The organism is Pantoea septica, from assembly GCF_002095575.1.
GTDB classification, from domain to species: Bacteria; Pseudomonadota; Gammaproteobacteria; order Enterobacterales; family Enterobacteriaceae; genus Pantoea; species Pantoea septica.
On the sequence record NZ_MLJJ01000025.1, the window covers coordinates 1 to 57,027 of the forward strand.

The window sequence follows — 57,027 nt, forward strand, 5'->3', positions numbered from 1 at the left end:
TGGTGCGGTCTTTTTATTTTTGCAGTTATAGTATGTTAATTCCTCAAATAAAAAGGAATTTTACTATGCCCATTCCGAGACGCCTAAAAGTGCAGAATTTAAATGGTATCGTATAAATTATGCTGGTCATGAAGAAGAATATTTTAATATGCTTCTCGAAGGCGTAACAGTAGTGTCAGTTAGTCCTGGTATGCCTAACGCAAAAATGACTGGTCTGTCACAGATTAATCATATGGAATCTTTCTCGTTACTGTACAAAAGGATTACCTGGAAGTACTGTGATGGCAATATCCTTTTTATCGATAGCTGGGAAGAAAGGGCATAAGACAATGCCGGGCAATGCCCGGCTTTTATTAGTGTTTGTTAAGAACCTTTCTTTCTATTACCATTATTATTATTGGGTGACTTATTGCGGTGATAAGGAAACTGCTAAAAATAAGTGCTATCCCTATAAACCCTTCTACATCATATTCCCCAAAAAAAGCCGCTGTATTATTCCAAAAGTTATATGTGCTTTTCGACATGGGAACTGATGGGATGGAAAAAATAAAGATTAAAATATACAAACCCACCCACGAAATGAGTTTAACGCCCGGTGGTACACGTCGTGCTTCCATTCAGGATCACCTCAATCATGCCATATGACATCAGACCATTGGCCAGTTCTTTTTGCTGGGTTGCCAGCAGCGCCTGACGGATTGATAAAAAGTCGGATCGATGTTGTAGGGTGATGCAACCGAGTGAGACGCCTGCCGGGCCGGGCGGATGCAGTCTGAAATTTCCTCTTTGAACGCCATTGATCCATGTGTAATCGTCAATTTTTCCGTCGTCGCGGTACAGTGCGAACCACTCATATTTAATAACAGGTGTTGGAGTAGGCCAGGAATAGAAATTATGCAGATCCGTTCTCAGCACGCCTTTCCATCCACCACCTGGTCGCTTAACAATATGATAGCGGCCATCAGGGATTGGACCCAAACTGGGTACACCAATGCAGCCAGCACGGTTACGATACTGGTCTTTGCCTGAGTAAGCCATGAATGTACCGACGCCATACATAAACAGAGGAGCGAAATCGGCATCTCCGATAAGAAATTTTCCATGAATGGTCATAATGCTTGTTCCTTAAGCGTTAGCGGGAATTAACCGCCGCTCATCATGACTGCTAACGATCAGTCATGATGAGCGGGCAATTAACCTTGCTTAAGGTAAGGTCTTGTGGTCGTTATGTAAACAGTGTTGTCACTATCTACTGATCCAGCGTAAAGCCATCGGCGTCGCGCCACGCCGGAAAGCGCTCGCGATAAGCATGCAGCGCTTCCCGCGACAGCGTAGCGTCAAGCCGCGCCTGCGCGAATGGCTCCGCCGCGCTGAGGATCTCGCCCTGCGGCGAAATAATCCTGCTGTCGCCGCTGTACTGATGCTGGTTGCCGTCGCTGCCGACGCGGTTGCAGCCCGCGATGTAGGCCTGATTCTCTATGGCGCGCGCCAGCAGCAGCGCCTGCCAGTGCAGGGCGCGCGGCGCCGGCCAGTTCGCCACATAGAGCGCCAGGTCGTAGTCGTCGCGGTTGCGGGAGAAGACCGGAAAGCGCAGGTCGTAACAGATCTGCGGCAGAATGCGCCAGCCGCGCCACGCCAGCACCTCGCGCGTCTCGCCCGGCAGATAGTGGTGATGCTCGTCCGCCATGCGGAACAGATGGCGCTTGTCATACTGGTGCAGCGTGCCGTCTGGCTCCACCAGCAGAAAGCGATTCACCGCGCCTTTTTCTGTCTGTATCGCTGCGCTGCCGCCCACCAGCGCATTGCTCGCCTCGGCGTGTTTGCGCAGCCATGCCACCACCTGCGTCTGCGGCAGCGAACGCTGCGCCGCCTCCATGGCGAAGCCGGTGGTGAACATCTCGGGCAGCAGAATCAGATCGCGGCCCGTCACGCCCTCGAGCACGGCGTCGAAATGGCGCAGGTTCGCTTCGCCATCCATCCAGTGCAGGGTTTCCTGCAAAACGGTAATCTTTAAATCTGACATAAGCGCTCCGCGGCGGCGTCCAGCGTCGCTTCCTGTTTGGCGAAGCACAGGCGGATCAGCCTGTGCGGGAACGGATCGGCGCAGAACACCGACAGCGGAATCGCCGCCACGCCCACCTCTTTGGTTAGCCACTGGCAGAAGCTGACGTCGTCGAGATCGGAGATGGCGCTGTAGTCCGCCAGCAGAAAATAGGTGCCTTCGCACGGCAGCACCTTAAAGCGGCTCTTTTCCAGCGCCTGCGCCAGTCGGTCGCGGCGCGCGCGGTAAAACGCGGGCAGCTCGCGGTAGTGGGCTGGCTCGTGGCGCAGCATATCGGCGATGGCCAGCTGGGCGGGCGTATTCACCGCGAAGGTCAGATACTGATGCACCTTGCGGATCTCTGCGCTGATGGCGGCGGGCGCGACGCTGTAGCCTACCTTCCAGCCGGTCATATGGAAGGTCTTGCCGAACGAGGAGACGGCGATGGCGCGCTCGCGCAGCTGCGGATGCGCCAGCACGCTGGCGTGGCCCGCCTCGTCGAAGCAGATATGCTCGTAAACTTCGTCGCTCAGCACGTAAATTTCCCGAGCGGCGATCGCCTGCCAGAGCGCCGCAAAATCCGCTTTACGCCAGACAGTGGCGGAAGGATTGTGCGGCGTATTGAGGATCACCAGACGGGTTTTGTCGGAGAGCAGCGCGGCGAATGCCGTCCAGTCGACGCGAAAGCCCGGCGGCTGCAGCGCGATGCGTTTCAGCACGCCGCCCGACAGCTCGACGGCGGGCGCATAGCTGTCGTAGCTGGGATCGAAGCAGATCACCTCGTCGCCCGGGCGCACCAGCGCGGTGATCGCCGCATAGAGCGCTTCGGTCGCGCCGGCGGTCACGGTGATATCGCTGTTGACGTCGGGGCGGTAGCCATACAGCTCAGCGGTTTTCTCGGCGATCGCCTCGCGCAGCGGCAGCGCGCCGGTCATCGGCGCATACTGGTTTGCGCCCTCGCTGACGTGATGCGCCAGGCGCGCCTGTAAATAGCGCGGTCCGTCAAAGTCGGGAAAGCCCTGCGAAAGGTTGATGGCGTTATGCTGCTGCGCCAGCGCGCTCATCTGGGTAAAGATGGTGGTGCCGAGAGCGGGAAGTTTACTCTCCGGCGTCAGGTTGGGCTGCGTCATGGTTGATTGCCTTAAGCGCGAATGTCATTGCGGAGTAACCCTGTGTTGAAGCCACTATAAACAGGATGTTAATATTTGGCAATCGAGACGCTTAGACGTCTAAAACCCACCTTACAGGATGCCTGATACGCTATGTCTGAACTCTCTCCGCTCGACCAGCTGGTGGCGGCCTGCCACTGGATTGGCGCTAAAGGCTGGGCGCCCGCCACCGGCGGCAATATGTCAGTGCGTGAAGATGCCCGCTTCTGCCTGCTCAGCGAGTCGGGCAAGGATAAAGGCAGCCTGACGCGCGACGACTTTATCCAGGTGGAGATCGCCACCCACCGCGTGCCGTCCGGGCGCAGGCCATCGGCGGAAACCGGATTGCATACCCTCATCTACCGGCTGTTCCCCGAGGCGGGCGCGGTGCTGCATACCCATACGGTGAACGCGACGGTGCTGTCGCGCGTCGAGAAGGGTGCAGCGCTGCGGCTGGAAGGCTATGAGATGCAGAAATCGCTGGCAGGGCAGCATAGCCATCTTGCGTGCGTGGCGATCCCGCTGTTTGATAACGATCAGGATATCAACGCGCTGGCGCGGCGCATTGAGGGGTATGCCCGCGATAACCCGCTGCGCTATGGTTTTCTGCTGCGCGGTCACGGCTTAACCTGCTGGGGCCGGGACGTGAACGAAGCGCGTCGTCATCTGGAAGGTCTGGAGTTTTTATTTGAATGCGAACGTCAACGTCGCCTGCTGGAGGCCCAATGATCCGCGCCATCGTTACCGATATAGAAGGCACCACCAGCGATATTCGCTTCGTGCATGATGTGCTCTTTCCTTACGCGCGTGAACATCTCGCCGCCTTTATCCGTGCGCAGCATGCGCATCCGGAAGTCCGCGCCGCGCTTGACGCGGTGCGCGCTGAAGCGGGCCAGCCTGAGGCCGATCCTGAGGCGCTCACCGCTATTCTGCTGGGCTTTATGGATGAGGATCGCAAATCCACCGGGCTGAAAGCGCTGCAGGGCATGATCTGGCGCGACGGCTATGTGAACGGCAGCTTTACCGGTCATCTCTATCCCGACGTCGTGCCGGCGCTGCGCGCCTGGCGGGAGCAGGGCTTTGAGCTCTACGTCTATTCTTCCGGCTCGGTTGCGGCGCAAAAACTGTTATTTGGCTACAGTGATGAAGGAGATATTACGGACCTGTTTAGCGGCTATTTCGACACGCGCGTCGGCGCTAAGCGAGAGGTCGCCTCCTACCGCAATATCGCCGAACAAACCGGCCTGCCCGCTGAGCAGCTGCTGTTCCTCTCCGACATTCGTCAGGAGCTGGATGCGGCAGCGGAAGCCGGATGGAATACCGTGCAGTTAATTCGCGGCCCCGCAGACAGCGAAAGCCGCCATCATCAGGTGAACACCTTTTCGGGAGTCGTTTTAGCATGAGCGCATTGACCATTTTTACCGATACCGAAGCCACGCTGCCGGTGTGGCACAGTACCGATGCGGAGATGATCCGCGAGCGGCTGAATGCAAAAAATGTGCGCTTCGAGCGCTGGGCGGCGGATCGCGATTTAGGCGAAAATCCGCAACCCGCCGACGTGATTGAGGCCTATCAGCACGCTATCGATCGGCTGGTGGCGGAGAAGGGCTATCAAAGCTGGGATGTGATCAGCATGCGCGCCGACAACCCGCAAAAAGAGACGCTGCGCGAGAAGTTTCTCTCTGAGCACACCCACGGCGAAGATGAGGTGCGTTTTTTTGTCGAGGGCGCGGGCCTTTTTTGTCTGCATCTCGACGGCCAGGTCTACCAGATCCTGTGTGAAAAGAACGACCTGATCTCGGTGCCGGCGGGCACGCCGCACTGGTTCGATATGGGTTCCTCGCCCAACTTCACCGCTATCCGCATTTTCGATAATCAGGAAGGCTGGGTGGCGCACTTCACCGGCGACGCCATCGCCGACGCCTATCCGCGCCTGCCTTAATTATGCCAGCCGGGCGCGCCCAGCGCGCCCGGTCAGGGCTGAAAAATCCCCGCCGCTACCGCCTCCGGCGTCACCACGCCGGTATCCAGCACCCAGCCGCTAATCAGCGCCGCAGGCGTCACGTCGAACGCCGGGTTACAGACTGTTGCCGCTTCCGGCGCCCACTGCACGCTGCCGAAACTGCCCGCCGCGCCGGTCACTTCGCTGGCGGCGCGCTGCTCGATCGGAATGTCGCGGCCGCTGACGCACTGGCGATCCAGCGTGGTGTGCGGCGCGGCAACGTAGAAGGGGATCTGATGGTAATGCGCCAGCACTGCCAGGCTGTAGGTGCCGATTTTGTTCGCCACGTCGCCGTTGGCCGCGATGCGGTCCGCGCCGACCCAGACGGCGTCGACCTGGCCGCTCGCCATCAGGCTGGCCGCCATCGAATCGGTGATCAGCTGAAAGGGGATCGCCAGCTCGCCCAGTTCCCAGGCGGTCAGGCGCCCGCCCTGCAGCAGCGGACGCGTTTCGCCCACCCAGACGTTCGCCACCTTGCCCTGCTGATGCGCGCGGGCGATGACGCCCAGCGCGGTGCCGACCCCCGCCGTCGCCAGCCCGCCGGTGTTGCAGTGCGTGAGCAGGCGGCTGTCCGGCTTCACCAGCGCGCTGCCCGCCTCGGCGATGTTGTCGCATAGCTGGCGATCCTCCTCGACCAGACGTAACGCTTCCTGACTCAGTGCGGCGGCAAAATCCGTCTGCGCCAGCGCCAGCTTCATCCGATCAAGATTATTCATCAGGTTGACCGCCGTGGGACGCGCGGCGCGCAACACCTCCAGCGCCTGCGCCAGCGCGTCGCGGCTGGCGCCCGCCTCGGCCAGCAGCGCCAGCAGCAGCGAGGCGGAGAGGCCGATCAGCGGCGCGCCGCGCACGCGCAGGGCGTGAATATGGCTGACCAGCTGCGCCACGTCGCGCGCCGGCAGCCAGTTTTTTTGCTGCGGCAGCGCCTGCTGATCGAGGATCCAGAGCTGGCTGTCACGAACCTGTAAGCTGGTGGTGCGGAGTGTTTGCATTGTCTGTGAAATCCCTGTTGCGTTGTTGTCACCTATTGTGCCAACATGCGGAACGGATGTATAGACGTCTGAACGGCTTATTATGCTGCCCTGGCGGGGTTTCGTTTCAGTTTGGTATAAGAGGAAAGGCAATGTCGCAATACCGTACCTTCACCGCGGCGGATGCCGTTGAGTATGCCCGGCAGTTTGGCGGCGTGGACGATCCCGCTTCGCTGGTCGAGGCGGAAGAGATTGGCGATGGCAACCTTAACCTGGTCTTCAAAATTTTCGACCGCCAGGGCAACAGCCGGGTTATCGTAAAACAGGCGCTGCCTTACGTGCGCTGCGTCGGCGAATCCTGGCCGCTGACGCTGGACCGCGCGCGGCTTGAGGCGCAAACCCTGATCGAGCACTACAAATATTGCCCTCAGCACACCGTCAGGGTGACGCACTATGACGAGACGCTGGCGGTGATGGTGATGGAGGATCTCTCCAGCCATCGCATCTGGCGCGGCGAGCTGGTGAAGGGCGCTTTTTATCCGCAGGCGGCGGCGCAGCTGGGCGAATATCTGGCGCAGACGCTGTTTCATACCTCTGATTTCGTGCTGCATCCCCATCAGAAAAAAGCGGAAGTGGCGCGCTTTCTCAATCCAGAAATGTGCGAGATCACCGAAGATCTCTTCTTTAACGATCCCTATACCGATCACGAGCGCAACAGCTACCCGCAGGCGCTGGAGCCGCTGGTCGCCAGCCTGCGCGATGACGAGGCGTTGCGCATCGCCGTCGCCGGACTGAAACATCGCTTTTTCGCCCATGCCGAAGCGCTGCTGCACGGCGATATTCACAGCGGCTCGATTTTTGTCGCCGACAACAGCCTGAAGGCGATCGACGCGGAGTTCGGCTATTTCGGCCCGATCGGCTTTGACGTTGGTACGGCGCTGGGCAATCTGCTGATCAACTACTGCGGCCTGCCGGGGCTGCTGGCCCCGCGCGAGGCGGCGGAAGGGCGCGAGCTGCGTCTCAACGACGTGCGCGAGGTGTGGAATACTTTCGCCGCGCGCTTCCTCGCGCTGGCGCAAGAGAAAACAGCGGACGTGGCGCTGGCCTATCCGGGCTACGCGCAGGCGTTTCTGCGCAAGGTGTGGGCCGATACCATCGGCTATTGCGGCACCGAGCTGATTCGCCGCACCGTCGGCATGTCGCACGTGGCGGATATGAAGCTGATCAAGGATGAGGCGATGCGCACCGAGTGCATCCGCAGCTGCATTACGCTGGGACGCACGCTGATTCTGGCGGCGGATCACATCGAGGACGCCGAGGCGCTAATCGCGCGTATTCGGCAGGCGGGATAAGGGCAGGCCGCGTCGGTTGACTCCGCGCGAACGCGGGTAACATGGCCCGATCGCAAAGTCGCTCAAGGCATCCCTGCACGCTCGGCCCGCGCCAATACGCACCTCATCCCTGAGGTGCGCCCGTCGCCGGGCCAACGCGTTGCATTGTTCAAAACGCGCCCGGCGTTTTTCTCCCTGGCGTGGGACGCTTTGCTCTTCGGTCCATGCCACCCGCTATCTGACTTTTGTGCGCGTTGCATTTTAAAACATATGTACCTGTCTCTTACGCCGCCTCGCTCTCCCGCGCCGCCTTCACCGCCGGCTGCTTCACCGGCACCGCCAGCGCATCCGCGGCAAACTCATCGACGTTAATGGCGCGCAGACGGCTCGCTTCGGCGCGCGTCAGCACCTCGGCCTCCGCGGCGTCAATCCAGCCCGCTTTTAATGCCCGCTGCGCCAGCGCGTCCAGCCGGGTGAAAGAGAAGTGCTCTTTCTGCTGTTTGCACAGACGATCGTGGATAACTTCCGCCGCCATCACCTCCTGCAACGCCTGCTCAAGCTGGCCGGCCGGGTTGTGCTCGCTCGGCGTCAGATACTGGCCGCGTCCCAGACGCGTCCGCGTGGCGGAAGGCACCTGCAGCAGCTTCGCCAGCTTATGATCGAGACGGTCGCTGGGCGCCGGGCAGTGCTTGCCGCCGGCGAAAATCATCATGCGCAGCGCGCCAGCCGCCAGCGGGCTGGGGAAGTTGCGCAGCAGATCCTCTATCGCCTGCTCGGCCTGATGCAGCGCATCCTGCACGCCCCAGTGCAGCAGCGGCAGATCGGCTTCGTGACGCCCCTCATCGTCATAGCGTTTCAGGGTGGCGGAGGCGAGGTAGAGCTGGCTCAGCACATCGCCCAGGCGCGCAGAAATGCGCTCGCGACGCTTCAGGCTGCCGCCGAGCACCGCCATCGACACGTCCGCCAGCAGCGCCAGGTTAGCGCTGAGACGGTTCAGATGCTGGTAGTAGCGGCGCGTGGCGTCGCGCGTCGGCGTGGCGCTGCCGCGTCCGGCCGTCAGGCCGAGCCACAGGCTGCGCACGGCGTTGCTGCCGACATAGCCGACATGGCTGAATAGCGCGGCGTCGAAGGCGTTCAGATCCTGGCTGGCCGCCGCCGCCATCTCTTTCAGCACGAACGGATGGCAGCGGATAGCGCCCTGGCCGAAAATAATCATGCTGCGCGTCAGGATATTGGCGCCTTCTACCGTAATGGCGATAGGCGCGCCCTGATAGGCACGGGCGAGGAAGTTATTGTTGCCGAGCATGATGCCTTTGCCGCCCGCGATATCCATCGCGTCCATAATGGCGCGCTGGCCGCGATGGGTGCAGTGATACTTCACAATCGCCGACAGCACCGCCGGTTTTTCGCCCTGCATAATGCCGGTGGTGATCAGCGTCGCCGCGGCGTCCATCACGTAGGCGTTCCCGGCAATGCGCGCCAGCGGCTCTTCGATGCCTTCCATCTTGCCGATAGAGACTCTGAACTGACGACGGATATGCGCATAGGCGCCGGTGGCGAGCGCCACGCTTTTCAGGCTGCCGGTGGAGTTGGAGGGCAGGGTAATGCCGCGTCCCACCGACAGGCACTCAACCAGCATCCGCCAGCCCTGACCGGCCATCTGCGGGCCGCCGATAATAAAATCGATCGGCACGAAAATATCGTTGCCGCGCGTCGGGCCGTTCTGGAACGGCACGTTAAGCGGAAAGTGGCGCTTGCCGATTTCCACGCCCGGCGTGCTGGTGGGGATGAGCGCGCAGGTAATGCCCAGCGACTCGGTGTCGCCCAGCAGACGATCGGGATCGGAAAGCTTAAAGGCGAGTCCCAGCACGGTCGCCACCGGCGCCAGCGTAATGTAGCGCTTGTTCCAGGTCAGGCGCATGCCGAGCACCTGCTTGCCCTGCCACTCGCCCATGCAGACCACGCCGGTATCGGGGATTGCGCCCGCGTCGGAGCCCGCTTCCGGGCTGGTCAGCGCGAAGCAGGGGATCTCGTCGCCGCGCGCCAGGCGCGGCAGATAGTGATCTTTCTGCTCGTCGGTGCCGTAATGCTGCAGCAGTTCGCCTGGGCCAAGGGAGTTAGGCACGCCGACGGTAATCGCCAGAATGCCGGAGACGCCCGCCAGCTTTTGCAGCACGCGCGCCTGCGCATAGGCGGAGAACTCGAGGCCGCCATACTCTTTTTTGATGATCATGGCGAAGAAACGCTGTTCTTTCAGATAGGCCCAGAGTTCCGGCGGCAGATCCGCCATCTCATGGGTGATGGCGAAGTCGTTCGCCATGCGGCACGCCTCTTCCACCGGACCGTCGAGAAACGCCTGCTCGGCCGGCGTCAGGCGCGGCTGCGGATAGTTGTGCAACTTTTGCCAGTCCGGCTTGCCCTGAAACAGGTCGCCTTCCCACCAGGTGGTCCCGGCGTCGATCGCCTCTTTTTCCGTGCGCGACATCGGCGGCATCACCTTTTGAAAGCGCTGCAGCATCGGCTTTGAAAACAGCGAACGGCGCATCGAGGGGAGGTTAAGCGGCAGCAGAAGGATCGCCAGCGGCAGCAGCAGCCAGGGCGTCCAGATATGCGCCGCCGCCCAGGCGACGGTCCACAACAGTAAAATCGCGCTGCTCACCGCCAGAGATACGCGGTGATAAAACAGGGCGCTGATTAACACCAGCGTCGCAAGGATCGACACAACCATCATAATCACGGCTCCGTAAGTAGTAAGAGGTCTGACCTGTTATGTGTAGAGGTGTATGCCACCTGCGTTCAATTAGCAATTTGTTTACATCGCAATTACAACCTTACTCACAAAATCGTTAAATCCGTCGCGGAGAGAAGTCAGGCTTTCGCGCGGCGCGCGCTTTGCGCCAACCCGCCATTCCGTTAAACTTGAAAAGTCACTCTTTTACTAACAAGGACATCCCTATGTACCAGGACATCATTCGCTCCGAGCTGAATGAAGCAGCGGATACGCTGAATACCTTTCTCAGCGACGAGGCGAATATTCACGCCATTCAGCGCGCGGCGGTGCTGCTGGCCGACAGCTTTAAAGCCGGCGGGAAAGTGCTCTCCTGCGGCAACGGCGGCTCGCACTGCGACGCGATGCACTTCGCCGAAGAGTTGACCGGGCGCTATCGCGAGAACCGTCCGGGCTACCCGGCGATCGCCATCTCCGACGTCAGCCATCTTTCCTGCGTCAGCAACGATTTCGGCTACGACTACGTTTTCTCACGCTATATCGAAGCGGTGGGCCGTCCGGGCGACGTGCTGCTGGGGCTGTCGACCTCTGGCAACTCCGCCAATATCATCAAGGCGATCGAGGCGGCGCGCGCGCAGGGCATGAAGGTCATCACTCTGACCGGCAAAGATGGCGGCAAAATGGCAGGCTCGGCGGATATCGAAATTCGCGTGCCGCACTTCGGCTACGCCGACCGCATTCAGGAGATCCACATCAAAGTGATCCATATCCTGATGCTGCTGATTGAAAAAGAGATGGTGAAGTAAGGGTGCTGGCCGCCATTTTGCTGGCTGGCGGCTTTTCTGACTAAGGCGGTAGCTATGTGCGAATTGCTCGGGATGAGCGCTAACGTTCCAACCGATATCTGTTTCAGTTTTACCGGCCTGGTGCAGCGCGGCGGTGGAACCGGGCCGCATAAAGATGGCTGGGGCATTACCTTTTATGAAGATCGGGGCTGCCGCACCTTTAAAGATCCGCTGCCGAGCTATAACTCGCCTGTCGCGCGGCTGGTGCAGGAGTATCCCATCAAGTCCCATTCGGTGGTGGCGCATATTCGCCAGGCGAACCGCGGGCCGGTCTCGCTGGAAAATACCCATCCCTTTACCCGCGAGCTGTGGGGACGCAACTGGACCTACGCGCATAACGGCCAGCTAAAGGGCTATCGCCAGCTGGAAACCGGCCACTTCCGCCCGGTTGGCGAAACCGACAGCGAGAAGGCGTTCTGTTGGCTGCTGCACAAGCTGGCGACGCGCTATCCGCGCACGCCCGCCAACTGGCCGGCGGTGTTTCGCTATGTGGCGGAGCTGGCGGGAGAGCTGCGGCAGAAAGGGGTGTTCAATATGCTGCTGTCGGACGGGCGCTATCTGATGGCGTTCTGCTCAACCAATCTCTACTGGATCACGCGCCGCGCGCCCTTCGGCAAAGCGCAGCTGCTCGATCAGGACGTGGAGATCGACTTCCAGCAGCACACCACCGCCAACGACGTGGTGACGGTGATTGCGACGCAGCCGCTGACGGCAAATGAAACCTGGCACCGCATCGTGCCAGGCGAGTGGACGTTATTCTGCCTTGGAGAGCGCCAGGAATGATTTAGAGGCGGCTTCCGGATTGACCATCGCCGGGCTGCCGCTGTTCATCACGTAGCTGCCGCTGGCGACGCTGACCGTCGGCGGCTGATGGTATTTCGCAAAGTAAGCGTAGCCGGGCTGCAGCTCGCGCCAAAAGCTGGCGTAGGCGGAGTAGCGATGGCGCTGCATATTGCTGTCGGTCATGCGGAACGGGAAGATGCTGATGTTAACCTCTGACTGGCCGTTACGCAGCGCCGCGTTCACATAGGTGAAAATCTCATCCATATAGGCGTCAGTCATGGCGTAGCAGCCAATCGACTTACAGTCGCCGTGGATCATCAGGTAGTTGCCGGTGTAGGCATGCTCGCGATCGTACTGGTTAGGAAACCCGACGTTGATGGCGCGATAAAAACGGCTGTCTGGCTTAAGCTGGTTGAGCCTGACGCTGTAAAAGCCTTCCGGACTTTTAAAATCTCCTTCGCGCCGCTTCGGACCGAGGCCGCCGGAAAAGTTACAGATGCGGTAGGTATCGAGCAGGCGAAATTCGTTGCCGATTTTGCCATAGAGCTCCAGCGTGCGTTCTTCCTTGAAAATCTGCAGGTAGACCGGGGTACCGAGTAGCTGTTTCTTTAATTCTTTACTCACCGGCGTCGACGCTGGCTGCGTCGGCTCGGGAGTCATTGCCATGCTGAGGGCTGGCATCAAAATCATCGCAAACAGAAGTGCGATTTTGCCCATGCTGTGTATACCTTGAGTGAAGAGAACGATGACGCGAGACGCGTCTCAAACTTGCATTATCGGAAAACTCCGCTACCGCAGCGCAACATTAGCATTGTCTGTTTTTTTATCAAGACGCCGCCAGGTAAATTCGCGTTTTGCTCAAGATATGACGGCCAGAAATTTGTAAACTTTAGTGGCGGCGAACGTTAATTCCGCTTTTCAGGCGCGTCTGACGCGGCGGGCTTTTGCTTCTGTACATCTATACAGTATCATTAGGCGTGACGGAAAGCGGATGGCGGGCAAGCGTGAAAATCATACATGTCGATATGGACTGCTTCTATGCAGCGGTGGAGATGCGTGACAATCCGTCGCTGCGCGATATTCCCATCGCCATTGGCGGCAGCCGCGAACGACGCGGCGTGATCAGCACCGCCAACTATCCGGCGCGCAAATTCGGCGTGCGCAGCGCGATGCCCACCGCCATGGCGCTGAAGCTCTGTCCGCATCTGAAGCTGCTGCCGGGGCGCTTCGACGCCTATAAGGAGGCGTCGCAGCAGATCCGCGCAATTTTCCTGCGCTATACCCCCTTGATCGAGCCGCTGTCGCTGGACGAGGCCTATCTCGACGTTACCGACAGCCCGCACTGCCACGGCTCCGCCACGCTGATTGCCCGCGAGATCCGCGACACCATTCAACGCGAGACCGGGCTGACCGCCTCGGCCGGCATCGCGCCGATTAAGTTCCTCGCTAAAATCGCCTCCGACCTCAACAAGCCCGACGGGCAGTACGTTATTACGCCGCAGGAGATGCCTGATTTTTTGCTGTCGCTGCCGCTGGCGAAGATCCCCGGCGTCGGCAAAGTGGCGACGAAAAAGCTCGAGGAGATGGGGCTGCATACCTGCGCCGACGTGCAGAAAGCGGACGTGGCGCAGCTGCTCAAGCGCTTCGGCAAGTTTGGCCGCGTGCTGTGGGAGCGCAGCCACGGCATCGACGAGCGCGGCGTGGTGGTGGAGCGCGAGCGCAAGTCCGTCGGCGTCGAACGCACGCTGGCGGAAGATATTCACAGCTGGGAAGCCTGCCTTGAGATTATCGATTTTCTCTATGCGGAGCTGGAGCGCCGCCTGACGCAGGTTCGGCCCGACAGGCAAATCGCGCGGCAGGGCGTGAAACTCAAGTTCAACGATTTCCAGCTGACGACGCAGGAGCATATCTGGCCGGAGCTGAACAAAGAGGATTTGATCGCGGTGGCGCGCAAAGCCTGGGATGAGCGCCGTGCCGGACGCGGCGTGCGGCTGGTGGGGCTGCACGTTACGCTGCTCGATCCGCAGCTTGAGCGGCAGCTGCTGCTGGGGCTATAGCTGCAAACGAAACCTGATCGTCAGCTAACAGGCAACGCTAAAATCAAGGCGCTGCCAGCCTGGGCCGAAGAGCAAAGCGTCCCGCGGCAGGGATGCCGCGGGCCGAGCGCGCAGGGATGCCTTGAGCGACTTTGCGATCGGGCCAGGCTAGCAGCGCAAATACCTGACAAACAGCCTACGCCCACCTCACTAAACCCACTCGCAATAGCCGCTCAACCCCTTTAAGGCGCCGGATAGGTGTAACGGCGGTGAATCGCCTCGATCCCTTCCAGCACGTCCGCGTCCAGCGTCAGGTTGAAGCTGTCGATATTGATCTTCAGCTGCTCCATCGTCGTTGCGCCCAGCAGAGTGCTGGCGACGAACGGCTGCTGACGCACATAGGCCAGCGCCATCTGCGACGGATCCAGGCGGTGCTTCTGCGCCAGCGCCACATATTCCGCAATCGCCAGCTGCGACTGCTCGCCGCTGTAGCGCGTAAAGCGGCTGAACAGCGTGTTGCGCGCGCCGGCCGGTTTCGCGCCGTTCAGGTACTTGCCGCTCAGGGTGCCGAAGGCGAGGCTGGAGTAAGCCAGCAGCTCGACCCCTTCATGCTGGCTGATTTCCGCCAGGCCCACCTCAAAGCTGCGGTTCAGCAGGCTATAGGGGTTCTGAATGGTCACGATGCGCGGCAGCTCGTGCTTCTCCGCCAGCTGCAGATAGCGCATCACGCCCCAGGCCGTTTCGTTCGACACGCCGATATAGCGAATTTTGCCGGCGCGCACCTGCTCGGTCAGCGCTTCCAGCGTCTCCAGCAGCGTGACGGGAACCGTGGTCTCGCTGTACTGATAGCCCAGCTTGCCGAAATAGTTGGTCTGGCGCTGCGGCCAGTGCAGCTGATAAAGGTCGAGGTAGTCGGTATTCAGGCGCTTCAGGCTGGCGTCCAGCGCGTCGCGGATATTTTTGCGGTCCAGCGCCTGGTTAGGGCGAATCGAGGCGTCGGCGCCGCGCGAGGGGCCCGCGACCTTGCTGGCGAGGATCACTTTATCGCGGCTGCCGCGCGTCTTCAGCCAGCTGCCGATATACTGTTCGGTCAAACCCTGGGTTTCCGGGCGCGGCGGCACCGGATACATTTCAGCGGTATCGATAAAGTTAATGCCGCTGGCGAGGGCGAAATCGAGCTGCTCGTGGGCGTCGGCTTCGCTATTCTGTTCACCAAACGTCATGGTTCCCAACCCCAGTTGACTCACTTCCAGCGTGCTATGGGGGATGCGGTGATAATGCATAGCCGTCTTCCTTATTTTTATGGAATGTAATGGTGTGTCCTGTGGGACTATAGCGCGTGAATCAGCGGGGAAGGAAGTAGGGAAAATCGGGGAAATCACCTGTCCGGGCAAATTGCGGGACAGGTGAGCTGAAATGGCACTTAACGCTCAATAATGGTCGACACTTCGTCGCCATTTATCTGCACTTCATGGCCTGACTGATCGGTATATTTCACCAGACCGGTCTCTTTATCGATGGTCGGCTTACCTTCCGTCATGATCATCTGGCCGTTTTTCGTTGCCATTACATAATCTGAACTGCATCCGCTCAGTGTAACGGCGGCAAAAATCAACACTGCTACGCCTGCCAACTCTTTCATCACGCTTATTCCTCTCACTCCCGTCAGCCTGTGGGCCGCGTCGCCCCGTCAAAGGCTACGCAGCATCAACTGCAAAAAGTGTAGTAATAAATGGTTTTGGCGCTTTGCGTTATCGCATGAATCTGAAAATAAAAGGGCGGCCTGTAGCCGCCCTTGACATCTTACGCCGCGCTTTTCTTAGCGCGCATCAGGTTCAGACATTCAACGGCCATAGAGAAGAACATGGCGAAATAAATGTAACCTTTTGGTACATGCACCGCGAAACTCTCCAGAATCAGGGTAAAACCCACCAGTATCAGAAAAGAGAGGGCGAGCATTTTGATCGAGGGATGGCGATCGACAAACTCGCCAATGGCGCGCGCGGCAAACATCATCATCAGCACGGCGATCACCACGGCGGCCATCATAATAAAGAGATGATCGGAAAGGCCGACGGCGGTAATCACCGAGTCCAGGCTAAAAATGATATCCAGCAGCATGATCTGCACGATAGCGCCGAAGAAGGAGTGCACGTTGGTCTTGTGCTCCTCTTCGCCGCCTTCGATGGTTTCATGGATCTCCATGCTCGATTTCCACAGCAGAAACAGACCGCCGCCGAGCAGGATCAGATCGCGCCAGGAGAAGGCGTGATCGAGCAGGGTAAATAGCGGATGGGTCAGACGCGCGACCCAGGCGATAGAGGCCAGCAGGGCGAGACGCATCAGCATGGCGCCCATCAGGCCGAGCCGACGCGCGCTGGCCTGCTGATGTTTAGGCAGCTTCGCCACCACCAGCGACAGGAAAATAATGTTATCAATACCCAGAACCACTTCGAGGATGGTCAGCGTGCCCAGCGCCAGCCAGGCGTTGGGATCGGTTATCCACTCAAACATGCGCACACTCAATCTTAAACGAAAAGTAAACGGCGATTATACGCATCCGTTTTGATGAACTTACAGTAAAAAATGACGCGCCAGCAGCGGGGCGGTGAAACTCTTTTTCAGATAAAAACCGCGCGGCAGCGTCATAATCGGCTCGCCGTGTTCGCCTATGCCTTCTGTTAACGCCCGGCTGTTGGCGGCTTTCGGCCGGATCTGTAGCCAGGCGCCGTGGCGCGCGGTAATGCGTTCAACCTGGCCCAGCACGATCATATCCATCAGCTCCTCCCAGTCCTGGCGCAGCATGCGATCTTCCTCTTCGCTCGGGCTCCACAGCAGCGGCGCGCCGACGCGACGCTGGGCGAGGGGGATCGCGCGATCGCCCTCCACCGGGATCCACAGCACGCGCGCCAGCTTGTGGCGTACATGGCTCGTCTCCCAGGTCACGCCGCTGTTGCCTGTCAGGGGCGCCACGCAAACAAAGGTGGTTTCCAGCGGTTTGCCCTGCGCGTCGACAGGAATGGTTTTGAGTTCAATGCCGAGATGGGCGAAATCCTGCTCCGCCTTGCTGCCTGCGCTGGCGCCCAGATAGCGCTCCAGCAACATGCCGACCCAGCCTTTATCGCGTTTCAGATCGGCCGGCATCGGCAGGCCGGCCTGCGCGGCCAGGGTCGCCAGCGACTGGCCCGCCAGCGCATGGGCACGCGCCAGGAGAACGGCTTCATTTTCGGGCGGGGCGGGCAGCTGGAACATAGCGAACACTCAGTTGGTTAAAAAATAGACAACTCTTCTCCCGCAAACTTTTCCCACAGCGGCGTCAGCAGCAAGAGCGCTGATAATAGCATGATTCCTCATGCTTTTTTAATTGCGCGCCGTGCCGACCTGCCACAGCCGTACAAGGTTATCCCGGACTGACGGCAATAATGAACAGGATCTTCGCCTGAGTTATCCACAGATAGGTGGGATAACCCTGCAGCACTCCCGCTACTGGTTCCATTTACAGCCTTGACTTTAGCGGAAAAGGCGCTTTTTTATCCAGTGATGAGCAAGTTTACTGCATTGTCTGTGGATAAAAACGACGTCGCTTGATCTTTGACCAGCTAAAACGCTTTCGCAGCTTTCACCGCAAATCTGGCCGCTTTTATTCTGAATAAGAGTTAATTAAGATTCTGTTTTTAATGGTTAAAAATCATTTTCTAGTCTATGGGGCGGATAAGGGACGCAAAAGTTTATTCAGCTAATTCCCGTGTTCTGCACAAAGCTATCCACAGAAAACGTGAATAAGATCGCCTCTTTGCCGCCTTAATTGTTTATAACTCGGGTCAATACTGTGAGTTATCCAGGCGCGGCGCCGCGTTCTTCCCGACAATCCAGTGGTTTACCGCCTGTAAGGAGTGTGAAACAATCAGGCTATTCAAATTTAGCTTTGAGGTAGTCCAGTGATCGATGATGATGGCTACCGCCCGAATGTTGGTATCGTAATCTGTAACAGGCAAGGACAAGTGTTGTGGGCCAGGCGCTTTGGACAGCACTCCTGGCAGTTTCCTCAGGGAGGCATCAATCCGGGTGAAACCGCCGAACAGGCGATGTATCGCGAACTGTTCGAAGAAGTGGGTTTACACCGTAAAGATGTTCGAATACTTGCATCTACCCGAAACTGGTTGCGCTACAAATTGCCAAAACGTTTGGTGCGTTGGGACACAAAGCCGGTGTGTATCGGCCAGAAACAAAAGTGGTTTCTTCTGCAGTTGATGAGCAGTGACGCGGATATCAATGTGCAACACAGCAGCACGCCAGAGTTCGACGGCTGGCGCTGGGTGAGCTTCTGGTATCCGGTGCGTCAGGTTGTCTCCTTTAAACGCGACGTCTATCGCCGCGTGATGAAGGAATTCGCTGGCGTGGTAATGTCGATGCAGGAGAGTGCGGGGCAGCAGCGCAGCGCGCCAGCCCATCGACGGAAAAGAGGATAGGCCACGCTCTTATGCTCACTCAGTTGCGCGAAATAGTAGAAAAGGTGGCGGGCGCGCCGCGGCTTAACGACGCGCTCGACATCCTGGTCAATGAGATCTGCCTGGCGATGGACACGGAAGTGTGCTCTGTTTATCTCGCGGATCACGATCACCATTGCTACTACCTGATGGCCACGCGCGGCCTGAAAAAACCGCGCGGACGCACCGTGACGCTGGCGTTCGACGAAGGGATCGTCGGCCTGGTGGGGCGGCTCGCCGAACCCATCAACCTTGCAGATGCGCAAAGTCACCCCAGCTTCAAATATATTCCCGCCGTTAAGGAAGAGCGCTATCGCTCTTTCCTTGGCGTGCCGATCATCAGCCGCCGGCAGCTGCTGGGCGTGCTGGTGGTGCAGCAGCGCGAACACCGACAGTTCGACGAGAGCGAAGAGTCTTTCCTGGTCACGCTGGCCACGCAGATGGCGACCCTGCTGTCGCAGTCGCAGCTCGGCCAGCTGTTTGGCCAGTTCCGCCAGACGCGGGTGCGCGCCATCGCCGCCGCGCCGGGCGTCGCCGTCGCGCCGGGCTGGGTAGACGAAACGCAGCCGCTGCTGGATCAGGTCTCCGCCGCCTCGACGCTCGACGTGCAGCGCGAACGCGAGCGGCTGGTGCTGGCGATGAGCGAAGCCGCCAGCGAATTCCGCCGCTTCAGCAAACGTTTCGCCGCCGGCGTGCAGAAAGAGAGCGCGGCGATCTTCGATCTTTACTCCCACCTGTTGACCGATGCCCGCCTGAAAAAAGATCTGTTCGACGAGATCGAGCAGGGATCGGTTGCCGAATGGGCGGTCAAAAAGGTCATCGAAAAATTCGCCGCCCAGTTCGCCAGCCTTAGCGACAGCTACCTGCGCGAGCGCGCGGGCGATCTGCGCGTGCTGGGCCAGCGCCTGCTGTTTCATCTCGATGACTCGCTGGTCGGCACCAACGCCTGGCCGGAACGTTTTGTGCTGGTGGCCGACGAGCTCACCGCCACCACGCTGGCGGAGCTGCCGCACGAGCGGCTGGCGGGGATCGTGGTGCGCGACGGCGCCGCTAACTCGCACGCCGCTATCCTGACGCGCGCCATGGGCATTCCCACGGTGATGGGCGCGGATATCCTGCCTGCGCAGCTCAATAAACGCCTGCTGATTGTCGACGGCTACCGCGGCGAGCTGTTAATCGATCCTGAGCCGGTGCTGGTGCAGGAGTATCAGCGCCTGATCAGCGAAGAGAACGCGCTGAGCAAAATGGCGGAAGGGGTAGTCGATCAGCCGGGCCAGCTGAAAAGCGGCGAGCGCATCCAGGTGATGCTTAACGCTGGCCTCAGCCCCGAGCATGAACAGACGCTCGATAGCTGGGTGGACGGCATCGGCCTCTACCGCACCGAAATTCCCTTTATGCTGCAGAACGGCTTCCCGTCCGAAGAGGAGCAGGTGGCGCAGTATCAGGGCATGCTGCAGCTGTTTCACAACAAGCCGGTCACGCTGCGCACGCTCGACGTCGGCGCCGATAAACAGCTGCCCTATATGCCGATCAGCGAAGAGAATCCTTGCCTCGGCTGGCGCGGCATTCGCCTGACGCTCGATCAGCCGGAGATTTTTCTGGTGCAGGTGCGCGCCATGCTGCGCGCCAACGCCGCCTCCGGCAACCTCAGCATTCTGCTGCCGATGATCAGCCATATCGACGAGATCGACGACGCGGTGCGGCTGATCCAGCGCGCCGGACGTGAAGTAGAAGAGATGCTGGGCTACATGATCCCCAAACCGCGCATCGGCGTGATGATCGAAGTGCCGTCGATGCTGTTTATGATCCCGCAGCTGCAGTCGCGCGTCGATTTCGTTTCGGTCGGCACCAACGATCTGACCCAGTATTTGATGGCGGTGGATCGCAACAACACGCGCGTCGCCAACCTCTACGATCCGCTGCATCCCGCTATGCTGCGCGCGCTGCAGGCGATTGCCACCGAAGCCCGTCTGGCGAATCTCGAGCTCTGTCTTTGTGGTGAAATGGCGGGCGATCCGATGTGCGTCGCGCTGCTGGTGGGGCTTGGCTATCACCATCTCAGCATGAACGGCAAGAATGTGCCGCGCGTAAAATATCTGCTGCGCCATCTGGATAAAGAAGAGACGCAAAAGCTGAGCGAGCAGGGCCTGAGCGCGCACACCGCGTCGGAGGTCCGCCATCTGGTCGCCGCCTTTATGGAGCGGCGCGGGCTGGGCGGCCTGATTCGCGGCGGGCGCTAGGCGTTATCCTCGTTTACATTTACGCTGCTCTGTAAAAAACCAGGCTGTGCTATCATGCGCAGCCTTTAACATATCCGCCTGGCGCCCCTTTTTCAGGGCTGAAAATTGAATGGTGAATGATGAATAACGGCTATATCGCATTTCCGCAGTTCGATCCGGTGATCTTCTCTATCGGGCCGGTTTCGCTGCACTGGTACGGACTGATGTACCTCGTCGGCTTTATTTTTGCCATGTGGCTGGCGGTGCGTCGCGCCAACAAACCCGGCAGCGGCTGGAAAAAAGAGGAGGTTGAAAACCTGCTCTATGCTGGCTTCCTCGGCGTTTTCCTCGGCGGCCGCATCGGCTACGTGCTCTTCTATAACCTGCCGCTGTTTCTGGACAACCCGCTCTATCTGTTCAAAGTCTGGGATGGCGGCATGTCGTTCCACGGCGGCCTGATCGGCGTTATCGTGGTGATGCTGATCTTCGCGCGCCGCACCAAACGCACCTTTTTTCAGGTCTCTGACTTTATCGCGCCGCTGATCCCGTTCGGCCTTGGCGCAGGCCGTCTCGGCAACTTTATCAACGGCGAACTATGGGGCCGCGTGGCGCCTGATTTCAAATTCGCCATGCTCTTTCCCGGCTCGCGCAGCGAGGATGTGGCGCTGGCGGCGAATAACCCGGGCTATCAGGATCTGCTGAACACCTACGGCGTGCTGCCGCGTCACCCCTCGCAGCTCTATGAACTGATGCTGGAAGGCGTGGTGCTGTTTATTATTCTCAACCTGTTTATTCGCAAACCGCGTCCGATGGGCAGCGTCTCCGGCCTGTTCCTTATCGGCTACGGCGCGTTTCGCATTATCGTTGAATTCTTCCGTCAGCCGGATGCGCAGCTCGGCCTGTTCGAGGGCGGCGTCAGTATGGGGCAGATTCTCTCCATTCCGATGATCCTGGCGGGCATTATCATGATGGTCTGGGCGTATCGTCGTCGCCCGCAGCAACACACACGAGAGGTAAAATGAAACAGTATCTGGACCTGATGCAACACGTGCTGAACCACGGCACGCCGAAATCTGACCGTACCGGCACCGGCACGCTGTCGATTTTCGGCCACCAGATGCGTTTCAACCTGCAGGATGGCTTTCCGCTGGTGACCACGAAAAAAGTGCATCTGCGCTCAATCATTCATGAGCTGCTGTGGTTTCTGAAAGGCGAGACCAATATCCGCTATCTGAAAGAGAACAAGGTCACTATCTGGGACGAGTGGGCGGATGAAAACGGCGACCTCGGGCCGGTTTACGGCAAACAGTGGCGCAGCTGGGGCAGCGCGCGCGGCGAAGAGATCGACCAGATTGCGAAGGTTATCGAACAGCTGAAGCGCGATCCCGATTCCCGTCGTATTATCGTTTCGGCGTGGAACGTCGGCGAGCTGGACGAGATGGCGCTGGCGCCGTGCCACGCGTTCTTCCAGTTTTACGTGGCGGACGGCAAACTCTCCTGTCAGCTCTATCAGCGCTCCTGCGATATTTTTCTCGGCCTGCCGTTCAATATCGCCAGCTACGCGCTGCTGGTGCATATGGTAGCGCAGCAGTGCGATCTGCAGGTCGGCGATTTCGTCTGGACCGGCGGCGACACGCACCTCTACAGCAACCATCTGGAGCAGGCGCGCCTGCAGCTGACGCGCGCGCCGCGCGCGCTGCCGAAGCTGGTGATTAAGCGCAAGCCCGACTCCATCTTCGACTACAGCTTCGAAGATTTCGAGATCGAAGGCTACGATCCTCATCCGGCCATTAAGGCGCCGGTCGCGGTGTAACTTCCCGACCTGCGGTAACAAAGCCCCGGTGTAGCCCTGCTCGCCGGGGCTTTTTTTTTCCAACTTTTTTCGGCTTCTGCCGCATTTCTTTGCGCCTCGCCGCAACACGTCCGTTTTTTGCTGGAAAGGGGCGCGCATGCCCGTTCAGCGCCGCTGGCGACGGCGCGCGCGGCGCGGCAGAGTAGCGCCATGAAAAAGGAAACAGACCAGGGTTTTACGCTGCCGGAACTGCTGTTCGTGCTGGTTATCGTCGGCATCCTCAGCCTCGGCGCGCTGCAAGGCTGGAAGAGCTGGCAGCAGCGACAGCAGCTGCGTGAGACCGCGCAACAGCTTCAGGGCTTTTTACAGCGGCTGCGTGCCCAGGCCAACTGGCAGAACCAGGATCGCGCGCTCTGGCTGATACCGGGCGAGCACGGCTGTCTGGGCAGCGGCCCGAAACCTGACGGCGGCTGCGCGCACGGCGGACGATGGCGATTCGTCGCGCCTTATCCCGGTGTCAGCCTGATCGCGCTGCGCGGCGAGCCGGGCTTTTACGGCCGCCGCAACATGGCGAAGGCGGGCAGCCTGGAGTTCGGCAACGCCAGCGCCAGGCTGCGGCTGATTATCTCCGCGCGCGCGCGCATTCGTCTCTGCCAGCCGGAGGAGCAGGGATGCGACTGAGGATGGCAGGATTCAGCCTGCTGGAGATGTTGGTGGCGATGGCCGTTAGCGCCGTGCTGATGCTGAGCGCAGGACGCTTTTTACCGCTGCTGATCGGAGAGAGCCTGCGCCTGCAGCAGCGCGTTCAGCTGCGGGAAGATCTTCAGCAGCTGATGCAGACGCTGGAAAAAGCGGTGCGCCGCGCCGGCTACTGCAACGGCGAGTGCGGCGGGACGGCGCTCAGCCTCTCCTCCGGCTGCCTGCTGCTGCGCTGGGACGACAACAGCAACGGGAAATGGGAAGGCGTGAGCCATAGCGAAAGCGATTACTACGGCTTTCGGCTGCGGCAAAAGCAGCTGGAAACCCAGCGCGGCGTGGACGGCTGCGGCGGCACCGGCTGGGAACGCCTGACCGATCCCGCCTTTCTCACTATTGAGCAGTTCAGCGTCGAACGCGCGGGCGCGCTGATTAAGCTGCGGCTGGCCGGTCGCGCCGGGCGCTGGCTGGAAACGCTGGAGAGCTGGATCGAGGGCGAAAATTTGTGAATCAACAAGGCAACAGCGCGCTGGGCATGGTGCTGACGATCCTGCTGGCAGGCAGCCTGACGCTGCATGCCAGCCGGGAGCGGCTGGAACAGGGCATGTCGCTGGTAACCGACGAGCGGCAGCACTATCGCGATTTTTGGGCGGCGCAGTCGGCGCTGCAGTGGGGGCTGACGCTGAGCTGGACGACGCCGCAGGGCTGTCAGCAGGCGCCGGATCAGGGCTGGCAAAGCTGTTTACAGAAGGTAAGCGATGAACGGGCGTTACTTACAGGCCGCGCGGCGGCGAGCGAAATGGCGCTGCGGCGCTGGGTGGCTAGGAAAGGGGAGCGGATCAGGCCGCTGCCGCACGGCTGGATCGACTACTGCCCGCTGGCGGCGGCAACGCTCTGCCTGTAGGCAGCGCGGGTTCAGTCTGCCGGAAGCGCTGTTCGCGCTGCTGCTGCTGGCGACGAGCGTAAGCGCGCTGCTGCAGTATCATCGCGCTCTGACGCAGGGCTTCAGCCAGCAGTGGCAGCAGCGCGTGGCGGTGCGCGTCGCCGCGCAGCGTCTGATGGGCCATGAGGTCGCGGGCTGGCGCACCTCGCTCCAGCGCAGCGGCGCCGTCTCGACCTGCACGCTGGAGCGCGCGGAGGTCAGCGGACCTGACGAGGCGCGCGCCATGCTGACCCGTTTACGTTGCTGAGAGGCAAAAGCGCCCCCGCGCTATGGGCAACCCCGGCGATACGCGGTAGAGTGACCAGTCTGCCGCTTTGCCGCGCCAGACAGTGTCACCACAGGAGTTTTCATGTTTCACGTTTATCACTCAAACCAGCTCGATGTTCTGAAGATTCTCGCGGCAGCGGTGATAGAACATGACCCCCTCAGCGATCCTTTCGCCGCTGAAACCGTGCTGGTGCAGAGTCCCGGCATGGCGCAGTGGCTGCAGATGGAGCTGGCGCACACCTTCGGCATCGCCGCCAATATCGACTTTCCGCTTCCCGCCTCCTTTATCTGGGATATGTTCGTGCGCGTGCTGCCGGATATTCCCGCCGAAAGCGCCTTTACCAAAGCCAGCATGAGCTGGAAACTGATGCATCGCCTGCCGACGCTGCTGACTGAAGAGGCCTTTGTTTCGCTGCGCCACTATCTGCACGACGATAGCGACAAGCGTAAGCTGTTCCAGCTCTGCTCACGCGTCGCCGATCTCTTCGACCAGTATCTGGTCTATCGCGCCGACTGGCTGAATCGCTGGGAGCAGGGCGAACAGGTGGAAGGGCTGGGCGACGCGCAGCTGTGGCAGTCGGCGCTGTGGCGCGATCTGGTGACCTACACCGAGGCGCTGGGACAGCCGAAATGGCACCGCGCCAATCTCTACGCGCGCTTTATTCAGACGCTGGAGCGAGCCGAGCATGCGCCGCCTGGCCTGCCGAAGCGCGTTTTTATCTGCGGCATCTCCGCCTTGCCGCCGGTCTATCTCCAGGCGCTGCAGGCGCTGGGCCGTCATATCGATATTCATCTGCTGTTTACCAATCCCTGTCGCGATTACTGGGGCGATATTCAGGACTACGCCTTTCTGGCGAAGCTGCAGAGCCGCCAGCGTCGTCGCCTCGACAGCGAAGAGGCGCGCGATCTTTTCAGCGATCCGCTCGACGCGCCTGCGCGTTTCAACGCCGAAGGGGAACAGCAGCTCAGCAACCCGCTGCTGGCCTCCTGGGGCAAGCTGGGCCGCGACAACCTGTTCCTGCTGAGTCAGATGGACGAGGCGGATGACGTTGACGCCTTCGTCGAGATCGAGGAGGACAACCTGCTGCACGCCATGCAGCACGACCTGCTGCATCTGCAGGATAACGCGGTGCTGGGGCTGAACGCGGAAGAGCTCGCCTGGAGCGGCAGCAAGCGTCTCCTCGATCCCGACGATCGGTCGATTAGCGTGCAGATCTGCCACAGCGCCCAGCGCGAAGTGGAGGTCTTGCAGGATCATTTGCTGGCGATGATGGAGGCGGATCCCGGCCTCAAACCGCGCGATGTGATCGTGATGGTGGCCGATATCGACAGCTACGCTCCCTTTATTCAGGCGGTCTTCGCTAACGCGCCCGCCGATCGCTATCTACCGTTCTCCATCTCCGATCGCCGCGCCAGCCAGGCGCATCCGGCGATTTTCGCCTTTCTGAGCCTGCTGGCGCTGCCGGACAGCCGCTTTGCGGCGGAGGATGTGCTGGCGCTGCTGGAGGTGCCGGCGCTGGCGAACCGTTTTTCGGTGGATGAGAGCGGCCTGCGCCTGCTGCGCCGCTGGGTAGACGAGTCTGGCGTGCGCTGGGGGCTGGACGACGACAGCGCCGAAGCGCTGGCGCTGCCGGTCACCGGGCAGCATACCTGGCGCTTCGGCCTGGAGCGCATGCTGCTGGGCTATGCGATGGAGAGTCATCACGGCGACTGGCAAGGCATTCTGCCCTATGACGAGTCGAGCGGCCTGGTCGGCGAACTGGCCGGACACCTGGCGGAGCTGCTGATGCGGCTGAACCACTGGCGCGCGCGTCTCAGCGAATCCCGTCCGCTGGAGGGCTGGCTGCCGCTCTGTCGCGAGATGATCAACGACTTCTTTCACGGAGACGCCGAAGCGGAAGCAGCGCTGCTGCTGGTTGAGGAGCAGTGGAAACAGCTGATCGAATATGGCCAGGCGGCGCGTTATGAGGCGACGATTCCGGTGACGCTGCTGCGCGACGATCTGCGCGCGCGTCTCGATCAGCAGCGTATCAGCCAGCGCTTTCTCGCCGGTCAGATTAACTTCTGCACGCTGATGCCGATGCGCTCGATTCCCTTCCGCGTGGTCTGCTTGCTCGGCATGAACGACGGCGTTTATCCCCGCACGCTGCCGGCGCCGGGCTTCGACCTGATGCAGCAGCAGACGCGCAAAGGCGATCGCAGCCGACGCGACGACGATCGCTACCTGTTTCTCGAGGCGCTGCTTTCGGCACAGGATCGGCTCTATATCAGCTATATCGGCCGCGCAATTCAGGATAATACGGAACGCTATCCCTCGGTGCTGGTCACAGAGCTGCTGGATTACATCGGCCAGAGCTTCTGTCTGCCTGGCGACGAGGCGAAGGAGCTGGACGAGAGCGCGCAGCGCGTACAGCGCCATATTCAGCATCTTCACAGCCGCATGCCGTTCGCCGCCGAGAATTTTCACCCGCAGTCGCGCTGCCACAGCTTTGCGCGCGAATGGCTGCCCGCCGCGCAGGGGAAAGGCGAGGCGCAGCCTGACTTTGTGCAGCCGCTGCCGCTGCCGGAGATCGAATCGGTCTCCTGCGAGCAGTTCCTGCGCTTCTGGCGGCATCCGGTGCGCGCCTGGTTTCACCAGCGGCTCGGCGTGGCCTTCTGGCTGGAAGAGACGGAGCTGTCGGACAACGAGCCTTTTGCGCTCGACAGCCTGGAACGCTACCAGATCAACGCCGAGCTGCTGAACGCGCTGGTGGAGGGCGAAGATACGCAGCGTCTTTACGCTCTGCATCGCGCAGCGGGCAACCTGCCTTACGGCGCGTTCGGCGAGCTGTTCTGGCAGGCGCAGCAGGAGGAGATGCAGGAGGTGGCGGCGGCGGTCATCGAGCAGCGCAGCGAAGGCGACAGCTGGGAAGTCAGCCTGCCGCTCGGCGGCGTGACGCTGACCGGCTGGCTGACGCAGGTCCAGCGCGACGGCCTGCTGCGCTGGCGCCCAGGCGTGCTGAACATGAACGACGGCCTGCTGCTCTGGCTGGAGCATCTTATCTACTGCGCGCTGGGCGGCGACGGAGAAAGCCGCATGATGGGCAGAGAAAATAGCCGCTGGCGCTTTGCGGCGGTGGCGCAGCCGGAGGCGGAGGCGATGCTGACGCGCTATATGCAGGGCTATCAGCAGGGCATGTCGCAGCCGCTGCTGCTGCTCAACAAGAGCGGCGGCGCCTGGCTGACGGCGAGTTACGACAAAAAAACGCGGCAGCTGCTGCTGGACGAAGCGACCCAGGTCAAGGCGCGCAATCGCCTTCTGCAGGCCTGGACGGGCGGCTACCAGCAGGAAGGGGAGGGCGGCGATCCCTACCTGCAGCGGCTCTGTCGCGTATTGAACGAGGCGCAGATAGCGCAAATCACCGAGGCTGCGCAGCGCTGGTATCTGCCGGTGTTGCAGGCTCACCTGGATGATGAATAGCAAGCGGCGCGACGAGCTCTGACGCGTCGACGCCCGATAACAAGGTATGTCAGTTTGCACCATTTTCGGCTGCGCCTGCCTGGCAGCGCAGTTTCAAGGGTAACAGAAGGGGTTTACATGTGTAGATACGCTCGCTGGATAGCGGCGCTGATGTTGAGCCTGGCGGCCGGCGCCACGCTGGCGCAAGCCGCGACGGGCTGGACGCCGGTCAATGAAACCATTCGCAAAAGCGAAAAAGATACGCGCCAGTATCAGGCCATCAGGCTCGATAACGGCCTGACCGTGCTGCTGGTTTCCGACGCGCAGGCGCCGAAGTCTCTGGCGGCGCTTACGCTGCCTATCGGCTCGCTGGACGATCCGGATCGGCAGCTCGGGCTAGCGCACTTCCTCGAGCACATGGTGCTGATGGGATCGCAGCGCTATCCGCAGCCGGACAATCTGGCGGAGTTCCTGAAAAAGCATGGCGGCAGCCACAACGCCAGCACCGCCTCCTATCGCACCGCCTTCTACCTTGAGGTGGAAAACAGCGCGCTGGAGCCGGCGGTGGACCGTATGGCGGATGCGCTGGCCGCGCCGCTGCTCGATCCGGTCAACGCCGATCGCGAACGCAACGCCGTCAACGCCGAGCTGACGATGGCGCGCTCGCGCGACGGTCTGCGTATGGCCCAGGTCGGCGCGGAGACGCTCAATCCGGCGCACCCCGGCTCGCGTTTTTCCGGCGGCAACCTCGACACGCTGAAGGATAAGCCGGACAGCAAGCTGCTCGACGCGCTGTCGGCGTTCTACCATACCCACTACTCCGCCAACCTGATGAAGGCGGTGCTCTACAGCAATAAACCGCTGCCCGAGATGGCGCAGATCGCCGCCAACACCTTTGGCCGCATCGCGAATCACGACGCGACGGTTCCCGCTATCGACGTGCCTGTGGTGACCGAAGCGCAGCAGGGCATCGTGATCCACTACGTTCCGGCGCAGCCTCGCAAGCAGCTGAAGATTGAGTTCCGCATCGCCAATAACAGCGATCGCTTCCGCAGCAAGACAGATACGCTGATCGGCTACCTGATCGGTAACCGCAGCAAAAACACCCTGGCCGACTGGCTGCAAAAGAGGGGACTCGCTGACGGCGTCAATGCCGGCGCCGATCCGATGAGCGAGCGCAGCAGCGGCGTCTTCGCCATTACCGCCTCGCTCACCGACAAAGGGCTGGCGCAGCGCGACGAGGTGGTGGCGGCGATTTTCAGCTACATCGCCATGCTGCGCGAGCAGGGCATCGACAAGCGCTACTTTGACGAAGTGTCGCACGTACTGGCGCTCGATTTCCGCTATCCCTCGCTGACGCGCGATATGGATTACATCGAGTGGCTGGCGGACACCATGCTGCGCGTGCCGGTGGAGCATACGCTGGACGCGCCTTATCTGGCCGACGACTATGACGCCGCCGCCATTAAAGCGCGCCTCGACGAGATGACGCCGCAGCGTGCGCGCATCTGGTATATCAGCCCGCAGGAGCCGCACAACAAAGAGGCCTACTTCGTCAACGCGCCCTATCAGGTCGATCGCATCAGCGACCAGACCTTCGCCGACTGGCGCCAGCGCGCCAGCCAGATCCAGCTGTCGATGCCGACGCTGAACCCCTATATTCCTGACGATTTCACCCTGATCCCGCAGGATGATAAAAGCTACAGCCATCCTGTCGCGCTGCCCAACGACTTCGGCATGCCGATCTACTGGATGCCGAGCCGTTTTTACGCCAGCGAGCCGAAAGCCTCGGTGACGCTGGCGCTGCGCAACCAGCACGCCATCAGCGACGCGCGCCAGCAGGTGCTGTTCGGTCTCAACGACTATCTCTCCAGCCTGGCGCTGGATGAGCTCAACTCGCAGGCGTCGGTCGGCGGCATCAGCTTCTCCACCAGCGAAAACGACGGGCTGGTCTTCAGCGCCAGCGGCTTTACCCAGCGGCTGCCGACGCTGCTGAAAAAACTGGTGGAAGGTTATGCCACCTTCCAGCCTACGCCGCAGCAGCTGGAGCAGGCGAAATCCTGGTATCTCGATCAGCTGGACGCGGCGGACAAGGGCAAGGCGTTCGAGCTGGCGATTCAGCCGATGCAGATGCTGTCGCAGCTCCCCTATACGCAGCGCGAGACGCGCCGCGCGCTGGTAAAGGCGATCGCCCTCGACGAGGTAGTGGCGTATCGCGACAATCTGATCCATCATGCGACGCCTGAACTGCTGGCAGTGGGCAACCTCAGCGCCGAAAGCGTGACCCAGCTTGGCCGCGAGCTGAAGCAGCAGATGCAGACGCAGGGCACGCAGCTCTGGCGCAGCAGCTACGTCTCTTTCGCGAAGCCGGTCAAGGCCAACCTGCAAAAAGCGGGCAGCAGCACCGATTCGGCGCTGGCGGCGCTCTATGTGCCGCTCGGCTACGACGAATATCAGGGCATGGCGAACAGTTCGATGCTGAGCCAGATCGTGCAGCCCTGGTTCTACAACCAGCTGCGCACCGAAGAGCAACTGGGCTACGCGGTGTTCGCTTTCCAGATGCCGATCGGCCGTCAGTGGGGCATCGGCTTCCTGCTGCAGAGCAACAGCAAGCAGCCCGCCTATCTGCTGCAGCGCTATCAGGCCTTCTACCCGCAGGCGGAGAAGCGGCTGCGCGCCATGCCGCAGGACGACTTCGCGCAGTATCAGCAGGCGATGATCAATCAACTGAAGCAGCGGCCGCAGACCCTGGACGAAGAGGCGTCGCGCTATAGCCGCGACTTCGATCGTCAGAATTACGCCTTCGATACGCGGCAGAAGGTCATCGCGCAGATCCAGCAGCTGACGCCGGACGCGCTGGCGGACTTCTTCCATCGCGCGGTACTGCAGAAAGAGGGCATGGCGATGACGTCGCAGATTGCCGGCAACAGCGCGGATAAAGCGGCTTTTGCCCAACTGCCCGGCTGGAAAACCTGGAACGAGGTGGCGAAACTGCAGCAGTCGCTACCGGTTAAGAGTGAGACGCAATGAGTTACCCTGAATCGCTGAATCCGTTGACGCTGCCGCTGCGCGGCGAGCGTCTGATCGAGGCTTCGGCGGGCACCGGCAAAACCTTTACCATCGGCGTGCTCTACCTGCGCCTGCTGTTAGGGTTGGGCGGCGAAAACAGCTACAGCCGTCCGCTGTCGGTGGAAGAAATACTGGTGGTGACCTTTACCGAGGCCGCCACCGCTGAACTGCGCGGGCGCATCCGCGAAAATATCCACGAGCTGCGCCTTGCCTGCGTGCGCGGCGCGAGCGGCAATCCGATGCTGGCGCTTCTGCTGGAGCAGATTGACGATCTCTCGCAGGCCGCTTCGCTGCTGCTGGCGGCGGAGCGTCAGATGGACGAAGCGGCGATCTTCACTATTCACGGCTTCTGCCAGCGCATGCTTAACCTGAACGCCTTCGAGTCCGGCATGCTGTTCGAGCAGGAGTTGATAGAGGATGAGGCGGCGCTGTTTAAGCAGGCGACGGCGGATTTCTGGCGACGCCACTGCTATCCGCTGACGCTGGATGTGGCGCGCGCCATCGTCGCCGAGTGGAACGGGCCAGAGAGTTTGCTGACGACGCTGCGGCCCTGGCTGCAGGGCGAATCGCCGCGGCTGAAACGGCCACCGACCGACGATGAAACCCTGGCGACGCGCCACGCCGCCAACCTGGCGCGCATCAGCGAGATGAAGCGCCAGTGGCAGGCGGTGAGCGACGAAGTCGAAGGCATTGTCAGCCAGTCCGGCGTGGATAAGCGCAGCTACAGCAGCAAATATCTGCCGCTCTGGGTGGCGAAAATCACCCAGTGGGCCAACAGCGAGACAACCGACTATCTCTTCCCGAAAGAGCTGGAGCGTTTCGCCCAGCGCGTGCTGACGGAGAAGACCAAAAAAGGCGAGCCGCCGCAGCATCCGCTGTTTCAGGCGGTAGAGGCCTTTCTCGCCGAGCCGCTGTCGCTGCGCGATCTGGTTATCGCCCGCGCGCTGGTGGAAGTGCGCGACGCGGTGCGTAAAGAGAAGCGCCTGCGCGCGCTGCTCGGCTTCGACGATCTGCTGAGCCGTCTCGACGAGGCGCTGCAGCAGCCGGGCGGCGCGCTACTGGCCGACACCATTCGCGCCCGCTATCCGGTGGCGCTGATTGACGAATTTCAGGATACCGATCCGCAGCAGTATCGTATTTTCCGCACGCTCTATCTTAATCAATCCGAGCTGGCGCTGCTGCTGATCGGCGACCCTAAACAGGCGATCTACGCCTTTCGCGGCGCCGATATCTTTACCTATTTGCGCGCCCGCAGCGAGGTCGCCGCACACTATACGCTCGACACTAACTGGCGATCGTCCCCGGGCATGGTGCAGAGCGTGAACCGCCTTTTCGCCCGCATGGATTCGCCTTTTCTCTTCGAGGCGATTCCGTTTCTGCCGGTTCATCCCGCCGCGCCGAATCAGCAGCTGACGCTGGTGAAAGATGGGCAGCCGCAGCCGGCGCTGCGCCTCTGGCTGCAGCCCGGCGACGGCGTCGGCGTCAGCGACTATCAGCAGTTTATGGCGCAGCAGTGCGCCGCCGATATCAGCCGCTGGCTGGTCGCCGGACAGCAGGGGCGCGCTTTGCTGGGCAAAGGCGATAATCTGCGGCCGGTGCAAGCGTCCGATATCACTGTGCTGGTGCGAAGCCGCAACGAGGCGGGGCTGATCCGCGACGCGCTGAACGGACTTTCTATTCCGTCGGTCTATCTCTCTAACCGCGACAGCGTCTATACCACGCCCGAAGCGCGCGAGCTGTTGTGGCTGCTGCAGGCGGTGCAGGCGCCGGAGCAGGAGCGTCTGCTGCGCAGCGCGCTGGCCACCTCGATCTTCGCCATCGACGCCGCCTCGCTGGATACGCTGAGTCAGAACGAGCGCGAGTGGGATGCGCTGGTCGAGCAGTTCGCCGGCTGGCAGCAGCTCTGGCACCAGCGCGGCGTGTTGCCGATGCTGCGCGACGTAATGAATCAGCGGCAGCTGGCGGAAAATATGCTCGCCTCGGAGAACGGCGAGCGCAGGCTCACCGACCTGATGCATCTGGGCGAGCTGCTGCAGGAGGCGTCGACCCACCTCGACAGCCCGCATGCGCTGGTGCGCTTTCTCGCCCAGCAGATCGCTCGCCCCAATAGCCAGTCGGCGGAGCAGCAGCTGCGGCTCGAGAGCGATCGCCACCTGGTGCAGATTGTCACTATCCACAAATCCAAAGGATTGCAGTATCCGCTGGTATGGCTGCCTTTCGCCGCTGGCTTTCGCGAGGCGGCCAGCGCGCTCTATCACGATCGGGAAAGCTTCGCGACGCTGCTCGACGTGCAGGGCGACGAAGAGAGTCTGGCGCTGGCCGAGCAGGAGCGTCTGGCGGAGGATCTGCGCCTGCTTTACGTCGCCTTAACGCGCTCGGTATTTCACTGCAGCGTCGGCATTGCGCCGCTGTTTAAGGGCGCGCGCAAAAAAAGAGGGCGACAGCGATCTGCACAAGAGCGCGCTGGGCTATCTGGTGCAGCAGGGCGAGAGCGGCGACGCCGAGCGCCTGCGCGCCTGCCTGGCGACGCTGGCGGATGCGGACGCCGAGGTGCGGCGCGACGAGCTGCTTCCTGGCGAAAACTGGCGCGAACAGGCGCAGCCCGACGATGCGCTCAGCAGTCGTCAGGTGACGCGCGACCTGCGCGACGCCTGGCGTGTTACCAGCTATTCCGGGCTTCAGCAGCACAGCAGTTCGCCGCTGCTGGAGGCGATGCCGACTTTCGATATCGACGCCGCGGGCGAAGAGGGCGGCGAGGCGGAGAGCGCCCTGACGCCGCATCACTTTCCGCGCGGCGCCGCGCCGGGCACCTTTCTGCACGGCCTGTTTGAATCTATCGATTTTACCCGGCCGCCTGACAGGGCGCTGCTGGAAAGCGAGCTGGAGCAGAACGGCTATCCGCCGCACTGGCTGCCGGTGCTGGAGGAGTGGATCGCGCGCGTGCTGCATACGCCGCTTAATCGCGACGGCCTGACGCTGGGCGCGCTGCAGAACCGGGACCGGCTGGTGGAGATGGCCTTCTATCTGCCGCTGGAGCGCATGCTGAACGCTTCGGAGCTGGATGCCCTGATGCGCCAGCACGATGCGCTGTCGGCGCGCGCGCCGAAGCTGGAGTTCCACCAGGTGCAGGGCATGCTGAAGGGCTTCATCGATCTGGTGTTTCGCTGGAACGGTCAATATTATCTGCTGGATTACAAATCCAACTGGCTAGGGGATAGCGAAGCAGCCTATACCCCGGAGGCGATGGCGCAGGCGATGGTGGATCACCGCTACGACTTGCAGTACCAGCTCTATACGCTGGCGCTGCACCGCTATCTGCAGCATCGCCTGCCCGATTACGATTATCAGCGCCACTTTGGTGGCGTGTTTTATCTGTTTTTACGCGGCGTCGATGGCAGTTCGCCGCAAAACGGCATCTTTACCGCGCGTCCGTCGGCCTCATTCGTCGCCGGACTGGACGCGCTGTTTCGTCGCCCGAAAGAGGAGGAAGTATGACGGAAATAGTGTCATTGCTCGATCAGGCGGTAGAGAAACGTCTGCTGCGGTCGCTCGATCTTCAGTTCGCACGGCTGGTGGCCGACACCTCGCAGCCGGCATGGCTGCTGGCGGCCGCCTGCGTCAGCGCCGAAGCGGGCGATGGTCACGTCTGCCTGCCGCTGGCGCACCTGACTCCCGATGCGCTGTTTGCCGGGCGTCATCCCGAACTGGCGCAGGCGCTATGGCGCGCAGCGGGCGCGCCGTCGTGCTGGAAAACGGCGCTCGCCGGCTGGCCTGCGCTGAGCGACGGCGGCATCGCCACGCCGCTGGTGCTAAATCATGAGCGGCTCTATCTGCATCGTCTGTGGCAAAGCGAAGGCCGGGTGGCGCACTTTTTCACCCGGCAGGCGGAGATGACGGAGATGGATGTCGCCGCCGCGCAGAGCGTGCTGAGCGCGCTGTTCGGCGATCGGCCTGACGACTGGCAAAAAATCGCCGCCGCCGTGGCGCTGACGCGCAAAACCGCCGTGATTTCCGGCGGTCCCGGCACCGGAAAAACCACAACCGTGGCGAAGCTGCTGGCGGCGCTGATCCGCCTCAGCCGCAGCAATCTGCGCATCCAGCTGGCGGCGCCCACGGGCAAAGCGGCGGCGCGCCTCACAGAATCTCTCGGCCAGGCGCTGCAGGCGCTGTCGGTCAGCGACGAAGAGCGGGCGCGTTTTCCCAGCGAAGCGACGACGCTGCACCGTCTGCTGGGCGCGCAGCCCGATACGCAGCGGCTGCGCTATCACGCCGCCAACCGGCTTCATCTCGACGTGCTGGTGGTGGACGAGGCCTCTATGGTCGATCTTCCGATGATGGCGAAGCTGATCGCCGCGCTGCCGGACCATGCGCGCGTGATTTTTCTCGGCGATCGCGATCAGCTGGCGTCGGTAGAGGCGGGCGCGGTGCTGGGCGATATCTGCCGCTGCGCGGAAACGGGCTACAGCCTGTCGCGCGCGCAGCAGCTCGCGGCGCTGACCCAGTGCGCCCTCGACGGCGCGGATGACGCGCGCGCCCCCGACGTGCGCGACAGCATCTGCCTGCTGCGCAAAAGCTATCGCTTTGATGCGACGTCAGGCATCGGCCAGCTGGCGCGGGCGGTCAATCTCGGCGACGCGCGCGCCGTCGAGTCGGTGATTAACGCCGCCTTTGAGGATATCGATTTTCAGGCGCTGCAGAGCGGCGAGGCCTATCAGGCGATGCTCGACGCCGTCGCGGAGGGCTACCGGCCATTCCTGAAGCTTGTGCAGGCGCGCGCGCCGGTAGAGGAGATTCTGCAGGCCTTCAGCCGCTATCAGCTGCTTTGCGCCCTGCGCGACGGACCGTTCGGCGTGCAGGGTCTAAACCAGCGCATCGAGCAGCGACTGGTGCAGCTGCAGCGCATTCGGCGGCCGGCGATCGGCAGCCGCTGGTATGCGGGACGGCCGGTGATGGTAACGCGCAACGACAGCGCGCTGGGACTGTTCAACGGCGATATCGGCATTACCCTGCGCGATGCGGAAAATCAGCTGAAGGTTTTTTTCCCGCTGCCGGACGGGACGGTGAAGGCGGTGCAGCCGAGCCGCCTGCCGCCGCACGATACCGCCTGGGCGATGACGGTGCATAAGTCGCAGGGATCGGAGTTCGAGCATACTGCGCTGGTGATGCCGGCTCAGTTCTCGCCGGTGCTGACGCGCGAGCTGGTCTATACTGCGATTACCCGCGCGCGCAAGCGGCTGACGCTCTACAGCGAACCCGCGGTGTTTCAGCGCGCGGTACAGCTGCAAACTCAACGCCGCAGCGGGCTGGTGGAAAGGCTAAGTCTGGTGAGCTAACCGGTTTCAGCCGCAAACGGCTCGGTACGTCACTGCGCAGGCTACTGGGGCTGCGGAACAAAGCGTCCCGCGACAGGGATGTCGCGGGCCGAGCGAGCATGGATGCCTTGAGCGACTTTGTGGAGCAGCCCCTGTTGCCTGCGCCTACTCGGTTATTTAGCCTGGAACGGCTTTCAATCAGGTCAGGTCCGCCATCAGCACCTTTGAGCGCCGCTGGTAGTTATACATCTGCTTTTTACTCTCCGGCAGCGACTCGATATCCACCGGCGTAAAGCCGCGCTCCTGAAACCAGTGAATGCTGCGCGTCGTCAGCACGAACAGCTTCTCCAGCCCCATCTGCCGCGCCTGAAGCGCGACGCGCTGCAGCAGCATCTCGCCGCGCGACGAGCTGCGATAGTCGGGATGCACCGCTACGCAGGCCATCTCGCCGATTTTCTCATCCATAAACGGGTAGAGCGCCGCGCAGGCGATAGTGAGGTTGTCGCGAATAATAATGGTGAACTTGTCGATCTCCATCTCCAGCTGCTCGCGCGAGCGACGCACCAGGATGCCCTGCTGCTCCAGCGGGCGAATAAGCTCCAGAATGCCGCCGATATCGTTAATAGTCGCGCGGCGGATCTGCTCGCTCGACTCCATTACGATCTGCGTGCCGATACCGTCGCGCGAGAAGAGCTCCTGCAACAGCGCGCCATCTTCCTGGTAGCTAATCAGATGGCTGCGGCGCACGCCGCTGCGGCAGGCTTTCACCGCGCCGCGCAGGAAGCGCACCGTGCCGGAAAGGTAGTCGCCGTCGCTCTCCATCTCGTCGATGCGCGCCTGCGCATCGTTCGGGAAGAGCTCAGAAATAATGGTGCCGTCGCGGCGGGTCACGCCCTGCTCGGAGCAGAAGCCGATCATCTTCTCCGCCTTCAGCTTAATCGCCAGCTGGGTGGCGACCTCTTCCGACGTCAGATTGAAACTCTCGCCGGTCACGGAAACCGCCACCGGACCGAGCAGCACAATCGCATCGTTATCCAGCTGCCGGTGAATCGCCTCTTCGTCGATGCGGCGAATGCGTCCGCTGTGGCAATAATCGACGCCGTCGTCCACGCCCAGCGGCTGCGCGATAATAAAGTTGCCGCTGACCACGTTGATATGCGCGCCCTGCAGCGGCGTGTTATTGAGGCTCATTGAGAGTCGCGCCGTGATGTCGAGCTGCAGCCGTCCCGCCGCCTGCTTCACCAGCTCCAGCGACTGCGCGTCGGTCACGCGGGTATATTTGTGGTAAACCGGCTCCAGCTGGTTCGCCGCCAGGCTGGCGTCGATCTGCGGACGCGCGCCGTAGACCACCACCAGGCGAATGCCGAGACTGTGCAGCAGGCCGATATCGTTAACGATGCTGGAGAAATTCTCATGCTCGATCGCTTCGCCGCCCAGCATGATGACAAAGGTCTTGTCCCGGTGGGCATTGATATAGGGAACGGTGTGGCGAAAACCCTGAACCAGCTCAGTACTACGTTCCTTCACGGCAAACCTCAATGAATGATTATTCGTAATTTTTGTATTTTTATTCTTTTAGGGCGCTATTTGCAAGCGTTAAACCTGACGTAAATTTACGTTTTTTCGGGTGCGCTCGCTGCTAAGAGCCTGCATTATTTAGCTTTTCCTGGATGACTTCGCCAAAGGGATGGGCTAAAGTTTTCAGCGCCGTTTATTAAAGTGGCGCTTTTTTAGACAGAACAGAGCAGCTGGAGCGGCATGTCAGAATCAAATCCCTTAATTTCCCGCAGAAGGCTCCTGCAGGGAACCGGCGCATTATTGCTGCTGAGCGTCAGCCGCACAGGCCTGGCGGCAAAAAATCATATCGTCGCGGTACGCATCTGGCCATCTTCGACCTATTCGCGCATGACGCTGGAGTCCAGCGTGCCGCTTCACTATAAGCAGTTTGCGCTTTCGCATCCGGATCGGCTGGTTATCGATATCGAGAATATGCATCTCAATCCGGTGCTGAAGGGCGTCGACAAGCTGGTGCGCGTCAACGATCCCTTTATTAAAAACGCGCGGGTCGGGCAGTTCGACGCCAATACCGTGCGCATCGTGCTGGAGCTGAAACGCAACGTCGCGCCGAAAACCTTTACCCTGGCGCCGGTGGCCGGCATCAAACACCGGCTGGTGGTGGATCTCTATCCGAGCCAGGAGAGCGCTGAAGACGATCCGCTGCTGGCCCTGCTCAAGGATTACAACCAGGGCGATCTGGAGCGCAACGAGCCGGCGAGCGCGCCGCTGCCCGGCAAGGCGGGGCGCGATCGGCCGATGATCGTGATGATCGATCCAGGGCACGGCGGCGAAGATCCCGGCGCGCACGGCAAATACAAAACGCGCGAAAAAGATATCGTGCTGAAGATGGGGCGCCGGCTCAAGGCGCTGATCGACAAAGAGCCGAACATGAAGGCCTATATGACGCGCAACGAGGATGTGTTTATTCCGCTGCGGGTTCGGGTGGCGAAAGCGCGCAAGCAGCGCGCCGATCTCTTCGTCTCTATCCACGCCGACGCCTTTACCAGCCGCAGCGCGCGCGGCTCCTCGGTGTTCGCGCTCTCAACCAAAGGCGCCACTTCAGCGGCGGCGCGTTTCCTGGCGCAAACGCAGAACGAATCGGATCTTATCGGCGGCGTCAGCATGAGCGGCGATCGCTATCTCGACCACACCATGCTGGATATGGTGCAGCGCCAGACCATTCACGATAGCCTGGCGTTCGGCAAAGAGGTGCTGCATCGGATGGGCCGCATCAACCATCTGCACAAACGCACCGTCGATCAGGCGGGCTTCGCGGTGCTGAAAGCGCCGGATATTCCCTCGATTCTGGTGGAAACCGCCTTTATCAGCAACGTGGAAGAGGAGCGCAAGCTGCGCACCAGCCGCTATCAGCAGCAGGTGGCGGAGGCCATTTTCCATGGCATAAAGGCTTACTTCGACAAGGGCGGGGCGCGACGCTAAAACGAGAAGAGGGGATGGCGCAGGCCATCCCGGTTTCAGAGAGCACAAAAACAAAAAAGCACCCTTTCAGGTGCTTAAATGTTGGTTGCGGGAGCCGGATTTGAACCGACGACCTTCGGGTTATGAGCCCGACGAGCTACCAGGCTGCTCCATCCCGCGTCCGTAGTGCGCATTGCGTCTTTTTCACATTGTCTCTTCAAAAGAAGAGTTGGTTGCGGGAGCCGGATTTGAACCGACGACCTTCGGGTTATGAGCCCGACGAGCTACCAGGCTGCTCCATCCCGCGTCCGTGGATGCGCACTATACCGCCTGGAGCTGATGATGCAACCCCTTTTTAGCGCGAAGCGTCAAATTAAGGACTGTTTGCTGATTATTTTCTCCATCTGGCTAATTATCGCACAGCTGCGCGCGCTGAAGGGGCAGGCGGATTTCAATCTGTCAGACGCTTTGCTATCGTCGCGGGGCGAACACTGATGAATAAAAGAGACGGCGATGAATAAAGGACACTGGGCGAAGTACGCACTTACTGGTGCAATGTTTGCGCTGCTGGCGGGCTGTAGCTCGAAGCCGACCGATCGCGGGCAGCAATATAAAGACGGCAAGCTGGAACAGCCGCTGGCGCTGGTTAACCAGCCTAATGCCAAAGGTCGGCCGGTGAACGGCAGAGATTTCGGCGAGCAGGTGCGGCAGATCCAGTCCGCCTCTTCCGCCCTGTATGGACGCCACACCGGCACCTACAGCGCGATTGAAAGCTGGCTGATGGCGGGCGCCGATACGCGCCAGCTGCGCCAGTTCGGCCTGAACGCCTTCCAGATGGAAGGCACCGACAACTACGGCAACGTGCAGTTTACCGGCTACTACACGCCGGTGGTGCAGGCTCGCTACACGCGTCAGGGCGAATTCCAGTACCCCATTTACCGCATGCCGCCGCGCAAGCGCGGCGCGAAGCTGCCGAGCCGCGCCTCTATCTATAGCGGCGCGCTGGACGAACGCTACGTTATCGGCTGGAGCAATTCGCTGATCGATAACTTTATTATGGATGTGCAGGGCAGCGGCTACGTCGACTACGGCGACGGCCGTCCGATGACCTTCTTCGGCTATGGCGGCAAAAATGGCTGGGCCTATCACAGCATCGGTAAAGAGCTGATCGATCGCGGCGAGGTTAAGCGCGAGGATATGTCGATGCAGGCGATTCGCGACTGGGCGGCGTCGCACTCCGAGCAGGAGGTGCGCGCGCTGCTGGAAACTAACCCGTCGTTCGTCTTCTTTAAGCCGGAACCTTATACGCCGGTGCGCGGCGCCAGCGCGGTGCCGCTGGTGGCGAAGGCCTCTGTGGCGTCGGACCGCTCGCTGATCCCGGCGGGAACCGCGCTGCTGGCGGAAGTGCCGCAGCTGAACGAAAAAGGCAAGTTCAACGGCAAGTATGAGATGCGCCTGATGGTGGCGCTGGACGTCGGCGGCGCCATCAAGGGCCAGCACTTTGACATCTATCAGGGCATCGGCCCCGACGCGGCGCATCTGGCGGGCTTCTATAACCATTACGGCCGCGTCTGGGTGCTGAAGGCGGCGCCGGGCGCCGGGCAGCCGCTGTTCAGCAATCCGCAAAACGGCGATAATGGCTCTCTGTTACTGGGTTCAAACTGATTTCTCGGCGGGCCGCGGAGCCCGCATGAGGCGACAAGGTTAATTATGAGTGTGGTTAACGACGCCTGGCGTCAGCGTTTTGGCGGCACGGCCCGTCTTTATGGGCAGGATGCGCTGTCGCGTTTCGCCGCGGCGCACTTCTGCGTGATCGGCATCGGCGGCGTCGGCTCCTGGGCGGCGGAAGCGCTGGTGCGCACCGGCATTGGCAAAATTACCCTGATTGATATGGATGATGTCTGCATCACCAATACCAATCGGCAGATTCACGCGCTGAACGGCAACGTCGGCAAGGCGAAAACCGAGGTGATGGCGGAGCGGCTGCGCGCCATCAATCCCGACTGCGAGGTGATCTGCATCGACGACTTCATCACGCCGGACAACACCGCCGAGCTGATGGCGGCGGGCTACGACTACGTGATTGACGCCATCGACAGCGTACGTCCAAAGGCGGCGCTGATCGCCTGGTGCCGCCGCAACAAGATCCCGCTGATCACCACCGGCGGCGCGGGTGGCCAGATCGATCCGACTCAGATCCAGGTAGCCGATCTGGCGAAGACTATTCAGGATCCGCTGGCGGCGAAGCTGCGCGAGCGGCTAAAGGCGCTCGGCGTGGTGAAAAACAGCAAAGGCAAGCTGGGCGTCGACTGCGTTTTCTCGACCGAAGCGCTGATGTATCCGCAGCCGGACGGCAGCGTCTGCGCCGCGCGCAGCACCGCTGAAGGGCCGAAAAGAATGGATTGCGAAGCGGGGTTCGGCGCGGCCACCATGGTGACCGCTACCTTTGGCTTTGTCGCCGTTTCCCATGCGCTGAAGAAGTTTCTGGCGCGCGCGGCGCGTCAGACGGCGTAGAACCTCAGGCGCGCGCCGCGCGCGCGGCCTCCTGATGTACCGCCTCCGCCAGCGCTTTCAGTCCGCTGCTGCGCGAGGCGCTGAGCTGAGCGCGCAGCCCCAGTTCGTCAAACAGCTGCAGCGGATCTTCCGCCAGCAGCGCCTGCGGTGTTTTTCCCTCCACGGCGGTCAGCAGCACCGCCAGCAGACCACGCACGATGCGGCCTTCGCTGTCACCGTAGAAATGCAGCGTGCCGTCGTGACGCAGCTGGCTGCCGAGCCAGACGCGGTTTTCGCAGCCGGTCAGCTCGATGTCGGCAGTTTTCAGCGTCTCCGGCAGCGCAGGCAGCTGACGGCTGAGCTGGATTAGCTGGCGATAGCGATCCTCCCACTGCTGAAAATGGGCGAACTTCTCTTTCAGGCCGTCCAGGGTAATCAGATCGCCAAACGGGTGCGGGCCAGTCAGAGCCTGACTCATGCTTCCTCCTCAGACAGCAGGTCGAGCGCGGTATAGACGGCGCGCGTCAGCGCGTCGACATCCTGTAAATTATTATAGGGTGCGAAAGAGACGCGCAGCGTGCCGCTCACGCCCAGCGCCGCCATCAGCGGCTGCGCGCAGTGCTGGCCGGCGCGCAGCGCGATGCCCTGTTCCGCCAGCAGCGTAACGATGTCGCTGTGGTGCACGCCTTTGAAATCAAACGCCAGCACGCTCGTCCGGCCCGCGCGGTAGCTGCGGAAACCGGGAAACTCGCCCAGCTGCTCTTCAGCCAGGCTGGCAAGCTGCTGGCTCCACATCTCCGCCTTCAGCCTGTCGTGCTGCTCAAACCAGCTTAGCGCGGCGCTAAGTCCCACTACGCCCGCCACGTTCGGCGTGCCGGCCTCGAAGCGCCAGGGCGCGGGCTGCGGCGTGAAGCCGTTAAAATCGACATGGGTCAGCATTTTACCGCCGCCTTGCCACGGCGACATCTCCTCCAGCAGCTCGGCTTTGCCATAGAGCGCGCCGATGCCGGTCGGGCCGTAAACTTTATGGGCGGAGAAGGCGTAGAAATCGATATCCAGCGCCTGCACGTCGGTTGGGCAGTGCGCCACGCCCTGCGCGCCGTCGACCATGACTTTCGCGCCGACGCCGTGCGCCAGTGCGATAGCCTGCGCCAGATCCGGACAGCCGCCGGTGACGTTGGACATCTGGCCGATCGCCAGCAGGCGGGTGCGCGCGTTAAGCAGCGACGGCAGCAGCGCCATATCCGGCAGGCGATCGGCACCGATAGGCCATTTTACCACCTTCGCGCCGCGCGCCTGCGCCGCCATCAGCCAGGGCACCAGATTAGCGTGATGCTCCGCCTCGCTCACCAGGATCTCGTCGCCGGCCTTCAGCCGCGGCAATAGCCAGCCGTTAGCGACCAGATTGATCGCCTCCGTGGTGCCGCGCGTCCAGACGATCTGATGGCCATGCGCCGCATTAAGCAGGCGCGCTACCTGATGCCGCGCCTGCTCGTAGCGCTCGGTAAGCTGACGCGCCGCCCCGTACTGGCTGCGATGCACGGTGCCGCCGCTCAGGCTGTAAAACTGTTGCGTGGTATCAATCACCGCCTGAGGCTTGAGCGTCGTGGCGGCGCTGTCGAGATAAACACCGGCGTCGCTCAGCGCGGGAAACTGCTGGCGGAAGGCGGTGGGATTGAATGCGGTCATGCTTTGTCTCGTCATACAAATAAACAGGGCCAGATCAAAAGCCTGGCTCTCTCCTGGCAAAGCTGTAAAAGCGCGTTATGCTGATTAATGCAAGGTTTAAACCAAAACCCGCACAAGGAGCAACCTTCTTTAGTCGATTTGACTAGGGTTAGCCAACGCGGGCGGTTTGATGCAATCATCTACAAGGAGATAGAAAATGAAAAAACTTTCAGCAGTGCTGGCTGTCTGCGCTATGGCTTTTACTCTGGCCGCGTGTTCAAGCAATTATGTTATGCATACCAATGATGGTCGCACCATTGTTTCAGAAGGCAAGCCTTCCGTAGACAGCGATACCGGTATGATCAGCTATAAAGACGCTAACGGCAACAAGCAGCAGATTAACCGCTCCGACGTCAAAGAGATGGTTGAGATGCAGTAAGCGCTTCGGCGTCTGCTGCAGGCAAAAAAAAAGCACCGCAATTTGCGGTGCTATTCAAAATCACTATGGACAGACAGGGTAAATCTACAGGAATTAAAAGCTTGATCTTCAAGCGTCAGATCAAAATGCAAACACAACATCACGACCACAAGCCAAAAGCTTCCCGGAAATCTGCGAACTCACTCACAAATCCTGAAATCTTTTCGTTCCGGCTCAGGAAGTGCGGCAACTATAGGTATTTGCTGGAGCTTCCTCAACGGACAATTTATAATGCCTCGGATTACTAAAACTAATATGTGACCGCTTTTTATAAGCGCACGCATATTGCCCCTGATCCGAGCACGGAAAACCATGTCGAAACGCCTTCCTCCTCTTAATGCACTCCGCGTGTTTGACGCTGCGGCGCGTCATCTCAGCTTTACTAAAGCCGCCGAAGAGCTGTTCGTCACGCAGGCAGCCGTCAGCCATCAGATTAAATCGCTGGAAGATTTTCTGGGGCTTAAGCTGTTTCGCCGGAGAAACCGTTCGCTGCTGCTGACGGAAGAGGGGCAAAGCTACTATCTCGATATCAAAGAGATTTTCAGCGCGCTCAACGACGCGACGCGCAAACTTCAGGCGCGTAGCGCAAAGGGCGCCTTAACCGTCAGCCTGCTGCCCAGCTTTGCCATTCAGTGGCTGGTGCCGCGCCTCTCCAGCTTTAATATGGCTTATCCGGGCATCGACGTGCGTATTCAGGCGGTCGACCGCGATGAAGAGAAGCTGGCCGACGACGTCGATGTGGCGATTTTCTACGGCCGCGGAAACTGGCCGGGACTGCGAGTGGAAAAACTTTACGCCGAATACCTGCTGCCGGTCTGTTCGCCTGCGCTGATGACCGGCGATAATCCGTTAAAAACGCCCATGGATCTGTCGCGCTTCACGCTGCTGCATGACGCTTCGCGGCGAGACTGGCAATCCTATATTCGGCAGCTAGGCTTGCAGCATATTAACGTCCAGCAGGGGCCAATTTTCAGCCACAGCGCCATGGTGCTGCAGGCCGCGATCCACGGCCAGGGCGTGGCGCTGGCGAACAACGTGATGGCGCAGAGCGAAATCGAAGCCGGCCGCTTGATCTGTCCGTTCAACGACGTGCTGGTGAGTAAAAACGCTTTTTATCTGGTTTGTCATGACAGCCAGGCAGAACTGGGTAAAATAGCCGCCTTTCGACAGTGGATCATCGCGAAAGCCGCCAGCGAACAAGAAAAATTCCGCTTTCGCTACGAACATTAACTTATTGATTTCTGTAGCCTGATGTACAGATGCACCTTGAGGATAGTCAGATGTCCAGTCGTGCCATGTTTATTTTTGCCGCCATCAGCGGTTTTTTGCTGGTGGCGTTTGGCGCTTTTGGCGCCCACGTTTTAAGCCGTTCTCTGGGGCCGACCGAAATGGCCTGGATCCATACCGGGCTGGAGTATCAGGCGTACCATACGCTGGCGGTCATCGGTCTGGGTGCCGCGATGCTGCGCCGCGCTAATCTCTGGTTTTACTGGAGCAGCGCCTTTCTTGCCCTCGGCGTCGTGCTGTTTAGCGGCAGCCTCTACTCTCTGGCGCTGTCGCATCTGAAGTTTTGGGTTTTTGTTACGCCGGTCGGCGGCCTCTGTTTCCTGGTCGGCTGGTTTCTGATGTTGATTGGCGCGCTGCGTCTTAAACGAAAGGCAGATCGCCATGAATAAAGTTTTACTCTATTGCCGTCCCGGATTTGAAAAAGAGTGCGCTGCGGAAATCGCCGCCTGCGCCGCCGAACGTGAAATCTACGGTTTCCCGCGGGTAAAGGAGAACAGCGGCTATGTGCTGTTCGAGTGCTATCAACACGAAGACGCCGATCGCCTGGCGCGCGATCTGCCTTTCGATACGCTGATCTTCGCCCGTCAGATGCTGGTGGTCGGCGAGTTGCTGAAGGATCTGCCGCCAGACGATCGCATCGCCCCGATTGTCGGCATGCTGACCGGCGTGGTAGAGAAGGGCGGCGAACTGCGCGTCGAGGTGCCGGATACTAACGAAGCGAAAGAGCTGACGAAGTTTTGCCGCAAGTTTACCGTGCCGCTGCGCGCCAGCCTGCGCGAAGCGGGGATCCTGCTGAACTATGAAAGCCCGAAGCGACCCGTGGTGCACGTCTTCTTTATCGCGCCTGGCGCCTGCTACGTCGGCTACTCTGTCGTCGGCAACAATTCGCCGTTCTATATGGGCATTCCGCGCCTGAAATTCCCGGCCGATGCGCCGAGCCGCTCGACCCTGAAGCTGGAAGAGGCGTTTCACGTCTTTATTCCCGCCGATGAATGGGACGAGCGCCTGGCGGGCGGCATGCACGCGGTCGATCTCGGCGCCTGTCCCGGCGGCTGGACCTATCAGCTGGTGAAGCGCAGCATGTGGGTTGACGCGGTGGATAACGGTCCGATGGCGCCAAGCCTGATGGATACCGGGCAGGTTACCCACTGCCGCGAGGACGGCTTCAAGTTTCGCCCGACGCGCAACAACAACGACTGGCTGGTGTGCGATATGGTAGAGAAGCCGGTGCGCGTCGCCAGCCTGATGACCGAATGGCTGGTCAACGGCTGGTGCCGCGAGGCGATCTTTAACCTTAAGCTGCCGATGAAAAAGCGCTACGAAGAGGTGACGCAGAACCTGGCGATGATTGACGAGGCGCTGAAAGCGCAGGGCATCAACGCGCAGATCCGCGCCCGTCAGCTCTACCACGACCGCGAAGAGGTCACGGTGCATATCCGCCGCATCTGGGGCGCCATACCTGGCCGCCGCGACGAACGTTAAGCGTCAGGCCGGGCGCTGCGGCGCCTGGCCTTCATAGCGCAGCGTTTTCAGATTTCCCTGCAGCACCAGATCCTGCTTCAGCATCGCAACCTGTCGGCTGATTAAGGCGGACTCACGCCCGGCCTCCAGCTTCGCGCGCCACTTCTCCGGCACCTCGTCAAGCTGCGCATAGATCGCCTCCAGCGAACCAAACGTCTGCAGCAGCGTTTTTGCGCTTTTCGGGCCGATGCCCGCCACGCCGGGGATCTTGCTGCTGCTGATGCCGCACAGCCCCCAGTAATCGGGCAGTCGCTGCGGCGTGACGCCGAACTCATTTTCGATAAAGGGCAGATCCAGCCAGCGCTTTTGAAAGTAGTCGCGGATGCGGATCTGCGGCGCCAGCAGCTGGCAGTAGCCTTTGTCGGTAGAGACGATGGTCGCCTGATGGCCCGCCTGCGCCATTTTTACCGCCAGCGTAGCGGCCAGATCGTCCGCCTCATCCGCCTCGGCGATCCAGCAGCTGACGCCGACGCGGCGGAACGCTTCCTGCAGCGCGGGCAGTTCGGCATGCAGATCCTCCGGCATCGGCGGCCGGCCGCTTTTATAGTCCGGCAGCAGCTGATGCCGCCAGCACTGGTGACGCTGTTCGCTGTCGAATACCGCCACGACGTGGGTCGGCTGCGTATGCCCCAGCAGCTGGCGCAGCGCCGCCACGCATCCCTCGACGCAGGGCGATCCCTGTACTGCGTGCAGACGACGTATCAGGTTGAGCGCGTCCACGATAAGAAGGTGAAATGACATAAGCTAAACGGCAGCCCGGCAGGACTGCCTTCCTTGCGGTTTATTTAATGATTTCGTAGCAGGGGATATAGGCGGTGCCCGGCAGCTTCATGCGGTGCTGAGCGACGAAGCCCTGCAGCAATTCATCCATGCGGCGCATAATATCCGGCTCGCCGTGCAGCTTATAGGGCCCTTTTTCGCGGATTTCCCGTATGCCGATCTCTTTCACGTTCCCGGCGACGATGCCGGAGAAGGCGCGACGCAGATCCGCCGCCAGCTGCTCCGCCGGCTGGCTGGTGTAGAGATTAAGGTTGGCCATATTTTCATGCGTCGGCAAAAACGGCTTCTGCAGATCGGGCGAGATGCGAATCGACCAGTTGAAGCTGTAGGCGTCGCCGGTTTCGCGGCGATATTCCTTCACCTGCGGCATCGCTTTCTTCATCAGGCGCGCCACTTCGGCGGCGTCGTCGATAATGATTTTATAGTGACGGCGGGCCGCTTCGCCCAGCGTGTTGACGATAAAATCGTCCAGCACGTGGAAGTAGTCGGCGCTCTCCTGCGGGCCGGTAAGGATCAGCGGCAGCACCTGCTCGTGGTTTTGCGGGTTCATCATAATGCCCAGCAGGTAGAGCAGCTCTTCCGCCGTGCCTACGCCGCCCGGGAAGATAATGATGCCGTGCGCGATGCGCACAAAGGCTTCCAGGCGCTTTTCGATATCCGGCATGATGATGAGTTCGTTCACCAGCGGATTCGGCGGCTCGGCGGCGATAATCGACGGCTCGGTCAGGCCGATAAAGCGGCTGTCGCGGTAGCGCTGCTGCGCATGGCCTACCGCCGCGCCTTTCATCGGCGCCTCCATCACGCCCGGCCCGCAGCCGGTGCAGATATTCAGCTCGCGCAGGCCCAGCTGGGTGCCGACGTTGCGGCAGTACTGGTACTCCACCGCGTTGATGGAGTGGCCGCCCCAGCAGACGACGGTATTCGGGTATTCCCCAATGTGCAGCGCGCGGGCGTTGCGCAGAATAGAGAAAACCTGGTTAGTGATATGCGCCGAATCATCCGGCGGCGCCTCTTCCATGCCGGCGATCGTCAGCTGGCCGTTAACAAACAGAATGTCGCGCAGCACGGCGAACAGGTTGGCCTGCAGCGAACGGATAATGCGTCCGTCGACAAACGCCTCTTCCGGCGGATTGATCAGTTCCAGCTTGACGCCGCGTTCGCGGCGCAGCACGTTGATGTCGAAATTTTCAAAGCGGGAAAGCAGTTCGTGGCTGCTGTCGGTCTGGCTGCCTGAATTCAGGACGGCAAGGGAGCAGTTGCGAAACAGCTGGTAAAGGTCGCTGCTCGCGGTGCGCTTGAGCATGTCCACTTCCAGCTGAGAGAGCAGATCCATCGAGCCAAGAGGGCTGATATGCGTAATCAAATGAACTCCGTTACACCCGCCTGGGTGACTAATGACACCGCCGTTGCGGTGGCGAAAATCCCTGGTCGGCGATCCTCCGATCGCCGCCTTCACCAGAGTGCCTTGTCGGTCCTCGATGCTCAAGGGGAACGCAACCTCTGACGCGCAGGCTGCGAGAGGCCTCGCAAAGCTACTGACGCGCCAGACGGGAATATCCCGGCGTAAAAGGCACGTTGCTGCGCCACGGATTGATATCCAGGCCGCCGCGGCGCGTGTAGCGCGCATAGACGGTAAGCTGCTGCGGCTGGCAGAAGCGCAGCAGATCGTTAAAGATGCGCTCCACGCACTGCTCGTGAAACTCATTGTGCTGGCGGAAAGAGATGAGGTAGCGCAGCAGCGCTTCGCGGTCGATGCGCGGGCCTTTGTAGCGGATCATCACCGAACCCCAGTCGGGCTGATTGGTGATCAAACAGTTGGATTTCAGCAGATGGCTGACCAGCGTCTCTTCCACGACTTCGCCGCCCGCCGCACCGGCAAGGTAGTCGGCATTAAAGCTGTAGTCCGTGATGGCGATATCCTGCTCGTCGATGCAGTAACCGCTAAACTGACCGACGGGCTGGCCCTCGATTTCGCTCAGGCGGAACAGCGCGACGCTGACCTCGCCCTGCGCGCAGGCGCTGAGGTCGCGCTCCAGCGTCTGGCGCACGTCGCCCCAGTCGGCGAAGCGCGTCTGGTTAAAGCTGTTAAGGTAGAGCTTAAAGCTCTTCGACTCGATAAGATGTTCGCTGCTGGCGTTCAGCACCACTTCGCCCAGCGCCACCTGCGGTACGCCTTTGCTGTTAAGCCAGGAGAGCTCGTAAAGCGTCCAGATATCCGCGCCGGTGAAGGGCAGGGCATCGGGCGTCAGCCCCAGCGGCGCGCGGTTCAGGCTGCGCGGCACCGCCTGCAGCAGGCTGGGATCGTATTGATCGTGATAGGCTGTGGGTTTGCCCAGGGTCAGGTTGCTCAGCGCCTGATCCTTTTCATATAAAGACATAGCGGTTACCCGTGATACAGAACAAAGTGGATAAGTGTAACCCATCAGACGTGAGAAAAAGAGTGATGCAACAGACTGTGGATGCCCTGCGCGAATTTACCGCCCGCTACTGCGACGCCTGGCAACAGCGCACCGGCCATGCGCCCGCCAGCGAGGCGCTTTATGGCGTGCCGTCGCCCTGCATTATCGCCACCCAGGCTAACGAGGTATGGTGGCAGCCGCAGCCCTTTACCTTGCCCGCCACGCTGGAAGCGGTAGAGCGCGCGCTGGAGATCACGCTTCAGGACGATATCACCGCCTTTTACACCGCGCAGTTCGCGGGCGATATGACGGCGCGCTTTGCGCACCTTGAGCTGTCGCTGCTGCAGGTCTGGAGCGAAGAGGATTTTCTGCGGCTGCAGGAGAATCTGATCGGCCATCTGATCATGAAGCGCCGCCTGAAACAGACGCCGACGCTGTTTATCGCCGCCACAGAATCGGAGCAGGAGATCGTCTCGATTTGCAACCTGACCGGCGAGGTGATTCTTGAGCAGCCTGGCACCAAAAAACGCGAAATTCTGGCGGAAAACACCCAGATATTTCTTAAGAATTTACAGGTGGTTATGCCGGGCCTTGCAGATAATTGCCAGTGACGTTGTGAGATATCTCTTACATCTGTTGTGAGAGATTGGCATTTCTCTTAAGGGGCAGTCAGAAGTCCGAAATGTAAAGATATTGTGAATCATTGACTTAATGGCATTACTCCTAAATCTGGTCTATAAACAAATAAAGTAACGCTATTTTAGTGCCTTGTTTATTCAGTAGCCTCTGCCAGAATAGTCAGCAGTTGGCAGGAAGCCAGAGGATGGAAGATAGCGTCAGGATACGTCATGCCAGGAGGCGGGACCGTAACGGAGTTTACGTCACACGGAAGGCTTCAGGATGAAGCAGGACACTCAGGAGAGAGTCAGGGACACCTCCAGGAAGGAGAATGAGAGCCGCACATGATGCGCGGCGGGCCTGGAAGCCAAAGGAATTATCAGGACGATAAGCGCAGGATGACGCACAGGAAAAGTTGTCACGGATGAGGCAGGGAGCATCAAAGTAGCGGGAAAGCTGCAAACGAACCGGGAGCACTGTTTTAACAGTGCTCCCTTTTTTTGCGCCCGCGTCCGGCGGTGGTATGCTTGCGGCCCAAATTTACCGCTCGCTGGAGGTGGCCTATGACCCCTTTACTGTTACAACGGCTGGAGCAGCTCGAAGCGCTGCTGCGCGATCACCATCACTGGCAGGAAACGCCCCCATCCGCCAGCGCGCTCGCCAGCAGCCAGCCTTTCTGTCTCGACACCCTGGAGCCGCTCGAATGGCTGCAGTGGGTTCTCATTCCGCGTATGCGGGCGCTTATCGCCGCGCAGCAGCCGCTGCCGCAAAACTTCGCTATCGCTCCCTATTTCGAAGTCGCGCTGACCGCCGCCACGCCGGGTCATGCGCCGATTCTGCATAGCCTGAACCAGCTCGATGCGCTGTTCATGGACGATTCCGTCTGATGCTGGAAATAATCTATCAGGATGAATGGCTGGTGGCGGTCAATAAACCCGCCGGCTGGCTGGTGCATCGCAGCTGGCTGGATCGCAAAGAGAAGATTGTGGTGATGCAGACCGTGCGCGACCAGATTGGCCAGCACGTCTTCACCGTGCACCGGCTCGATCGCCCGACCTCCGGCGTATTGTTGATGGGGCTCTCCAGCGAAGTCGGCCGCCTGCTGTCGCAGCAGTTCGAGCAGCACGAGATACGGAAAACCTACCACGCGGTGACGCGCGGCTGGCTGCAGGAGAGCGGCACGCTCGACTATCCGCTGGTGGAGGAGCTGGACAAGATCGCCGATAAGTTTGCCACGGAAGCGCGCGCGCCGCAGCCGGCGGTGACTGACTATCAGGCGCTGGCCTGGGCGGAAATGCCGGTGGCGATCGGCCGGTATCCGAGCGCGCGCTACAGCCTGATGCAGCTCTCGCCGCGCACGGGCCGCAAGCATCAGCTGCGCCGCCATATGGCGCATCTGCGCCACCCGATTATCGGCGACACCACGCACGGCGATCTGCGGCAAAATCGCGGCGCGGCGCAGCATTTCGGCGCCGAACGCCTGATGCTGCACGCCAGCAGCCTGGCGCTGACGCACCCGGTGACCGGCGAACCGCTGGTGATCCGCGCCGGACTGGATGCGGTATGGCACCGGCTGGGCTGCGAGTTCGGCTGGCAGGCGGCGTTCGCCGCCGCAGGGCTTGAGTTTGCCGCCGCGGCAGGCGAGGATAGCACTTCAGCTTAAGGAGCAGGCACATGGCGAAGATTGGCATTTTTGTAGGTACAGTATATGGCAACGCGCTGCTGGTGGCGGAAGAGGCGCAGCCAGTTTTACAGGCGCAGGGGCACGACGTTGCGGTTTATGACGATCCGACGTTAGCGCAGTGGCAGGGTTACAGCAGCGACGTCGCGCTGGTTATCACCTCCACCACCGGGCAGGGCAATTTCCCCGACAATATCGCCGCGCTTTATCAAGACGTGAAAGACAAGCTGGGCTATCAGCCGACGCTGCGTTACGGCGTAATCGCGCTGGGCGACAGCAGCTACGATCACTTTTGCGGCGCGGGCAAAACCTTTGACGCGCTATTGCAGGAGCAGGGCGCGCAGCGCGTCGGCGAGGTGCTGCTGGTGGACGCTACCGAGGATCCCGAGCCGGAGACGGTCACCTCGCCCTGGGTTGAAGCCTGGGGAAAACAGCTTTGAGTTAGCCGCGCGCTGCGGCAGCGCAGCGCGCGTCTCTGTCAGGTCACCGGCGCCGGATTGAACACCGCCAGCTGGTTGCGAATGCCCCAGCGATCCGACCAGGTTTGCTGGCGGCCGCTGGCGATCTCCAGAATCAAGTGGAAGAGCCGCCAGCCGACCTGCTCGATGGTCTCTTCTCCCGTGGCGATAGTGCCGGCGTTAATATCCATCAAATCGTGCCAGCGATCGGCCAGCGCGTTGCGCGTCGCCATCTTAATCACCGGGATCGCCGCCAGGCCGTAAGGCGTGCCGCGTCCGGTGGTAAAGACCTGCAGCGTAATGCCCGATGCCATCTGCTGCGTGCCGCAGACGAAATCGCTGGCGGGGGTAGCGGCGTAGATCAGCCCGCGCCGCGTCGGCCGCTGGCCCGGCGACAGCACTTCGACAATCGCGCTGCGGCCCGATTTGGCGATCGATCCCAGCGCTTTTTCCACCACGTTAGCCAGTCCGCCCTTTTTATTGCCGGGCGAAGGGTTGGCGCTGCGGTCGGTCTGGCCCTGATCGAGATAGTCGTCATACCACGCCATCTCTTCCAGCAGTCGCTTACCCACCTCTTCATTAATGGCGCGCGGCGTCAGCAGATGGATCGCGTCGCGCACTTCGGTCACCTCGGAAAACATCACCGTTGCGCCGCAGCGCACCAGCAGATCGGAGGCGAAGCCCACGGCGGGATTGGCGGTCACGCCGGAAAAGGCGTCGCTGCCGCCGCACTGCGTGCCGACAATCAGCGCGGAGGCGGGGCAGGTTTCGCGCTGGCGGCGGTTGAGGCGCTCGAGGTGCCTTTTCGCCACGCTGAGGATCTCCTCCACCATCGCGCCGAAGCCGATATGGCGCTCATCCTGCAAACGCACGATGTCGCTATCGTCCAGCGAGATCGCCTGCACGTCGCTGGTGCCGGTCAGCAGGCGTTCGGGCTGCAGCTTCTCGCAGCCGAGGCTCACCACCATGATTTCGCCGCCGAAGTTGGCGTTCAGCGCCAGGTTATGAATGGTGCGGATCGGCACTACCGCCGCCGGCGCGTTAATCGCCACGCCGCAGCCGTAAAGGTGGTTCAGCGCCACCACGCCATCGACGTTCGGGTAGTTCGGCAGCAGGTCGCGCTCGATAATCTGCACGACATAGTCCACCACGCCCGCGACGCAGTGCACGCTGGTGGTAATGCCGAGCAGGTTGCGCGTGCCGACGCTGCCGTCCGCGTTGCGGTAGCCTTCGAAGGTGTAGCCTTCCAGCGGCGGCAGCTCGGGCGGCACGTTAGTCGCCAGCGGCAGGCTGGCAAGCGGCGGCGCTTCGGGCAGCGCCACCAGCGACTCGTCGATCCAGCCGCCTTGCGCGATATCGCGCAGCGCATAGCCGATCACTTCGCCATAGCGGAGAATGGCGGCGCCCTGCGGAATGGCGGCGAGCGCCACTTTATGGCCTTGCGGCACATGCTCCGTCAGGGTCAGCCCGTCGGAAAAGGTGGTGCCTGCCGGCAGCCCCTGGTTGTTGACCACGATAGCGACATTGTCATCTTCATGGACTTTGATATAAAGCGGCGGCTCATTGAGAATTCGGTTCATCGCTCACCTTCCAGTCATGCATACGCGAGTCATTAATAAAGTGCCTTCGCAGGCGAGAGCCTGCCTGCAGGCCGGGTCAGCAGCCTGGCGCGCCGTACGTGGCGGCGCGTTATCGTTCTTCATGTCGCACATCGGATTTGCCAGCCTTAGTATATGAACGCGGGTTGTCCGCCGCATTGTGCAACTGTCCGGCATTTGCACCCATTTCCGCTGCTTTTTGGTTCGCTTTTCCAAAAGCAAGTGAAGAGTCTCACAAAGGCGCCGACCTTCGCTTAATTAATCGCCATTTTGGGCTGAAAAAACCGGGTTCCGTGAGGCGCGCCGCAGTCGGCTGTGCAACTGCCAGACAATGCGTGCATTAGCGGCGTAATTGTCAGGCGTTCTTCCAGTGCCTCCGCCTTTTGTCATTCCTATACTGGCTTTCGTTATACGACGTTAGGTTATTCGTCACGACGCACTATCGGTTTGCCCCTATAAAAAAATCGCCGTGTTTAACCCGACTTCTCTCTGATACCCAACGCGATGTGTATGCAGTCAGAGCGAATGTAGCGAACGCTATATTTCAGGAGTGCATCATGAATAGTTACAGCCAGACGGCGGAAGCGGTGCAGAAGCGCACCAACGCCCGCTACTGGATCGTGGTGATGTTGTTTATCGTCACCTCGTTCAACTACGGCGACCGCGCCACTATCTCCATCGCCGGTTCCGCCATGTCGAAAGATATCGGTCTCGATTCGGTCGGACTGGGCTACATCTTCTCGGCGTTCTCGTGGGCCTACGTTATCGGCCAGATCCCAGGCGGCTGGCTGCTGGACCGCTTTGGATCAAAACGCGTCTACTTCTGGAGTATCTTCCTCTGGTCGCTCTTTACTCTGCTGCAGGGCTTTGTCGATGTCTTTAGCGGCTATGGCATTGTGGTCTCACTGTTTATGCTGCGCTTTATGGTCGGCCTGGCAGAAGCGCCATCCTTCCCAGGCAACAGCCGCATCGTCGCGGCCTGGTTCCCGGCGCAGGAGCGCGGTACCGCCGTCGCCATCTTTAACTCGGCCCAGTATTTCGCCACGGTGATTTTTGCGCCGATTATGGGCTGGCTGGTATCAGAAGTGGGCTGGGCGCACGTGTTCTGGTTTATGGGCGGTCTCGGCATCATTCTCAGCTTTATCTGGCTGAAAGTGATCCACGATCCCAACGACCACCCTGGCGTGAATAAAGCCGAGCTGGAGTATATGGAGCAGGGCGGCGCGCTGATCAATATGGATGCGAAAAAGGCGCAGCAGAAAGTGAGCTGGGATGAGAAGTGGTTTCAGATCAAGCAGCTGCTCACCTCGCGCATGATGCTGGGCATCTATCTCGGCCAGTACTGCGTCAACGCGCTCACCTACTTCTTTATTACCTGGTTCCCGGTTTATCTGGTGCAGGCGCGCGGCATGTCGATTCTGAAAGCGGGGATGATCGCCTCGATTCCGGCGGTTTGCGGCTTTCTCGGCGGGGTGCTGGGCGGCGTCATCTCCGATTACCTGATGCGTAAAACCGGTTCGCTCAATATCGCGCGCAAAACGCCTATCGTGCTCGGCATGCTGCTCTCTATCAGCATGGTGATGTGCAACTACAGCGATACCGAATGGGTAGTGGTGTTCTTTATGGCGCTCGCCTTCTTCGGCAAAGGCATTGGCGCACTGGGCTGGGCGGTGATGGCGGATACCGCGCCGAAAGAGATCAGCGGCCTGAGCGGCGGCCTGTTCAATATGTTCGGCAACTTCTCCGGCATCGTCACGCCTATCGCTATCGGCTACATCATCGCCACCAGCGGTTCGTTTGAAGGCGCGCTGATCTATGTCGGCATCCATGCGTTCGTCGCCGCCTTCAGCTTCCTGGTGATTGCGGGCGATATCAAACGCATCGAACTGAAACCGCGGACATAAGGAGAGAGTATGTCTACGCAAAGCACGCCGATCATCACGCGCATGCAGGTGATCCCGGTCGCCGGATACGACAGCATGCTGCTGAATATCGGCGGCGCACATAACGCCTGCTTTACCCGCAATATCGTGGTGCTGACCGACAGCGCCGGGCATACCGGCGTCGGCGAAGCGCCGGGCGGCGACACCATTTACCAGACGCTGGCCGAGGCGATCCCGCAGGTGGAGGGCCAGCAGGTAGCGCGCATGAACCGGCTGGTGCAGCAGGTGCACAAAGGCAACCAGTCGGCCGACTTCGACACCTTCGGCAAGGGCGCCTGGACCTTTGAGCTGCGCGTCAACGCGGTCGCCGCGCTGGAAGCGGCGCTGCTCGACCTGCTCGGTCAGTGTCTCGGCGTGCCGGTGGCGGAGCTGCTCGGTCCCGGCCAGCAGCGCGACGAGGTGACGGTGCTGGGCTATCTCTTCTATATCGGCGACCGCCGCAAAACCGATCTGCCCTACCAGAGCGGCGAGAACGGCGACCACGACTGGTATCGTCTGCGCCATCAGGAGGCGCTGACGCCCGACGCGGTGGTGCGTCTGGCGGAGGCGGCGCAGGACAAATATGGCTTTAAGGATTTTAAACTCAAGGGCGGCGTGCTGCCGGGCGAGTAGGAGATGGCATCCGCGGCGGCGCTGAAGCGGCGCTTCCCAGACGCGCGCATTACCGTCGATCCCAACGGCGCATGGACGCTGGACGAAGCGATCCGCCTCTGTAAAGGCATGGGCGAAGTGCTGACCTACGCGGAAGACCCGTGCGGCGCCGAGCAGGGCTATTCCGGCCGCGAGGTGATGGCGGAGTTCCGTCGCGCCACCGGGCTGCCGGTCGCCACCAATATGATCGCTACCAACTGGCGCGAGATGAACCACGCGGTGATGCTCAACGCGGTCGACATTCCGCTGGCCGATCCGCACTTCTGGACGCTGAGCGGCGCGGTGCGCGTGGCGCAGCTCTGCGACGAGTGGGGGCTCACCTGGGGCTGCCACTCCAATAACCACTTCGATATTTCGCTGGCGATGT

At 60.8% G+C, this 57,027-nt stretch carries 47 protein-coding genes, 2 tRNA genes and 3 pseudogenes (1 of these 52 only partly in view); 33 read left to right on the top strand and 19 right to left on the bottom strand.

The window, feature by feature from the left end; translation table 11 throughout:
- Positions 1–76: 76 nt before the first annotated feature.
- A pseudogene (gene tssD / locus HA46_RS14145) lies at positions 77–325 on the top strand (type VI secretion system tube protein TssD); the annotation flags it as partial.
- Between the two features lie 260 nt (positions 326–585).
- Here the strand turns inward: tssD and HA46_RS14150 are convergent.
- The 3 genes from HA46_RS14150 to HA46_RS14160 form a co-directional block, all read right to left on the bottom strand.
- On the bottom strand, positions 586–1,113 hold the full coding sequence (locus HA46_RS14150) for a DUF2778 domain-containing protein (protein WP_084884979.1): 528 nt from the start codon (positions 1,111–1,113) through the stop codon (positions 586–588).
- A 136-nt stretch (positions 1,114–1,249) separates the two neighbouring features.
- Entirely contained in the window at positions 1,250–2,023 is a 774-nt protein-coding gene (locus tag HA46_RS14155; RefSeq protein ID WP_084884982.1) for an amidohydrolase, read from the bottom strand.
- Positions 2,011–3,171: a pyridoxal phosphate-dependent aminotransferase gene (locus HA46_RS14160; protein ID WP_084884985.1), complete on the bottom strand. Its 1,161-nt coding sequence runs from the start codon at positions 3,169–3,171 to the stop codon at positions 2,011–2,013. The genes HA46_RS14155 and HA46_RS14160 overlap by 13 nt, the downstream gene beginning before the upstream one ends.
- A 132-nt stretch (positions 3,172–3,303) precedes the next feature.
- Here HA46_RS14160 and HA46_RS14165 point away from each other — a divergent pair, with 132 nt between their 5' ends.
- Genes HA46_RS14165 through HA46_RS14175 form a run of 3 tightly spaced genes read left to right on the top strand, consistent with a single transcriptional unit; the run spans position 3,304 to position 5,131 of the window.
- A complete protein-coding gene (locus tag HA46_RS14165) occupies positions 3,304–3,918 on the top strand; it encodes a methylthioribulose 1-phosphate dehydratase (RefSeq protein WP_084884988.1) in 615 nt (204 codons plus the stop codon).
- The gene (gene mtnC, locus HA46_RS14170; protein WP_084884991.1) at positions 3,915–4,592 is read left to right on the top strand and encodes an acireductone synthase; all 678 of its coding nucleotides are present in this window, start codon (positions 3,915–3,917) and stop codon (positions 4,590–4,592) included. The genes HA46_RS14165 and mtnC overlap by 4 nt, the downstream gene beginning before the upstream one ends.
- On the top strand, positions 4,589–5,131 hold the full coding sequence (locus tag HA46_RS14175; protein ID WP_084884993.1) for a 1,2-dihydroxy-3-keto-5-methylthiopentene dioxygenase: 543 nt from the start codon (positions 4,589–4,591) through the stop codon (positions 5,129–5,131). The genes mtnC and HA46_RS14175 overlap by 4 nt, the downstream gene beginning before the upstream one ends.
- A 32-nt stretch (positions 5,132–5,163) precedes the next feature.
- Here HA46_RS14175 and mtnA read toward each other — a convergent pair whose 3' ends face one another.
- Entirely contained in the window at positions 5,164–6,183 is a 1,020-nt protein-coding gene (gene mtnA / locus HA46_RS14180; protein ID WP_084884996.1) for an S-methyl-5-thioribose-1-phosphate isomerase, read from the bottom strand.
- A gap of 131 nt (positions 6,184–6,314) precedes the next feature.
- Between mtnA and mtnK the strand changes: the two genes are divergently transcribed.
- A complete protein-coding gene (gene mtnK / locus HA46_RS14185; RefSeq protein ID WP_084884999.1) occupies positions 6,315–7,514 on the top strand; it encodes an S-methyl-5-thioribose kinase in 1,200 nt (399 codons plus the stop codon).
- A gap of 262 nt (positions 7,515–7,776) precedes the next feature.
- Here the strand turns inward: mtnK and fadE are convergent, their stop codons facing one another.
- Positions 7,777–10,224: an acyl-CoA dehydrogenase FadE gene (gene fadE, locus HA46_RS14190; protein WP_084885002.1), complete on the bottom strand. Its 2,448-nt coding sequence runs from the start codon at positions 10,222–10,224 to the stop codon at positions 7,777–7,779.
- Positions 10,225–10,448: 224 nt separating this feature from the next.
- Here fadE and lpcA point away from each other — a divergent pair, with 224 nt between their 5' ends.
- The gene (gene lpcA, locus HA46_RS14195) at positions 10,449–11,027 is read left to right on the top strand and encodes a D-sedoheptulose 7-phosphate isomerase (protein WP_033752849.1); all 579 of its coding nucleotides are present in this window, start codon (positions 10,449–10,451) and stop codon (positions 11,025–11,027) included.
- A 54-nt stretch (positions 11,028–11,081) separates the two neighbouring features.
- The gene (locus tag HA46_RS14200; protein ID WP_084885005.1) at positions 11,082–11,849 is read left to right on the top strand and encodes a class II glutamine amidotransferase; all 768 of its coding nucleotides are present in this window, start codon (positions 11,082–11,084) and stop codon (positions 11,847–11,849) included.
- On the opposite strand, the gene dpaA is transcribed toward HA46_RS14200, so the two are convergent.
- Positions 11,820–12,566 (bottom strand): peptidoglycan meso-diaminopimelic acid protein amidase, encoded by a 747-nt coding sequence (dpaA, locus tag HA46_RS14205; RefSeq protein ID WP_084885008.1) that lies wholly within the window; start codon positions 12,564–12,566, stop codon positions 11,820–11,822. The two genes, HA46_RS14200 and dpaA, sit on opposite strands and share 30 nt — an antisense overlap.
- Positions 12,567–12,853: 287 nt before the next feature.
- Between dpaA and dinB the strand changes: the two genes are divergently transcribed.
- Positions 12,854–13,906 (top strand): DNA polymerase IV, encoded by a 1,053-nt coding sequence (gene dinB, locus HA46_RS14210; protein ID WP_275452027.1) that lies wholly within the window; start codon positions 12,854–12,856, stop codon positions 13,904–13,906.
- Positions 13,907–14,127: 221 nt separating this feature from the next.
- Here the strand turns inward: dinB and HA46_RS14215 are convergent, their stop codons facing one another.
- The 4 genes from HA46_RS14215 to mutH form a co-directional block, all read right to left on the bottom strand.
- Complete coding sequence (locus HA46_RS14215; RefSeq protein ID WP_033788686.1) at positions 14,128–15,168, bottom strand: NADP(H)-dependent aldo-keto reductase; 1,041 nt, start codon at positions 15,166–15,168, stop codon at positions 14,128–14,130.
- Between the two features lie 140 nt (positions 15,169–15,308).
- Entirely contained in the window at positions 15,309–15,527 is a 219-nt protein-coding gene (locus HA46_RS14220; RefSeq protein WP_033788687.1) for a YgdI/YgdR family lipoprotein, read from the bottom strand.
- Positions 15,528–15,688: 161 nt separating this feature from the next.
- Positions 15,689–16,399, bottom strand: a complete 711-nt coding sequence (locus tag HA46_RS14225; protein WP_033752844.1) for a TerC family protein — start codon at positions 16,397–16,399, stop codon at positions 15,689–15,691.
- Between the two features lie 60 nt (positions 16,400–16,459).
- Positions 16,460–17,137 (bottom strand): DNA mismatch repair endonuclease MutH, encoded by a 678-nt coding sequence (mutH, locus tag HA46_RS14230; RefSeq protein WP_033788688.1) that lies wholly within the window; start codon positions 17,135–17,137, stop codon positions 16,460–16,462.
- A 686-nt stretch (positions 17,138–17,823) separates the two neighbouring features.
- Here mutH and rppH point away from each other — a divergent pair.
- The 12 genes and pseudogenes from rppH to recD all read left to right on the top strand — a co-directional run bounded on the left by rppH (position 17,824) and on the right by recD (position 36,130).
- Positions 17,824–18,354, top strand: a complete 531-nt coding sequence (gene rppH / locus HA46_RS14235; RefSeq protein ID WP_033752842.1) for an RNA pyrophosphohydrolase — start codon at positions 17,824–17,826, stop codon at positions 18,352–18,354.
- A gap of 11 nt (positions 18,355–18,365) precedes the next feature.
- Complete coding sequence (gene ptsP, locus HA46_RS14240) at positions 18,366–20,612, top strand: phosphoenolpyruvate--protein phosphotransferase (protein ID WP_033788689.1); 2,247 nt, start codon at positions 18,366–18,368, stop codon at positions 20,610–20,612.
- A gap of 119 nt (positions 20,613–20,731) precedes the next feature.
- Positions 20,732–21,613, top strand: coding sequence for a prolipoprotein diacylglyceryl transferase (gene lgt / locus HA46_RS14245; RefSeq protein WP_033752900.1), 882 nt, complete (start codon positions 20,732–20,734; stop codon positions 21,611–21,613).
- Positions 21,610–22,404: a thymidylate synthase gene (gene thyA, locus HA46_RS14250; RefSeq protein WP_033788690.1), complete on the top strand. Its 795-nt coding sequence runs from the start codon at positions 21,610–21,612 to the stop codon at positions 22,402–22,404. The genes lgt and thyA overlap by 4 nt, the downstream gene beginning before the upstream one ends.
- Positions 22,405–22,593: 189 nt before the next feature.
- Positions 22,594–23,064 carry a prepilin-type N-terminal cleavage/methylation domain-containing protein gene (locus HA46_RS14255; protein WP_084885050.1) on the top strand — a complete coding sequence of 157 codons (471 nt, stop codon included), beginning with the start codon at positions 22,594–22,596 and terminating at the stop codon, positions 23,062–23,064.
- Positions 23,055–23,588: a prepilin peptidase-dependent protein gene (locus tag HA46_RS14260; protein ID WP_084885010.1), complete on the top strand. Its 534-nt coding sequence runs from the start codon at positions 23,055–23,057 to the stop codon at positions 23,586–23,588. The genes HA46_RS14255 and HA46_RS14260 overlap by 10 nt, the downstream gene beginning before the upstream one ends.
- On the top strand, positions 23,585–23,983 hold the full coding sequence (locus tag HA46_RS21345) for a DUF2509 family protein (RefSeq protein WP_033788692.1): 399 nt from the start codon (positions 23,585–23,587) through the stop codon (positions 23,981–23,983). Before HA46_RS14260 ends, HA46_RS21345 begins: the two co-directional genes overlap by 4 nt.
- An 88-nt stretch (positions 23,984–24,071) precedes the next feature.
- Positions 24,072–24,269, top strand: coding sequence for a prepilin-type cleavage/methylation domain-containing protein (locus HA46_RS21350; protein WP_338047341.1), 198 nt, complete (start codon positions 24,072–24,074; stop codon positions 24,267–24,269).
- A 102-nt stretch (positions 24,270–24,371) separates the two neighbouring features.
- Positions 24,372–27,749, top strand: coding sequence for an exodeoxyribonuclease V subunit gamma (gene recC, locus HA46_RS14275; RefSeq protein WP_084885014.1), 3,378 nt, complete (start codon positions 24,372–24,374; stop codon positions 27,747–27,749).
- A gap of 117 nt (positions 27,750–27,866) precedes the next feature.
- Positions 27,867–30,758, top strand: coding sequence for a pitrilysin (gene ptrA / locus HA46_RS14280; RefSeq protein ID WP_084885017.1), 2,892 nt, complete (start codon positions 27,867–27,869; stop codon positions 30,756–30,758).
- Positions 30,755–34,292: pseudogene (recB, locus tag HA46_RS14285) on the top strand (exodeoxyribonuclease V subunit beta). Before ptrA ends, recB begins: the two are co-directional and overlap by 4 nt.
- Positions 34,289–36,130 carry an exodeoxyribonuclease V subunit alpha gene (gene recD / locus HA46_RS14290; RefSeq protein WP_084885019.1) on the top strand — a complete coding sequence of 614 codons (1,842 nt, stop codon included), beginning with the start codon at positions 34,289–34,291 and terminating at the stop codon, positions 36,128–36,130. Before recB ends, recD begins: the two are co-directional and overlap by 4 nt.
- Before the next feature lie 177 nt (positions 36,131–36,307).
- On the opposite strand, the gene argA is transcribed toward recD, so the two are convergent.
- Positions 36,308–37,636, bottom strand: a complete 1,329-nt coding sequence (gene argA / locus HA46_RS14295) for an amino-acid N-acetyltransferase (RefSeq protein WP_033752832.1) — start codon at positions 37,634–37,636, stop codon at positions 36,308–36,310.
- 231 nt (positions 37,637–37,867) lie between these two features.
- Between argA and amiC the strand changes: the two genes are divergently transcribed.
- A complete protein-coding gene (gene amiC / locus HA46_RS14300; protein ID WP_033788697.1) occupies positions 37,868–39,106 on the top strand; it encodes an N-acetylmuramoyl-L-alanine amidase AmiC in 1,239 nt (412 codons plus the stop codon).
- Between the two features lie 82 nt (positions 39,107–39,188).
- On the opposite strand, the gene HA46_RS14305 is transcribed toward amiC, so the two are convergent.
- Positions 39,189–39,265: transfer RNA gene (locus HA46_RS14305), tRNA-Met, on the bottom strand.
- Between the two features lie 50 nt (positions 39,266–39,315).
- A tRNA-Met gene (locus HA46_RS14310) sits at positions 39,316–39,392 on the bottom strand.
- 206 nt (positions 39,393–39,598) lie between these two features.
- Here HA46_RS14310 and mltA point away from each other — a divergent pair.
- Positions 39,599–40,750: a murein transglycosylase A gene (gene mltA, locus HA46_RS14320; RefSeq protein WP_033752830.1), complete on the top strand. Its 1,152-nt coding sequence runs from the start codon at positions 39,599–39,601 to the stop codon at positions 40,748–40,750.
- A gap of 45 nt (positions 40,751–40,795) precedes the next feature.
- A complete protein-coding gene (gene tcdA, locus HA46_RS14325) occupies positions 40,796–41,599 on the top strand; it encodes a tRNA cyclic N6-threonylcarbamoyladenosine(37) synthase TcdA (RefSeq protein ID WP_033788698.1) in 804 nt (267 codons plus the stop codon).
- A 4-nt stretch (positions 41,600–41,603) separates the two neighbouring features.
- Here tcdA and csdE read toward each other — a convergent pair whose 3' ends face one another.
- Together csdE and csdA are read right to left on the bottom strand one after the other, a co-directional pair.
- Complete coding sequence (csdE, locus tag HA46_RS14330) at positions 41,604–42,056, bottom strand: cysteine desulfurase sulfur acceptor subunit CsdE (RefSeq protein ID WP_033788699.1); 453 nt, start codon at positions 42,054–42,056, stop codon at positions 41,604–41,606.
- Positions 42,053–43,267: a cysteine desulfurase CsdA gene (csdA, locus tag HA46_RS14335; protein WP_084885024.1), complete on the bottom strand. Its 1,215-nt coding sequence runs from the start codon at positions 43,265–43,267 to the stop codon at positions 42,053–42,055. The genes csdE and csdA overlap by 4 nt, the downstream gene beginning before the upstream one ends.
- Positions 43,268–43,463: 196 nt before the next feature.
- Between csdA and HA46_RS14340 the strand changes: the two genes are divergently transcribed.
- From HA46_RS14340 to rlmM, 4 genes are all read left to right on the top strand, one after another.
- A complete protein-coding gene (locus tag HA46_RS14340) occupies positions 43,464–43,685 on the top strand; it encodes a YgdI/YgdR family lipoprotein (RefSeq protein ID WP_033752826.1) in 222 nt (73 codons plus the stop codon).
- A gap of 351 nt (positions 43,686–44,036) precedes the next feature.
- A complete protein-coding gene (locus HA46_RS14345; RefSeq protein ID WP_033788701.1) occupies positions 44,037–44,954 on the top strand; it encodes a transcriptional regulator GcvA in 918 nt (305 codons plus the stop codon).
- A 50-nt stretch (positions 44,955–45,004) separates the two neighbouring features.
- On the top strand, positions 45,005–45,400 hold the full coding sequence (locus tag HA46_RS14350; protein WP_033752824.1) for a DUF423 domain-containing protein: 396 nt from the start codon (positions 45,005–45,007) through the stop codon (positions 45,398–45,400).
- Complete coding sequence (rlmM, locus tag HA46_RS14355; protein WP_084885027.1) at positions 45,393–46,493, top strand: 23S rRNA (cytidine(2498)-2'-O)-methyltransferase RlmM; 1,101 nt, start codon at positions 45,393–45,395, stop codon at positions 46,491–46,493. Before HA46_RS14350 ends, rlmM begins: the two co-directional genes overlap by 8 nt.
- 3 nt (positions 46,494–46,496) lie before the next feature.
- Here rlmM and xni read toward each other — a convergent pair whose 3' ends face one another.
- The 3 genes from xni to queF form a co-directional block, all read right to left on the bottom strand.
- On the bottom strand, positions 46,497–47,273 hold the full coding sequence (gene xni / locus HA46_RS14360) for a flap endonuclease Xni (RefSeq protein WP_084885029.1): 777 nt from the start codon (positions 47,271–47,273) through the stop codon (positions 46,497–46,499).
- A gap of 40 nt (positions 47,274–47,313) precedes the next feature.
- Complete coding sequence (gene ppnN, locus HA46_RS14365; protein WP_033788704.1) at positions 47,314–48,675, bottom strand: nucleotide 5'-monophosphate nucleosidase PpnN; 1,362 nt, start codon at positions 48,673–48,675, stop codon at positions 47,314–47,316.
- A gap of 169 nt (positions 48,676–48,844) precedes the next feature.
- Positions 48,845–49,690, bottom strand: coding sequence for an NADPH-dependent 7-cyano-7-deazaguanine reductase QueF (gene queF / locus HA46_RS14370; protein ID WP_033788705.1), 846 nt, complete (start codon positions 49,688–49,690; stop codon positions 48,845–48,847).
- A 62-nt stretch (positions 49,691–49,752) separates the two neighbouring features.
- On the opposite strand from queF, the gene syd reads away from it, so the two are divergent.
- From syd to HA46_RS14390, 4 genes are all read left to right on the top strand, one after another.
- Positions 49,753–50,322: a SecY-interacting protein gene (gene syd, locus HA46_RS14375; RefSeq protein ID WP_244277526.1), complete on the top strand. Its 570-nt coding sequence runs from the start codon at positions 49,753–49,755 to the stop codon at positions 50,320–50,322.
- Between the two features lie 570 nt (positions 50,323–50,892).
- The gene (locus HA46_RS14380; protein WP_033788707.1) at positions 50,893–51,216 is read left to right on the top strand and encodes a YqcC family protein; all 324 of its coding nucleotides are present in this window, start codon (positions 50,893–50,895) and stop codon (positions 51,214–51,216) included.
- Positions 51,216–51,992 carry a tRNA pseudouridine(65) synthase TruC gene (truC, locus tag HA46_RS14385; RefSeq protein WP_033788708.1) on the top strand — a complete coding sequence of 259 codons (777 nt, stop codon included), beginning with the start codon at positions 51,216–51,218 and terminating at the stop codon, positions 51,990–51,992. Before HA46_RS14380 ends, truC begins: the two co-directional genes overlap by 1 nt.
- Before the next feature lie 11 nt (positions 51,993–52,003).
- Entirely contained in the window at positions 52,004–52,450 is a 447-nt protein-coding gene (locus tag HA46_RS14390) for a flavodoxin (protein ID WP_084885034.1), read from the top strand.
- A 38-nt stretch (positions 52,451–52,488) separates the two neighbouring features.
- Here HA46_RS14390 and garD read toward each other — a convergent pair whose 3' ends face one another.
- Positions 52,489–54,048 carry a galactarate dehydratase gene (gene garD / locus HA46_RS14395; RefSeq protein ID WP_084885037.1) on the bottom strand — a complete coding sequence of 520 codons (1,560 nt, stop codon included), beginning with the start codon at positions 54,046–54,048 and terminating at the stop codon, positions 52,489–52,491.
- A 575-nt stretch (positions 54,049–54,623) separates the two neighbouring features.
- Here garD and HA46_RS14400 point away from each other — a divergent pair.
- Together HA46_RS14400 and HA46_RS14405 are read left to right on the top strand one after the other, a co-directional pair.
- A complete protein-coding gene (locus tag HA46_RS14400; protein ID WP_084885039.1) occupies positions 54,624–55,970 on the top strand; it encodes an MFS transporter in 1,347 nt (448 codons plus the stop codon).
- 9 nt (positions 55,971–55,979) lie between these two features.
- Positions 55,980–57,027, top strand: a pseudogene (locus HA46_RS14405) (enolase C-terminal domain-like protein) (it continues 299 nt past the right edge of the window).

Bases quoted from the DNA above. Each gene is read 5' to 3' on its own strand.
- mtnA (WP_084884996.1), bottom strand. From the start codon at position 6,183: ATGCAAACACTCCGCACCACCAGCTTACAGGTTCGTGACAGCCAGCTC.
- HA46_RS14165 (WP_084884988.1), top strand. From the start codon at position 3,304: ATGTCTGAACTCTCTCCGCTCGACCAGCTGGTGGCGGCCTGCCACTGG.
- tcdA (WP_033788698.1), top strand. From the start codon at position 40,796: ATGAGTGTGGTTAACGACGCCTGGCGTCAGCGTTTTGGCGGCACGGCC.
- rlmM (WP_084885027.1), top strand. From the start codon at position 45,393: ATGAATAAAGTTTTACTCTATTGCCGTCCCGGATTTGAAAAAGAGTGC.
- HA46_RS14390 (WP_084885034.1), top strand. From the start codon at position 52,004: ATGGCGAAGATTGGCATTTTTGTAGGTACAGTATATGGCAACGCGCTG.
- amiC (WP_033788697.1), top strand. From the start codon at position 37,868: ATGTCAGAATCAAATCCCTTAATTTCCCGCAGAAGGCTCCTGCAGGGA.
- HA46_RS14155 (WP_084884982.1), bottom strand. From the start codon at position 2,023: ATGTCAGATTTAAAGATTACCGTTTTGCAGGAAACCCTGCACTGGATG.
- HA46_RS14215 (WP_033788686.1), bottom strand. From the start codon at position 15,168: ATGCATTATCACCGCATCCCCCATAGCACGCTGGAAGTGAGTCAACTG.
- mtnC (WP_084884991.1), top strand. From the start codon at position 3,915: ATGATCCGCGCCATCGTTACCGATATAGAAGGCACCACCAGCGATATT.
- mutH (WP_033788688.1), bottom strand. From the start codon at position 17,137: ATGTTCCAGCTGCCCGCCCCGCCCGAAAATGAAGCCGTTCTCCTGGCG.
- thyA (WP_033788690.1), top strand. From the start codon at position 21,610: ATGAAACAGTATCTGGACCTGATGCAACACGTGCTGAACCACGGCACG.
- HA46_RS14220 (WP_033788687.1), bottom strand. From the start codon at position 15,527: ATGAAAGAGTTGGCAGGCGTAGCAGTGTTGATTTTTGCCGCCGTTACA.
- HA46_RS14150 (WP_084884979.1), bottom strand. From the start codon at position 1,113: ATGACCATTCATGGAAAATTTCTTATCGGAGATGCCGATTTCGCTCCT.
- HA46_RS14175 (WP_084884993.1), top strand. From the start codon at position 4,589: ATGAGCGCATTGACCATTTTTACCGATACCGAAGCCACGCTGCCGGTG.
- HA46_RS14260 (WP_084885010.1), top strand. From the start codon at position 23,055: ATGCGACTGAGGATGGCAGGATTCAGCCTGCTGGAGATGTTGGTGGCG.
- lpcA (WP_033752849.1), top strand. From the start codon at position 10,449: ATGTACCAGGACATCATTCGCTCCGAGCTGAATGAAGCAGCGGATACG.
- garD (WP_084885037.1), bottom strand. From the start codon at position 54,048: ATGAACCGAATTCTCAATGAGCCGCCGCTTTATATCAAAGTCCATGAA.
- HA46_RS14200 (WP_084885005.1), top strand. From the start codon at position 11,082: ATGTGCGAATTGCTCGGGATGAGCGCTAACGTTCCAACCGATATCTGT.
- ptrA (WP_084885017.1), top strand. From the start codon at position 27,867: ATGTGTAGATACGCTCGCTGGATAGCGGCGCTGATGTTGAGCCTGGCG.
- lgt (WP_033752900.1), top strand. From the start codon at position 20,732: ATGAATAACGGCTATATCGCATTTCCGCAGTTCGATCCGGTGATCTTC.
- HA46_RS14160 (WP_084884985.1), bottom strand. From the start codon at position 3,171: ATGACGCAGCCCAACCTGACGCCGGAGAGTAAACTTCCCGCTCTCGGC.
- HA46_RS14255 (WP_084885050.1), top strand. From the start codon at position 22,594: ATGAAAAAGGAAACAGACCAGGGTTTTACGCTGCCGGAACTGCTGTTC.
- csdE (WP_033788699.1), bottom strand. From the start codon at position 42,056: ATGAGTCAGGCTCTGACTGGCCCGCACCCGTTTGGCGATCTGATTACC.
- HA46_RS14400 (WP_084885039.1), top strand. From the start codon at position 54,624: ATGAATAGTTACAGCCAGACGGCGGAAGCGGTGCAGAAGCGCACCAAC.
- HA46_RS14225 (WP_033752844.1), bottom strand. From the start codon at position 16,399: ATGTTTGAGTGGATAACCGATCCCAACGCCTGGCTGGCGCTGGGCACG.
- ptsP (WP_033788689.1), top strand. From the start codon at position 18,366: ATGCTCACTCAGTTGCGCGAAATAGTAGAAAAGGTGGCGGGCGCGCCG.
- dpaA (WP_084885008.1), bottom strand. From the start codon at position 12,566: ATGGGCAAAATCGCACTTCTGTTTGCGATGATTTTGATGCCAGCCCTC.
- truC (WP_033788708.1), top strand. From the start codon at position 51,216: ATGCTGGAAATAATCTATCAGGATGAATGGCTGGTGGCGGTCAATAAA.
- queF (WP_033788705.1), bottom strand. From the start codon at position 49,690: ATGTCTTTATATGAAAAGGATCAGGCGCTGAGCAACCTGACCCTGGGC.
- HA46_RS14345 (WP_033788701.1), top strand. From the start codon at position 44,037: ATGTCGAAACGCCTTCCTCCTCTTAATGCACTCCGCGTGTTTGACGCT.
- HA46_RS14340 (WP_033752826.1), top strand. From the start codon at position 43,464: ATGAAAAAACTTTCAGCAGTGCTGGCTGTCTGCGCTATGGCTTTTACT.
- xni (WP_084885029.1), bottom strand. From the start codon at position 47,273: ATGTCATTTCACCTTCTTATCGTGGACGCGCTCAACCTGATACGTCGT.
- fadE (WP_084885002.1), bottom strand. From the start codon at position 10,224: ATGATGGTTGTGTCGATCCTTGCGACGCTGGTGTTAATCAGCGCCCTG.
- HA46_RS14350 (WP_033752824.1), top strand. From the start codon at position 45,005: ATGTCCAGTCGTGCCATGTTTATTTTTGCCGCCATCAGCGGTTTTTTG.
- mltA (WP_033752830.1), top strand. From the start codon at position 39,599: ATGAATAAAGGACACTGGGCGAAGTACGCACTTACTGGTGCAATGTTT.
- csdA (WP_084885024.1), bottom strand. From the start codon at position 43,267: ATGACCGCATTCAATCCCACCGCCTTCCGCCAGCAGTTTCCCGCGCTG.
- recC (WP_084885014.1), top strand. From the start codon at position 24,372: ATGTTTCACGTTTATCACTCAAACCAGCTCGATGTTCTGAAGATTCTC.
- recD (WP_084885019.1), top strand. From the start codon at position 34,289: ATGACGGAAATAGTGTCATTGCTCGATCAGGCGGTAGAGAAACGTCTG.
- mtnK (WP_084884999.1), top strand. From the start codon at position 6,315: ATGTCGCAATACCGTACCTTCACCGCGGCGGATGCCGTTGAGTATGCC.
- HA46_RS14380 (WP_033788707.1), top strand. From the start codon at position 50,893: ATGACCCCTTTACTGTTACAACGGCTGGAGCAGCTCGAAGCGCTGCTG.